Source organism: Tangfeifania sp., from assembly GCF_055108615.1.
On record NZ_JBSQIC010000012.1, the window covers coordinates 1 to 57,671 of the forward strand.

Annotated in this window: 55 protein-coding genes and 1 tRNA gene (1 of these 56 running past the window's edge); 39 read left to right on the top strand and 17 right to left on the bottom strand. The window is 42.2% G+C overall.

From position 1 onward, the window contains the following. The first annotated feature begins 89 nt into the window (after positions 1-89). The 18 genes from ACTCNA_RS04190 (at position 90) to ACTCNA_RS04275 (ending at position 15,205) form a co-directional block, all read left to right on the top strand. Complete coding sequence (locus ACTCNA_RS04190; RefSeq protein ID WP_462946644.1) at positions 90-860, top strand: pyrroline-5-carboxylate reductase family protein; 771 nt, start codon at positions 90-92, stop codon at positions 858-860. 8 nt (positions 861-868) lie between these two features. Beyond that, positions 869-2,188: a permease gene (locus ACTCNA_RS04195; RefSeq protein ID WP_462946645.1), complete on the top strand. Its 1,320-nt coding sequence runs from the start codon at positions 869-871 to the stop codon at positions 2,186-2,188. Between the two features lie 57 nt (positions 2,189-2,245). Beyond that, positions 2,246-2,671: an arsenate reductase ArsC gene (locus tag ACTCNA_RS04200; RefSeq protein ID WP_462946646.1), complete on the top strand. Its 426-nt coding sequence runs from the start codon at positions 2,246-2,248 to the stop codon at positions 2,669-2,671. After that, on the top strand, positions 2,668-3,474 hold the full coding sequence (gene arsM, locus ACTCNA_RS04205; RefSeq protein ID WP_462946647.1) for an arsenite methyltransferase: 807 nt from the start codon (positions 2,668-2,670) through the stop codon (positions 3,472-3,474). The genes ACTCNA_RS04200 and arsM overlap by 4 nt, the downstream gene beginning before the upstream one ends. A 5-nt stretch (positions 3,475-3,479) precedes the next feature. After that, positions 3,480-3,602, top strand: coding sequence for a hypothetical protein (locus ACTCNA_RS04210; RefSeq protein ID WP_462946648.1), 123 nt, complete (start codon positions 3,480-3,482; stop codon positions 3,600-3,602). Further along, positions 3,589-3,729, top strand: a complete 141-nt coding sequence (locus tag ACTCNA_RS04215; protein WP_462946649.1) for a hypothetical protein — start codon at positions 3,589-3,591, stop codon at positions 3,727-3,729. The genes ACTCNA_RS04210 and ACTCNA_RS04215 overlap by 14 nt, the downstream gene beginning before the upstream one ends. Beyond that, complete coding sequence (locus ACTCNA_RS04220) at positions 3,726-3,890, top strand: hypothetical protein (RefSeq protein WP_462946650.1); 165 nt, start codon at positions 3,726-3,728, stop codon at positions 3,888-3,890. The genes ACTCNA_RS04215 and ACTCNA_RS04220 overlap by 4 nt, the downstream gene beginning before the upstream one ends. Before the next feature lie 69 nt (positions 3,891-3,959). Beyond that, complete coding sequence (locus ACTCNA_RS04225) at positions 3,960-4,427, top strand: GbsR/MarR family transcriptional regulator (RefSeq protein WP_462946651.1); 468 nt, start codon at positions 3,960-3,962, stop codon at positions 4,425-4,427. A 67-nt stretch (positions 4,428-4,494) separates the two neighbouring features. Beyond that, positions 4,495-4,857 (top strand): hypothetical protein, encoded by a 363-nt coding sequence (locus ACTCNA_RS04230; RefSeq protein WP_462946652.1) that lies wholly within the window; start codon positions 4,495-4,497, stop codon positions 4,855-4,857. Between the two features lie 102 nt (positions 4,858-4,959). After that, positions 4,960-5,682: a carboxy-S-adenosyl-L-methionine synthase CmoA gene (gene cmoA / locus ACTCNA_RS04235; protein WP_462946653.1), complete on the top strand. Its 723-nt coding sequence runs from the start codon at positions 4,960-4,962 to the stop codon at positions 5,680-5,682. A 16-nt stretch (positions 5,683-5,698) separates the two neighbouring features. Then, positions 5,699-6,400 (top strand): methyltransferase family protein, encoded by a 702-nt coding sequence (locus tag ACTCNA_RS04240; RefSeq protein WP_462946654.1) that lies wholly within the window; start codon positions 5,699-5,701, stop codon positions 6,398-6,400. A gap of 4 nt (positions 6,401-6,404) precedes the next feature. Continuing rightward, positions 6,405-8,642, top strand: coding sequence for a patatin-like phospholipase family protein (locus tag ACTCNA_RS04245; RefSeq protein WP_462946655.1), 2,238 nt, complete (start codon positions 6,405-6,407; stop codon positions 8,640-8,642). A gap of 94 nt (positions 8,643-8,736) precedes the next feature. After that, on the top strand, positions 8,737-9,537 hold the full coding sequence (locus tag ACTCNA_RS04250; RefSeq protein ID WP_462946656.1) for a sulfite exporter TauE/SafE family protein: 801 nt from the start codon (positions 8,737-8,739) through the stop codon (positions 9,535-9,537). A gap of 4 nt (positions 9,538-9,541) precedes the next feature. Beyond that, positions 9,542-10,270 (top strand): phosphatidate cytidylyltransferase, encoded by a 729-nt coding sequence (locus ACTCNA_RS04255; RefSeq protein WP_462946657.1) that lies wholly within the window; start codon positions 9,542-9,544, stop codon positions 10,268-10,270. A gap of 15 nt (positions 10,271-10,285) precedes the next feature. Continuing rightward, complete coding sequence (locus tag ACTCNA_RS04260) at positions 10,286-10,960, top strand: diacylglycerol/polyprenol kinase family protein (RefSeq protein WP_462946658.1); 675 nt, start codon at positions 10,286-10,288, stop codon at positions 10,958-10,960. Between the two features lie 39 nt (positions 10,961-10,999). Then, positions 11,000-12,100 (top strand): SDR family oxidoreductase, encoded by a 1,101-nt coding sequence (locus tag ACTCNA_RS04265; RefSeq protein ID WP_462946659.1) that lies wholly within the window; start codon positions 11,000-11,002, stop codon positions 12,098-12,100. A 55-nt stretch (positions 12,101-12,155) separates the two neighbouring features. Then, complete coding sequence (locus tag ACTCNA_RS04270; RefSeq protein ID WP_462946660.1) at positions 12,156-12,755, top strand: CDP-alcohol phosphatidyltransferase family protein; 600 nt, start codon at positions 12,156-12,158, stop codon at positions 12,753-12,755. A 2-nt stretch (positions 12,756-12,757) separates the two neighbouring features. After that, positions 12,758-15,205 (top strand): DUF5686 and carboxypeptidase-like regulatory domain-containing protein, encoded by a 2,448-nt coding sequence (locus ACTCNA_RS04275; RefSeq protein WP_462946661.1) that lies wholly within the window; start codon positions 12,758-12,760, stop codon positions 15,203-15,205. A 267-nt stretch (positions 15,206-15,472) separates the two neighbouring features. Here ACTCNA_RS04275 and ACTCNA_RS04280 read toward each other — a convergent pair whose 3' ends face one another. The 7 genes from ACTCNA_RS04280 to ACTCNA_RS04310 all read right to left on the bottom strand — a co-directional run bounded on the left by ACTCNA_RS04280 (position 15,473) and on the right by ACTCNA_RS04310 (position 21,540). Then, positions 15,473-16,348: a dienelactone hydrolase family protein gene (locus tag ACTCNA_RS04280; protein WP_462946662.1), complete on the bottom strand. Its 876-nt coding sequence runs from the start codon at positions 16,346-16,348 to the stop codon at positions 15,473-15,475. Positions 16,349-16,414: 66 nt separating this feature from the next. Next, entirely contained in the window at positions 16,415-17,428 is a 1,014-nt protein-coding gene (locus ACTCNA_RS04285) for an alcohol dehydrogenase (protein WP_462946663.1), read from the bottom strand. Between the two features lie 31 nt (positions 17,429-17,459). Continuing rightward, a complete protein-coding gene (locus tag ACTCNA_RS04290) occupies positions 17,460-18,551 on the bottom strand; it encodes a zinc-dependent alcohol dehydrogenase (RefSeq protein WP_462946664.1) in 1,092 nt (363 codons plus the stop codon). 71 nt (positions 18,552-18,622) lie between these two features. Continuing rightward, positions 18,623-19,594 (bottom strand): 2-hydroxyacid dehydrogenase, encoded by a 972-nt coding sequence (locus tag ACTCNA_RS04295; RefSeq protein WP_462946665.1) that lies wholly within the window; start codon positions 19,592-19,594, stop codon positions 18,623-18,625. Between the two features lie 719 nt (positions 19,595-20,313). Next, positions 20,314-20,387: transfer RNA gene (locus ACTCNA_RS04300), tRNA-Arg, on the bottom strand. A gap of 114 nt (positions 20,388-20,501) precedes the next feature. Further along, positions 20,502-20,807, bottom strand: coding sequence for a thiamine-binding protein (locus ACTCNA_RS04305; protein ID WP_462946666.1), 306 nt, complete (start codon positions 20,805-20,807; stop codon positions 20,502-20,504). Further along, the gene (locus tag ACTCNA_RS04310; protein WP_462946667.1) at positions 20,779-21,540 is read right to left on the bottom strand and encodes a hypothetical protein; all 762 of its coding nucleotides are present in this window, start codon (positions 21,538-21,540) and stop codon (positions 20,779-20,781) included. The genes ACTCNA_RS04305 and ACTCNA_RS04310 overlap by 29 nt, the downstream gene beginning before the upstream one ends. A gap of 127 nt (positions 21,541-21,667) precedes the next feature. On the opposite strand from ACTCNA_RS04310, the gene feoB reads away from it, so the two are divergent. Then, the gene (feoB, locus tag ACTCNA_RS04315; protein WP_462946668.1) at positions 21,668-24,133 is read left to right on the top strand and encodes a ferrous iron transport protein B; all 2,466 of its coding nucleotides are present in this window, start codon (positions 21,668-21,670) and stop codon (positions 24,131-24,133) included. A gap of 231 nt (positions 24,134-24,364) precedes the next feature. On the opposite strand, the gene rpe is transcribed toward feoB, so the two are convergent. The 7 genes from rpe to bcp all read right to left on the bottom strand — a co-directional run bounded on the left by rpe (position 24,365) and on the right by bcp (position 32,590). After that, positions 24,365-25,015, bottom strand: a complete 651-nt coding sequence (rpe, locus tag ACTCNA_RS04320) for a ribulose-phosphate 3-epimerase (protein WP_462946669.1) — start codon at positions 25,013-25,015, stop codon at positions 24,365-24,367. A 12-nt stretch (positions 25,016-25,027) separates the two neighbouring features. Next, positions 25,028-25,894: a sigma-70 family RNA polymerase sigma factor gene (locus ACTCNA_RS04325; RefSeq protein ID WP_462946670.1), complete on the bottom strand. Its 867-nt coding sequence runs from the start codon at positions 25,892-25,894 to the stop codon at positions 25,028-25,030. A 152-nt stretch (positions 25,895-26,046) separates the two neighbouring features. Then, positions 26,047-27,360 (bottom strand): threonine synthase, encoded by a 1,314-nt coding sequence (gene thrC / locus ACTCNA_RS04330; RefSeq protein WP_462946671.1) that lies wholly within the window; start codon positions 27,358-27,360, stop codon positions 26,047-26,049. Continuing rightward, positions 27,357-28,565, bottom strand: coding sequence for a cofactor-independent phosphoglycerate mutase (locus tag ACTCNA_RS04335; protein WP_462946672.1), 1,209 nt, complete (start codon positions 28,563-28,565; stop codon positions 27,357-27,359). Before ACTCNA_RS04335 ends, thrC begins: the two co-directional genes overlap by 4 nt. 11 nt (positions 28,566-28,576) lie before the next feature. Further along, positions 28,577-31,000, bottom strand: a complete 2,424-nt coding sequence (thrA, locus tag ACTCNA_RS04340) for a bifunctional aspartate kinase/homoserine dehydrogenase I (protein ID WP_462946673.1) — start codon at positions 30,998-31,000, stop codon at positions 28,577-28,579. A gap of 81 nt (positions 31,001-31,081) precedes the next feature. After that, a complete protein-coding gene (gene recA, locus ACTCNA_RS04345; protein WP_462946674.1) occupies positions 31,082-32,113 on the bottom strand; it encodes a recombinase RecA in 1,032 nt (343 codons plus the stop codon). A gap of 12 nt (positions 32,114-32,125) precedes the next feature. Continuing rightward, positions 32,126-32,590 (bottom strand): thioredoxin-dependent thiol peroxidase, encoded by a 465-nt coding sequence (bcp, locus tag ACTCNA_RS04350; RefSeq protein ID WP_462946675.1) that lies wholly within the window; start codon positions 32,588-32,590, stop codon positions 32,126-32,128. A 158-nt stretch (positions 32,591-32,748) separates the two neighbouring features. On the opposite strand from bcp, the gene ACTCNA_RS04355 reads away from it, so the two are divergent. Genes ACTCNA_RS04355 through floA form a run of 4 tightly spaced genes read left to right on the top strand, consistent with a single transcriptional unit; the run spans position 32,749 to position 35,983 of the window. Continuing rightward, complete coding sequence (locus ACTCNA_RS04355) at positions 32,749-34,263, top strand: tetratricopeptide repeat protein (protein ID WP_462946676.1); 1,515 nt, start codon at positions 32,749-32,751, stop codon at positions 34,261-34,263. Next, complete coding sequence (locus ACTCNA_RS04360; RefSeq protein ID WP_462946677.1) at positions 34,244-34,531, top strand: ATP-dependent Clp protease adaptor ClpS; 288 nt, start codon at positions 34,244-34,246, stop codon at positions 34,529-34,531. The genes ACTCNA_RS04355 and ACTCNA_RS04360 overlap by 20 nt, the downstream gene beginning before the upstream one ends. Next, positions 34,528-34,998 (top strand): NfeD family protein, encoded by a 471-nt coding sequence (locus tag ACTCNA_RS04365; protein WP_462946678.1) that lies wholly within the window; start codon positions 34,528-34,530, stop codon positions 34,996-34,998. The genes ACTCNA_RS04360 and ACTCNA_RS04365 overlap by 4 nt, the downstream gene beginning before the upstream one ends. A gap of 4 nt (positions 34,999-35,002) precedes the next feature. Then, positions 35,003-35,983 carry a flotillin-like protein FloA gene (gene floA / locus ACTCNA_RS04370; protein ID WP_462946679.1) on the top strand — a complete coding sequence of 327 codons (981 nt, stop codon included), beginning with the start codon at positions 35,003-35,005 and terminating at the stop codon, positions 35,981-35,983. 301 nt (positions 35,984-36,284) lie between these two features. Here the strand turns inward: floA and truA are convergent, their stop codons facing one another. Beyond that, the gene (truA, locus tag ACTCNA_RS04375; protein WP_462946680.1) at positions 36,285-37,040 is read right to left on the bottom strand and encodes a tRNA pseudouridine(38-40) synthase TruA; all 756 of its coding nucleotides are present in this window, start codon (positions 37,038-37,040) and stop codon (positions 36,285-36,287) included. Between the two features lie 301 nt (positions 37,041-37,341). Then, a complete protein-coding gene (lacZ, locus tag ACTCNA_RS04380; RefSeq protein WP_462946681.1) occupies positions 37,342-40,590 on the bottom strand; it encodes a beta-galactosidase, LacZ type in 3,249 nt (1,082 codons plus the stop codon). 397 nt (positions 40,591-40,987) lie between these two features. On the opposite strand from lacZ, the gene ACTCNA_RS04385 reads away from it, so the two are divergent. From ACTCNA_RS04385 to pfkA, 12 genes are all read left to right on the top strand, one after another. Further along, the gene (locus ACTCNA_RS04385; protein WP_462946682.1) at positions 40,988-41,269 is read left to right on the top strand and encodes a hypothetical protein; all 282 of its coding nucleotides are present in this window, start codon (positions 40,988-40,990) and stop codon (positions 41,267-41,269) included. A gap of 337 nt (positions 41,270-41,606) precedes the next feature. Beyond that, positions 41,607-42,047, top strand: coding sequence for an Hsp20/alpha crystallin family protein (locus ACTCNA_RS04390; protein ID WP_462946683.1), 441 nt, complete (start codon positions 41,607-41,609; stop codon positions 42,045-42,047). A gap of 632 nt (positions 42,048-42,679) precedes the next feature. Beyond that, a complete protein-coding gene (locus ACTCNA_RS04395; RefSeq protein WP_462946684.1) occupies positions 42,680-43,675 on the top strand; it encodes an AAA family ATPase in 996 nt (331 codons plus the stop codon). Then, positions 43,675-44,556, top strand: a complete 882-nt coding sequence (locus tag ACTCNA_RS04400) for a DUF58 domain-containing protein (RefSeq protein WP_462946685.1) — start codon at positions 43,675-43,677, stop codon at positions 44,554-44,556. The genes ACTCNA_RS04395 and ACTCNA_RS04400 overlap by 1 nt, the downstream gene beginning before the upstream one ends. 4 nt (positions 44,557-44,560) lie before the next feature. Then, the gene (locus ACTCNA_RS04405) at positions 44,561-45,649 is read left to right on the top strand and encodes a hypothetical protein (RefSeq protein WP_462946686.1); all 1,089 of its coding nucleotides are present in this window, start codon (positions 44,561-44,563) and stop codon (positions 45,647-45,649) included. Between the two features lie 6 nt (positions 45,650-45,655). Beyond that, on the top strand, positions 45,656-46,651 hold the full coding sequence (locus ACTCNA_RS04410; protein WP_462946687.1) for a vWA domain-containing protein: 996 nt from the start codon (positions 45,656-45,658) through the stop codon (positions 46,649-46,651). Between the two features lie 13 nt (positions 46,652-46,664). After that, positions 46,665-47,702 (top strand): VWA domain-containing protein, encoded by a 1,038-nt coding sequence (locus tag ACTCNA_RS04415; RefSeq protein ID WP_462946688.1) that lies wholly within the window; start codon positions 46,665-46,667, stop codon positions 47,700-47,702. A gap of 7 nt (positions 47,703-47,709) precedes the next feature. Next, a complete protein-coding gene (locus ACTCNA_RS04420) occupies positions 47,710-48,477 on the top strand; it encodes a tetratricopeptide repeat protein (protein ID WP_462946689.1) in 768 nt (255 codons plus the stop codon). A gap of 87 nt (positions 48,478-48,564) precedes the next feature. Beyond that, positions 48,565-50,394: a BatD family protein gene (locus ACTCNA_RS04425; protein ID WP_462946690.1), complete on the top strand. Its 1,830-nt coding sequence runs from the start codon at positions 48,565-48,567 to the stop codon at positions 50,392-50,394. Positions 50,395-50,401: 7 nt separating this feature from the next. Beyond that, positions 50,402-51,175, top strand: coding sequence for a tetratricopeptide repeat protein (locus ACTCNA_RS04430; protein ID WP_462946691.1), 774 nt, complete (start codon positions 50,402-50,404; stop codon positions 51,173-51,175). Positions 51,176-51,177: 2 nt separating this feature from the next. After that, the gene (locus tag ACTCNA_RS04435; protein WP_462946692.1) at positions 51,178-51,924 is read left to right on the top strand and encodes an NYN domain-containing protein; all 747 of its coding nucleotides are present in this window, start codon (positions 51,178-51,180) and stop codon (positions 51,922-51,924) included. 6 nt (positions 51,925-51,930) lie between these two features. After that, positions 51,931-52,917 (top strand): 6-phosphofructokinase, encoded by a 987-nt coding sequence (gene pfkA / locus ACTCNA_RS04440; protein ID WP_462946693.1) that lies wholly within the window; start codon positions 51,931-51,933, stop codon positions 52,915-52,917. A 42-nt stretch (positions 52,918-52,959) separates the two neighbouring features. Here the strand turns inward: pfkA and ACTCNA_RS04445 are convergent, their stop codons facing one another. Further along, on the bottom strand, positions 52,960-55,896 hold the full coding sequence (locus tag ACTCNA_RS04445) for a DEAD/DEAH box helicase (RefSeq protein WP_462946694.1): 2,937 nt from the start codon (positions 55,894-55,896) through the stop codon (positions 52,960-52,962). Positions 55,897-56,027: 131 nt separating this feature from the next. Here ACTCNA_RS04445 and ACTCNA_RS04450 point away from each other — a divergent pair, with 131 nt between their 5' ends. The 4 genes from ACTCNA_RS04450 to ACTCNA_RS04465 all read left to right on the top strand — a co-directional run. Then, complete coding sequence (locus ACTCNA_RS04450; RefSeq protein ID WP_462946695.1) at positions 56,028-56,681, top strand: carbohydrate-binding family 9-like protein; 654 nt, start codon at positions 56,028-56,030, stop codon at positions 56,679-56,681. Between the two features lie 198 nt (positions 56,682-56,879). Then, positions 56,880-57,197, top strand: coding sequence for a DUF5320 domain-containing protein (locus ACTCNA_RS04455; RefSeq protein WP_462946696.1), 318 nt, complete (start codon positions 56,880-56,882; stop codon positions 57,195-57,197). A gap of 42 nt (positions 57,198-57,239) precedes the next feature. Next, positions 57,240-57,446, top strand: coding sequence for a hypothetical protein (locus tag ACTCNA_RS04460; protein WP_462946697.1), 207 nt, complete (start codon positions 57,240-57,242; stop codon positions 57,444-57,446). A 47-nt stretch (positions 57,447-57,493) separates the two neighbouring features. Next, a protein-coding gene (locus ACTCNA_RS04465; protein WP_462946698.1) for a radical SAM protein crosses the window boundary here: on the top strand, positions 57,494-57,671 show its beginning. It continues 758 nt past the right edge of the window; the window shows 178 of its 936 coding nt (coding positions 1-178); its start codon is at positions 57,494-57,496; its stop codon lies beyond the right edge, outside the window.

Consider the following 57,671-nt stretch of genomic DNA (forward strand, 5'->3'; position numbering starts at 1 on the left):
CGAGCATGTAAAATATTTACACATAGGAGGATAATTAAAATACATGCGAGTTCCATACTATACCTTTAAAAATTAACAATTTTAATAGTATGAAAACAACAATAGGATTTATCGGCGGAGGAAGAATTACACGAATTTTCCTCGAAGGGTTTAAAAACAAAACCGTTGAATTTACAGCGGTAAAAGTGTTCGACTCCAACAGCGAAACATTCGATGCACTTGCAAGTGATTTTCCGGAAATAAAAAAAGCCGAAACACCCGAAGAAGCGGCGCAGACAAAAGTTGTGGTAATTGCAGTTCACCCACCGGTGGTTATGGAAACGCTCGATAAAATTGCCGGGGTGGTAAACGAAGTAACTTTTGTGGTTTCGCTGGCACCAAAAATTACCATCGAAAAAATAGCTTCGAAGGTAAAAACCGCCAACATCGTGCGGATGATTCCCAACGCAACTTCCTATATTAACAAAGGATACAATCCGCTGGCGTTTCACCCGGCTATGCTGAAAAAAGAAAAAAAGCATATCAAAAAACTGTTTAAGCCGCTGGGCAAAACCTTTGAAACCGAGGAACACAAACTGGAAGGTTATGCTATCATTTCGGGTATGTTGCCCACCTATTTCTGGTTTCAGTGGCAGGAGCTGGAGGCCATTGGCGAAAAAACCGGTCTCTCAAAAGAAGAAGCCGCAAAAACCATTCGCACCACCCTGAAAAATGCCATCAAATTGTATTACAAATCAGGCTTAACACCTGAGGAAGTGATGGATTTAATCCCGGTAAAACCCATCGGCGAAAACGAAGAGGAAATTAAAAATACTTTGAATTCCAAATTGCTGGGATTGTTCGAAAAGATTAAACCCTGAAACAGAATATGGACTGGAAAAAAGAGATTAAAATTTTAGGGTGGATTGTTGTCGTTTTTGTGTTTGCCTATTTTATGCCCCTCGAAAGCGCACGGTTTACTGAAGCGATTATGGCCATGTTCGATTTGGCCAAATGGTACGCACAGGAACATGTGATTTTGTGCCTGCTACCAGCCTTTTTTATCGCCGGTGTAATTGCCGTATTTGTAAGCCAGGGTGCCGTAATGAAATACTTTGGCGCCAAAGCAAAAAAATGGGTGGCCTACACGGTCGCTTCCGTTTCAGGAACCATTCTGGCAGTGTGCAGTTGCACTATTTTGCCGCTGTTTTCAAGCATTCACAAACGCGGGGCAGGCCTCGGACCGGCGATTGCCTTTTTGTATTCAGGCCCGGCGATTAATATCCTGGCTATTATTTTAACAGCACGCATTTTGGGTTTTGAAATGGGTGTTGCACGGGTAATCGGCGCAGTGGTTTTTGCCGTGGTCATCGGCTCCGTTATGTCACTCATTTACCGCAAAGAAGAAAAAGCAAAAAATGAAGAGCAACTGAGTTTTCCTGATGTGCCCGAAAAACGCCCCATGTGGCAAACATCGCTTCACTTTTTCACGCTGGTACTGATTCTCGTTTTTGCCAACTGGGGAAAACCGGCCGACGGTGTACCCGATGGCACCTGGTACTGGATTTGGGCCAATAAATGGTACATCACTTCGGCATTCGGGCTGGTACTTGTTTATTCATTAATTGCCATTCTGAAAATCAGATGGCAGCATGTGCTGCTGGCCGCAGTTGCTACAGCAGCTTCAGCATTTTTAAGTTCATCACCGCTCATTCCAATGGTGGTTGCCATTGCCGGGCTCAGCGTAATTACCTTAATCGATAAACGGGATCAGGATAATAAAGAATGGACCATTTCGGCATGGGATTTCACCAAGCAAATAATGCCGCTGCTGGCCATTGGTGTGCTGGCCGCCGGTTTTTTGCTCGGCTCAACCCACGACGATACGGCGATGGCAGGAATTATTCCTAATGAATGGGTAGCCGGTTTGGTTGGAGGAAATTCGGTTTTCTCCAATTTCTTCGCTTCCATCGTAGGCGCTTTTATGTATTTTGCCACACTTACTGAAGTGCCAATTTTACAGGGACTTATTGCAGCCGGAATGGGAAAGGGACCGGCCCTGGCACTGTTACTTGCAGGCCCGTCACTTTCATTGCCAAACATGCTCGTAATACGAGGCGTGATAGGAACACAAAAAACGTTGGTTTATGTTCTGCTGGTGGTGGTAATGGCAACCATGTCAGGATTAATTTATGGAACATTCTTTTAAAAACTTGAATTTAAATAATCCAACAATTTTGCAATTTAACAGTTTAACAATTTCACCATGAAAATTTTAATTCTTTGCACCGGCAACAGTTGTCGCAGCCAGATGGCACACGGATTTTTAAAGTCGTTTGACGACAGGCTGAAAGTAGCTTCGGCAGGTACCGAGGCTTCCGGAAAACTGAACCACAAAGCCGTGGAAGTGATGAAAGAAATCGGTATCGACATCAGCGACCACACTTCGGATTCCGTTGATTTATACCTCGACAAAAAATGGGACTACGTGATTACCGTTTGCGGCGGTGCCAACGAAAACTGCCCGGCTTTTCTCGGCAAAGTAAAACACCGGCTGCACATCGGGTTCGATGACCCGTCACACGCCACCGGGACACCGGAATTTATTCAAAACGAATACTACCGGGTACGCGACGAAATTAAAGAGGCTTTTTACAAATTGTATAAGGAAGAAATATTACCACAACTATGAAAGCAGAAGATTTAAAGTTGGTAGTAAAAGAAAAGTACGGCTCAATTGCCGGCCAGAGCAACTTACTGGAACAACAACAGGGATGCTGCGGCACATCGGGTTGTTGTGGAGAACCGGAATTCAGCATGATTGGCGACGAATATACCAACGTGGCAGGTTATAATCCGGATGCTGATTTGGGCCTGGGCTGCGGTTTACCCACCGAATTTGCCGGAATAAAACCGCGCGACAGCGTACTTGATTTGGGTAGCGGCGCTGGCAACGACTGTTTTGTAGCCCGCACCCTCGTTGGCGAAACCGGAAAAATTACCGGTCTCGATTTTACCGAAGAAATGGTTCATAAAGCCAAGCAGAATTTAGCCAAAACGGGATTCAAAAACATCGAATTCATCCGGGGAGACATTGAAAAAATGCCCCTGCCCGACTCCACTTTCGATGTGGTAATCAGCAACTGCGTACTCAACCTGGTTCCCGACAAGCAAAAGGCATTTTCAGAAATTTACCGGGTGTTAAAACCGGGTGGCCATTTTTGCATTTCAGATGTGGTAGCCAGCGGTGAATTGCCGGAGGGACTGAAGGAAGCTGCGGAGATGTATTCCGGTTGCGTATCGGGTGCAACCGAAAAGCAGGAATACCTGAAAATTATAGAAAAACAAAGGTTTTCCCAGGTTGAAATTCAAAAAGAAAAACCAATTGTTATTCCGGACTCCATTCTTGACAAGTATTTAGGGGAAAAAGATACTGAACAATTCAGGCATTCCGGCACCGGAATATTCAGTATTACCGTAACTGCAAACAAATAACCGGTATGGAAAAGCAAAAAAGAAACATCGGTTTCTTCGAAAAATTTTTGACCATCTGGGTTGCGCTCGGAATCCTTGGCGGAATCGGACTTGGCTATCTTTTCGGCGATTCAATTGAAATTCAGTAGCCTTGAAGTTGCACGGGTAAATATTCCGGTTGCCATTTTAATCTGGCTGATGATTTACCCGTTGATGCTCCAGATTGATTTTTCCAGCATTAAACAAGTGGGCAAAGTTGCCACCAGCGAATTTTGATAAAACGCCGCGGAGAAGAATGGTTCAAAAAAGAATTTTTACCCAAACTGAAACCGGTGAGCATTGCGGCATTGCTGGTTACGCTGGCGCTGTTGTTCGCCTTCCAGGGGCAAAATATTCTGAATAACCTGCTTAAATTAAATGTTAACAGTATATTTTAATTTTAGTTCCTTTTGTTGCGAACTAAAGAAACTTGATTTTTTTATACAAATTTGTACAAAAATTAAAAAATGGAAGAATCAGAAAGAATACAAAAACAAAAAGAGCTGATTGAATCCATCGGACGGGATAATGAAAAGGATGGATTTCAACCTGTAGCGGCGCGTATTATGGGCTTGTTAATGGTGATGGATAAAGAAGAATACACCTTTGATGAAATTGTAGAGGAAATGCAGATCAGCAAAAGTACTGTCAGCAATGCGTTGAGAAATCTTGAACTTCGCGGTGTTCTTGAATACGTTACCTACCCCGGCGACCGCAAACGATATTTTCGTTTTGTTTCTGCTAATATTAGTGATATGATTGATGAAGTCGAAAAAAAAATGCAGCAAAAATTAGATATAATGAACCAAATCATAGAATTAAAAAAGAATCCAAATTCAAGAAATGCAAAATTTATAAAAAACATTATGGAAGGAGTACAATTCTTTGCTGAACGCATAGACAAACTTAAAGAGGAATATAAAAACAAACATTAATTTTTTTTGTTTTTTAAGTTCGATAATTTCAGAACTAATTAGTATTAAAAAGATATGACAGAAAAAAATGAAACAATTGATAATCATAATTTTAATCGGACTTTTACAATTTCCTAAAGCAGCGAGTAGCCAGGAACACTATACGCACAACAAGCTGTTAAAACATGCTGTAGCGAATAGTCATGCCACGAAGAAGGCAACTTTACAAGAGCACGAAAGCAATGCAAAAAGAAAAGAAGCTGTTGCCAACGGACTTCCGCAAATTGATGGGGACTTAAGTTATTCAAAAATGGGTATCCCTGATATAGAAATCTCCCCAGAGATGATGGAGGTTTTACCTGAAGACATCGCCCCATTGCTCAGTGGACTTTCCGATATAAAAGCTTTACACACTCCTTCGGCAGGAGCAACAGTAAGTCAGTTATTATAAGCAAAGAAGATTGAACATCAATTGGTGCATGAAATTGAACTGAAAAATTAATTATACAAAAGTTTACAAATAAAAAAATTTTAAAATTAAAGTAACATTTTTATGAAAGACAGTATATTTAAAACCAAGCTTGAAAGATCGACCGATTTCACTTTTGATGAAAAAGTTACAAAAGTATTCGATGATATGGTAGTACGATCGGTACCTTTTTATCTGGAAGTACAACGAATGATAGCAGAACTTGCTAATGATTATGCAAAACCACATACCAATGTTTACGATTTAGGCTGCTCGACAGGAACAACGTTCATCACTTTAGATAAAATGCTGGATAATTCTATTGGTTTTGTCGGAATAGACAACTCCGATAAAATGCTGGATCATTGTCGCAAAAATTTAGAATCGGCTGACATTAATCGAAAGATTGAGTTAGTAGTCGCGGATTTAAACCAGGCATTCAAAATAAAAAATGCGTCTGTTGTTATTCTGAGTCTTACTTTACAATTTGTGCGCCCACCAAAGCGTGAAAAGCTTCTGCAAACAATTTACGACCAATTAAATCCGGGAGGAGCCATCATACTTTTCGAAAAAGTTTTGGGTGAAGGGCAGGAGTTTAACCGACAGTTTATAAAATATTACTACAGCTATAAACGACGTAACCATTACGATGAAATGGAGATAGCCCAAAAACGCGAGGCTTTGGAAAATGTTTTAATCCCTTATAAATTATCCGAAGACATTGAGGTGTTAGAGGGTGTTGGATTTCGAAATGTTGAGGCATTTTTTAAGTGGTATAATTTTTCGGGAATTGTGGCTTTAAAATAAAAATACAATTAATAACATGAAATTTTTCATAACTTTTGGAAACTGGATTTTTCGGTACAGAAATGCGATTTTCCCCTTTTTTTACGTGGCACTTTTTATTCCATCACCCGATATTTTTGCAGATAAATATGCTATTATACTGGGGGCTTTGATTATTACTTCCGGCATTATGGTGCGGAGCCTAACCATCGGTCTTGAATATATAATCCGTGGTGGACGTAAAGGGAAAATTCATGCCAATAAACTCGTTACAGGCGGGATTTATTCGATTTGCCGAAATCCAATGTATCTTGGGAATATTCTTTTAATTCTTGGTTTCGGAATTTTTGCCAATTCGCTACTGTTTACGGCACTTTTTTTCCCTTTGTTTGTACTAATATATTATTCGATTATTAAGGCAGAAGAGGAATTTCTTACAAGAAATTTCGGGGAAGAATATGCCAGATATAAAGAAAAGGTAAAAGCAATTATCCCTGATTTAAGTAAAATAAATTCAGCTTTAAAAGGATACAAATTCAACTGGAAACGAGTATTTCTCAGGGAATACAACTCGCTTTATATCTATTTTTCAGGAATAGAGTTGCTATTATTTCATCACAATATTTTAGAGTTAAACATCGTGTTAATTCTTTTTGCGATTACGTCCCTGTTATACGCTGTAACTAAAATACTCAAAAAGACAACGTTCAGGGATTATGCCAGTAACGTAGAAAAGTAGAAAATTGGGAAGAGAAGGTTTAATATCCATACGAATTGCATTTATCAGGAATGTTTTCTTAGTATTTGTAATTTTTCTGTTTACTGTTATAAAACCAGTAAAAGGACAACAGAAAAGTGCAAACAAGAACAGTCCGAACATTGCCTTAGTGCTCAGCGGGGGAGGGGCCAAAGGATTTGCTCACATCGGAGCCCTTAAAGTTTTAGAGGAAGAAGGAATTCCTATCGACATTATTGTTGGCACCAGCATGGGAAGCCTGATTGGCGGTTTTTATTCATTGGGTTATACTGCCGGGGAAATTGAGGAAATTGTTAAAAGCCAGGACTGGGAAAGGGTCCTTTCAGATAATGTTTCCCGGAATGTACTTTCGAAAAACGACCAGATGCTGAAACAACGGTATCTGTTGTCGTTTTCGTTTTCCGATGTAAAATCGATAGGCCTGCCACAAGGTATTATTAAAGGCCAGAATGTCCTGAACATTTTTTGCGGACTGGCAGGGAATGTACCTGTAAATGCGGATTTTAGCCAGTTGCCCATTTCTTTTGCCTGTGTTGCTGCCAACCTTGAAACAGGCGAGGAAGTGGTTTTGAAAGATGGCTTTTTCCCAACAGCCCTGTTTTCGAGTATGGCAATCCCCGGGGTTTTTCAACCTTGCCAGCGAGAAAACCTGTTGCTGGTGGATGGCGGGGTTGTAAACAATTTCCCCACCGACGTAGCCAAACGGATGGGTGCCGACATCATTATCGGGGTCGATATCAGGGGAGACCTGAAACCAAAAGAAGAGTTAACCTCGGGGGAAGGGATTTTCAATCAAATGATTGGTTTCCTGGGGCAGGAAAAAGATTCTGTCAACAACAGTTTGTGCGACATCATAATACGCCCCGATATCACTGGTTATTCCGTAGGAAGTTTTTCGCGCGAAGCTGCCGACACTCTTGTTTTAAGGGGCGAAAGAGCGACACTATTAGTGAAAGATCAAATCAGGGAAATTAAACAGAAATTCAATCTTAAACAACGGGAATATTCGAGGAAATATGTTATTGATGATAAATGGCAAATTACGGACATAAACTTTACGGGCGGCCACAACCTCGATGAAACGTTTCTTAAAAATAAACTTAACCTCGAATTACCCGGAAGTTATTCCAAAGAGCAAATAAAAAATGCCATCGACAGGTTGTACGGATACGGGGGCTTCGCACTGGTGTATTACCATCTGACAGACAACGAAAATGGTAAAACGCTTCACCTGAATATCACACCCCGGAAAGTGTATTCTCAACGATTTGGTTTTAAGGTTAATACCAATGATGCTGCGGCGCTGTTGCTCAATGTAACCCGCAGAAACTATAATAAAACAATCAGTTATTTATCGGCAAGCACTGAGTTGTCGGCCAATCCCGGAGTCAGTATAGTTGCTGAAACCAGCAAAAGAGATCTGCCCACACTCGGAATCGAAATAAAAGGAAAATACCAGAAATACAATATTTATGAAGAAGGCGATAAAATGTTCAACGCAGAAATTTTTTATACTTCCGGTGATATCTACCTGTATAAATCCTTTTTGAACAAATTGAATTTTGGGTTAGGAATACGGGAAGAATATTTTAACGGCGATGTGTTTTCGAAAAAACCAGATGATGCGGTTTTGATGTCAAAAACCGACCAGTTGGTTACAAACGGTTACACCTATTTCTCTTTCGATAATATGGACCATTTTTATTTCCCGGAGAAAGGTACGCGACTGGATGCTGAATTTTCGCTAAATACCGACTTTTCAGACGGCAGTACATTGTGTCCGGTTTTGCTTTTTAAAATGAACAATGTGATTCCTGTTCAGCCCAATATGGCCCTTTTATTCGATTTGTACAGCCGTTCGCTCTTTAATTCCGAATACCCGTTGATTAAAACAACAATTGTAGGCGGGGAACCTTATTCACAATATTTTAATTATCACCTGCCATTTGTGGGCCTGCCTCCGGTTACAATTGCTGATCGGTTTGTCAATATTGCTTTGATTGGAATTCGGTTCCAGGTAAATAAGAACCAATACATCTCTTTGCTTTATAATAGGATGGCGCAGGGAAATGATTTTAATCATCCCGGTAATTTCAACACCATTGGCGGCGGAGGTGTAAAATATTCGATAAATACGGCAATTGGCCCGATTGATTTGGGAATAGGCTATTCCGGGTATCATGAAACCCCGACATTCTCAGCAAATCTTGGATATTGGTTTTAAAAATAATCCTTTGAAAACGAAATATTACAATACGCAAAAATGCATCACCCCTTAGGAACGATGGAACTAAAAAGAGTTATAGAAAGTAGCAATAATGATTAATTTTTCAGAAATACAGAATATTTACTTCATTTTACCACTGTTGGGGTTTATTATCGGTTTGTTTGGCACCATGGTTGGAGGAGGTGGCGGATTTTTCTTTTTACCTGTTCTTACACTCCTTTTAGCGGTACTGGCCCAAACGGCGGTTATAACATCGCTGGTGGCAACTTTGCCCATTTGTATGATTGGCTCCTGGGGGCATTACCGCAAAAATCACATCAATTTTCGGGTGGCAGCGCTTTTTATGATAACAGGAATTATCGGAGCGTTTATCGGTGCAGGAATAGCCAACAGCATTAGCGATTCCGCATTAAAAGCGGCTTTCGGAGGTTATTCAATCCTGATTGCGCTTCACATGGTTTTTAATGCCAGGAAGAATAATATTGAAGGCATCAGAAAGAAGACAATAATATCGCGGAAAAATTTAAAAACACTTACAGGTTCCTTTTTTGGAATGGCAGCCGGTTTAATTACCGGAACATTCGGTACAAGCGGTAGTGCGCCTGTCCTGGCAGGTTTGTTTTCAACAAAAATACCACTGAAAATGGTTATTGGCACATCGCTTCTTGTGGTGCTGGTGAATACAATTTTTGCTGTAGGTGCCCATTTTATTGTGGGAAAAATAGATTTAACACTGATTGCTTTTCTTACCGCAGGCTCAACCATCGGGGCGCTAATTGGCCCGCGTTTACTCGCAAAAATTCAAGTTGACAAATCGGAAAGCAAAGTAAAATATGCTTATGCGTTCATTATGGCTGCTATCGGGTTTTTAATGATTTTAGGAAGGAATTAATTTTATGGAACGATTGATTTATGGTATAATACTGATTTATTTTATTTTAGGTGGAATTGGTTTCTACTTGATTAACAGAAAAAAAGAACGCGATGTGGCCCGCAAAAGCTATACAAAATTTGGCGTTTATTTTATAATCATAAATATTTTATTTTTTAGTATTACTGTTCAGGCAGCTGTTTTTTCGTACCTGGCAATTTTAATTGTTGCGGTTGGGAGTTTTGAGTTAAGCCGGCTTTTCGTTTCTGCAAAATTTCAGCACAAATTATTTTTTGTGTTGTCATTACTGGTTTATTTTATTCTTTCGGCGGGATTTATTGTTTTTAGTCTGGCCAACGACAATCTGATTCTGCTGACATTTTTAATACTTTCCATTTTCGACAGCTTTAGCCAGATCTCAGGGCAACTTTTTGGGAAGACTAAAATAATGCCGGGTATTAGCCCGAATAAAACATTGGGCGGTGTTGTTGGGGGAACAGTTATCTCATTGCTAAGCGCATTCTTATTAAAAAACCTTTTTGTCGGCTCCATCGCCGGATTATTCATTTTTACCATCGGCACACTGTTTTTTGCTTTCGCCGGAGACATGCTCTCTTCGCTTTTTAAACGCAAATACAAGGTGAAAGACTTTAACAATATCATCCCCGGGCACGGTGGTTTTCTCGACAGGTTCGACAGTTTAATTGCCGGCGGTGCCTGGGCCGCACTTGCTATACCAGTTTTGGGAATTTAAAAAATAAAATTTATTATGGGAAATATTGTAGTACTATCATTTGTATATTTAATCGGAATCGGCTTGTTGCTGATTTTTAACGAGTTGGTTTACCGGAGATTGAACCCGACAGGGGAAATAACACGAAAATTTGCCCATTTTTCCTCGGTGTTGGCAACCGTGCCGTTTCCATATATTTTTCCATCGCACTGGTACATTTTAGTACTTGCCCTTTTGTTTGCAGCCGTATTGTTTATTACCCGGAAGGGGAAAATGCTAAAATCGATTCACGGCATTGAAAGAAAATCGATAGGTAGCTATTTATTGCCCATAGCTATTTATATTACATTTCTTTTTTCCGATTTGCTTGATGATAAATTCCTCTACATACTTCCCATGCTTATTCTGGCAGTTAGCGACCCGATGGCAGCCATTCTCGGAATCAATATAAAAGCCTACAATGGAAGAATAAAAGTATTTGGGAAAAAATTAAATAAAACATGGCTGGGGTCAGGAGCATTTCTGGTTTCAAGTTTTGTAATCAGCATTATAGCGCTTTATTTTCACCGAGGGGTATTCGATTTTGAAACATTCTGGCTGGCAATGCTGGTAGCTTTGGTAACCATGTTTGCTGAATTGATCAGTTGGCGCGGATCCGATAATCTCAGTATTCCCTTGAGTGCGCTTCTTGTTTTGCTCCTGTTCCTTTAATACAAATAAAACGAAAAAAATAGAATATAAAATTGAAATATGAGAACAGTAATTATTAACGGGGCAAACGGATATGTTGCTTCAAATTTCATCAACAATTTATTAAAAAAGCATTACAGGGTTATTGCCTTGGTTCGTGCAAATAAACAAGACCCGGAAGAAAAAATGAAAGAAGTACTCGCGCATATTAATGATGGCAAGGAAATAAATACTTCCAATCTTGAGGTTTACAATTACTCTTTACTTGGCGATAATTTTTCAATGAATGAAAATGTTCTAAAAAGCATTTTTACTGGTAATGTACATTACTTTCATTTTGCCGCCAGTTTGAAATACGATGAAAAGTCGGTTGATGAAATTTTTTCTACTAATATTGAAGGGGTTAAAAATTCGATTAAGGTTTTTTCGAAATATGCAAAGAGCGATTCCCACTTCTTTTATATCGGAACGGCTTATTCGTGTGGCAGGTTCAGCGGCCTGTTCGAGGAAAAATTTTATGAAAATGAAGATATTTCTGCGTTCAGAAATTACTATGAGCAATCAAAACGGTTTGCTGAAAATATTGTCGGGGAAAATATTCGAAACAACGGACTGAACGGGCACATCATCAGGTTGTCGCAGGTAGTTGGAAACCAGAAAACCGGTGTAACCAAAACCGATTATGGGATTTTCGATTTTGCCAAAAGGGTTTACAAGCTGGCCAACCGGTATCCCAATGAAATAGTGCGGGTACACGTAGATCCGGAAGCCACTCAAAACTTAATCCCGATCGATACGGTTACAAGGCAATTAATAAAAGTAGTAGAAGAAAACGAAATCCCGGAGATAATGAATTTTGTGTCGAAAAATCCGATACGGAACAGTTTTATTATCGATACCCTGAACCAGTTGGTGCCTATTCAAATAATTCCGATTAAAAATCTGGAACGAAACGAAATGAACCCCATTGAAAGAATGATTTCTGCAGGAATGTCGTTTACTGAAAGTTACGCTTCAATCAATGTGTTATTTGATACGCGGCAAAGAAACAAGTTTCTGAAAAATACGGCAACAGGTCCCACTAATAAATCCATTGCTAAAATGATGGAATATTTTATCGAAGCACTTTCGGAAAAGAAACAGGAACACGAAGTTACCTGATAGGTGCTGGTTTGGGACAACATTATAAATAATCATGCAATGAAACATAAAAACAATGAAACAGATTACAATAAAAGGCGAAAATATCATTAACGTTCCCAATTTTATTAGTTTATACCGTCTGCTGGCATTCCCGGTAATTCTTTTTATGGCACTTACCGGGCGCGAAAACTGGTTTGTAATTCTTTTGTGCATAAGTTTGGTCAGCGATGCTATTGATGGAAGCATTGCACGCTACTTTAAACTTCAAACCCATTTTGGGGCCGCACTCGACAACCTGGCAGACATTTTCACTTACGCTATGGCTATTCTGGGTTTATTCATTTTTAAATGGAATGAAATAGAACCCCATTCCTGGATTTTATTCCTTTTTCTCGGAATATTTGTTCTTAGTTATATTGTCTCGTTTGCCCGGTTTGGAAAAATTCCCGGCCTACACCTTTATTCAGCCGTTTCTGCCGGGTATGCCCAAAGTATATTCTTTTTTGTGTTGTTCGTTTTTGGCTTTTATCCCTGGATGTACTATCTGGTTATATCTTGGGGAATAATTGCTTACACCGAAAAAATAATTATTCTGTTTAAACTCGACGACATAAAAATCGGGGTAAAAGGATTGTATTGGTTAATAAAAAATGAGAGGGAGCAAGCATACTAACGATGTTATATAAAATTAGTTTGGTCATTATCATGGCCATCACAAATCTTGGCGTTTTCGCACAGGAAATTACAGGATATGTAAAAGACAGTAAAAATCAGGAACCAGTACCTTTTTCAAATATTTGGGTAAAAGGTACTACTCATGGAACCATGTCAGACGCTGACGGCCATTTCATAATAAAACTATCCGGGGAAGATACGCTTTGTGTATCATCCGTCGGTTATCGGAGATGGAAAATTCCGGCAAAAAATATAACGGAAAATCCGCTTGTGGTTTTTCTGGATGAAGAGGTTCAGGAACTTGGAGAAGTAACCGTAAAACCAGAAGTTTCGCGCGCCAAAGTTTTATTAAAACAAATATTGGAAAGAAAAAAAGAGAACCGTGAAAACATACAGAAAGTTAGCGACTATAAAGTGTTTGAGCGGACAAGTGTTTATTTGGCTGTCGATTCTGCTTCGCGGGCAAACCGGTTTATCGGCAATCTGGATGAAGTAACCATGAAACTTGACGGGCAGAGTTTACGATTCTCTCCCATTTATCTGGCCGAACTTGGCGAAACAAATGTTGGCGGAAAAGACAGCATTGTTTACAGCCGGAAAGACGGAATCTTCCCCAAACTGAACCAGACTATTGAAAGCCTGATTCTTTTGAATGTGGTAATCGATATGGATTTTTACCGCGACCAGATAAATATTCTTGGACGGGGAATAACCTCGCCATTAAGCAATTCAGCCCAACTGCATTACGATTTTTATTTAAATGACAGTACGTATATTGACGATACTAAATATTTTAGCTTTTCTTTCACGCCGAAAAACAAATATAATCCACTGTTTACCGGACGTTTTACCGTGGAAGACAGCACCTTTGCCCTGACTAATATTTGCGCTTACGTTCAGGAAGAAGCAAATATAAATTTTGTAAATGGCTTCAAGGCAAACGTAAATTACGCAAAAACTGATGAAAATACTTGGTTCTATAACAACCAGGAAATCAGTTTAAACCTGGCGCTAACACTAAATAAGGACACGGTTTCAAAATATGGCTCACAGCGGATCGATGAAGTTTCGAGCGGCAACTGGCTGGTAACCAAAACAACGCAATATTCCACTTCAAAACGATTAGAGGAAGTGCGTCCCCGCAACTGGAAAAACCAGCCCGAGTTTGAAGCTACCAATCATTTTGATGAAGGTACTTACATGCGGGTGGAAAAGCTGAAGGAGAATTCTGTTGTTCAGGGAATTGATGCCATTGGGGGAGCGGTTTTAACCAGCTATATCGACGCGGGAAAAATAGAAATCGGTCCGGTTTTCGATATTTACAGCACCAATGCCATCGAAGGCCAGCGCTTTTCGCTTCCGCTGCGCACAGGCGAAAAAATGTTTGAACGTTTTACTGTTGGCGGTTTTTTAGGTTACGGAACAAAAAGCAATGAGTTAAAATATGGTGTCAACTTTGGGTATCAACCCTTACCCACCGATAAAATTATTATTCGAGGAAATTATTCTGATGATTATACGCTGGTTTCACAAGATAAATACCTGCAGTTTATCAAAAAGAACCCGAATACCCGTGGAAATGGTAATTTTATTGCAGCCCTCACCGGTCGCGAAAAAAATCCGTATTTAAAAGAGGAGAAAAGTTTCAATCTAATTTTTGAATACAATGCCAATGAGGACTTTAACATTGAGGTATCTCCTTATTTTTTGCACAGCGGAAGTACGCCAAACGTACACTTTTTTAAAAATAATGTGGAGTATAATACCTACAACAACTATGGAATTCTGTTTAATACACGATTGGCATTCGGACAGTATTACGACAAGTATTATTTTACGCGTGTTTATTATATCGACGAAACCCCGGTTATCAACCTAAGTTTGGATTTGGGGCAGGTAAAACTGCCGGATGTTTCCGATGCCCAGGGAATGTATGCACAGTTTCACGGCTCTGTGGTGGGCAGAGTGAATATGGGACTTACTTTCATGCGTTATATGGTAAATGGCGGATACCTTTTTGGTGATGCCCCTTACGATTTGCTCGACCAACCTGTTGGTTCAATGTCGCTGGGCTATGCGAAATACCGGTTTAACCTGTTACATCACGCTGCTTTTGCGCATAACCTGTACACCAATTTTCACTGGGATTTAAACGGTGGGGGAATCATCCTGAATCGTATTCCCCTGGTAAAAAAATTAAAATTACGGGAAATGGTTTCATTAAAATGTCATTACGGAAAACTTACCGGCAGCTATAACCCAATTTTCGATTTACCCGGTTATTACACCCCTGAAATGAGCAAACCTTATGCAGAAATTGGATTCGGACTGACAAATATTTTTAAAGTTTTAAGAGTTGAATATGTGCATCAGCTCGGTGGTACCTATGCAAATCAAAATTTTGCAGACAGAAACGGAATATTCTTTAGGGCAGAAATGAGTTTTTAATAAAATCCGCTATAACCGTGAATTAGACCATTATCGAACCTCCAGGGTAAATTCTTTTTTCGCCAATCCCTGAATTGGCAAGGGTTCTGAATGGACAAAAAAAAGGAATTTCATCAAAATTGATAAAATCCCTGCTTAACCCAACTTGTTAAAAATGCCACCCAAAATCAAAAACATTCACCACAACTGGAGAAACATTGTGCGGATAATGAACACGCAAAAAGAGGTGGTATCAAGTCGGGCTCAGTGTTATGGCCCGACGTTTATTTAATTCACAGGAAAATACTTTGAGAAAAATTCCTTCATATCTTTCCACGAGGCTGAATCTGCTGCCGCATTATAAGCTATGGGCATGTTAAATTTCTGGCCTGCTTCAGTTGATTCGGGATTTGTGAAAGCATGCAAGGCTCCTTCATATTCTTTGAATTCATAATCAGCGCCGGCAGCGTTCATTTGATTTTTAAAATTATCTTTATCTTCCTGGGGTACAAATTTATCTGCTGCCCCGTTGCAGACGAGAACATGCGTGTTTTTAATTGTTGGGCCCGCTTTAAAACCTTCTAGCCCACCGTGAAAGCTTACCACTGCATCGAGCGGGACATCTAAACCGGCAGCGGTTAAGACCACCGTACCACCGAAGCAATAACCTATTGCTGCAACACGTTCAGGATCTGTATAACCGCTGTTTACTAAAATATCGTAAGCCGCGGTTATTCTTTCGTTCAATAAATCCACATCAGAATAAATAACCCCTGCATTTTTTTGTGCCTCCCCCGGATTATCAACGATAAGTCCATTGCCGTACATATCGGCGGCAAATGCGGTGTAACCTAATTCTGCCAACATCCTGGCCCGCTTTTGGTTGTAAGCATTATTGCCCCACCATTCGTGCACAACAATGATTCCGGGGCTTTTCTTCTTTTTATTCTCATCGTAAAAAAGATACCCTTTTAATGGTGTCTCTCCTGCCTTATAATCAATCTCTTTACGAACGATATTTTGTTCGTTCTTTTTTTCTGTCTGTGCATTCTGTTCTTTTCCCTGATTTCCTACGCATCCATAAGTAGTAGCTATAGATATCATTAACAAACTGACGACAAGTAATTTACTGTCGAACCCTTTTAAATAATTTTTGATATTCATGTTAACCTCCTTTAATTAATTTGTTGAAAAACGATTTTAATGTATGTTTTGTTCTAAGACCGGGATTTATTGCATTTTTAATACGGCCCTAAATCTTACTTTATTGGTAATCATTTTGTTATATGCCTCATTGGCTTTCTCAAGAGGAAAAACTTCAATTTGAGGACGAACATTTTTCAATACCGAAAAATTCATCGTATCTTCAGATTCTTTTGCATCACCCGAGGGCCATCCCTGAATTGTTTTGCCGGAAATAAGCGTGAAGGGGATAACCTCCATGGGCTCGTTCGCCGCTGCAACAACGATTAATTTACCTCGTTGTTTCAGGCCGTTTGTTATTTCCGAAATGACTTTGCTGTTAGGCGCAGTGGCCAATATAATGTCAGCCCCCCCAATTTTTTGCAGCTCTTCGGCCGCATTGGAGTTACTTGCATCTATGTATATGTGTGCACCGAGTTTTAGTGCCAATTCTCTTTTTTTACTTCCGTGGGAAATTGCCACTGTCCGGTAGCCGGCAGCATTCGCAAATTGTAATCCCAAATGTCCCAATCCCCCAATACCTTGTATTGCAACCGTGTCACCCGGTTTGGCTCCGCTGTTTCTTAACGCATTATACGTAGTGATACCGGCACAAAGAAGAGGGGCGGCTTCTTCCGAATTCAATTCTTTGGGAACTAAAGCCAGTGCATCCTGAGGGGCGCACATATATTCAGCATAACCGCCGTTGTAATTAATTCCGGGGACTTTCCCATTGTCACAATTAATGAAGTCGCCCCGACGACAAGGTTCGCATTCAAAACAATGGCCGCCATGCCAGCCTACGCCGACCCTTTGACCTGTTTGCCATGACTTCACATTTTTCCCGGCTTCCGTTATGGTTCCGATTACTTCATGGCCCGGGACTAAAGGATATGGTAGATTTGGGACCCATCCTTCTTTTACCATTGCATCGCTGTGACAAATTCCACAGGCTTCTACTTTTATCAGTACTTCATTTTCTTTTGGTGCCGGTACCGGAATTTCAACCAATTGAAAATCTCCACCGGCCTTTTTTACCTGCATTGCTTTCATTGTTGCCATTTTTTTTAGCTTTTAATTATTGAAGACATTGTCATATCTTTACCATTACTGTTGTTAATCCTCCTAATCTTGATCCTGCAAGAGCAACAGCTTCGTTTATCTTGTCAAGTGAAAAGGTTTTTACATCAAACAAATTTAAATTTAGCAAACCGGATTGAGCCAGGTTAACTATTTCATTAGCTTCAAAATGATGAAACCATAATGACCCTGTTAATTTTATTTCAGTTCCTAAAAGAAAACCGTAAGGAATATTGATATTTCCGGTTGCCCCGCCAACAAATACAGCAGCCCCTCCTTTTTTCACTGCATATAAGCATTGATGAGTTGACTGCGTATCAACGTATTGAAGGCAATCAACAAATGACCCGGCTCCTTTACCGTTTGTCAATTCCTTTATTTTGCCGGTCACGTCCCCATCAAGGAGCGACAAGGTGGAAATAACCGACGGATTAATCTGTTTGATTTTTTCCAATCTCTCTTTTTTATTTGCTACAGCAATTATTTTTACCGCACCCATTGCTAAAGCCAGCAGCACAGCGCTTGTGCCGACGGTTCCGGTAGCGCCGTTAATCAATACGGTTGAGCCGTAATGAACATTTGCATATTTCAAAGCCTGATATGCTGTTCCCAGGTAACCAATACGGACTGCCTGTTCAAGAGGAAAATTATCCGGTAAGATTGCCACATTTGTTGAGGGCGCTTTTACATATTGAGCAAAGCCGCCTTGATATTCATCTAAAAGATGGACGTTGTTCGGATTAAAAGTGAACATGCCCTGGAAAGCCATCGAATCACTCAATGCTTCCCGGCCCATTAATGCATATTCATCCGTCTTATGATAAAGGATCGAATTGACCCATACTTTTTGACCTTCTTCTAATCCTCTTACTTTGTTTCCTACTTTAGAAATGGTTCCAACTGCATCGGAACCAAAAATAGCCGGTAAAGCAGGGCGAATAAAATTTCCGCCCGGATTTAGAATATCATTCATTGATGGGGCTACAAATGTAGCTTTCACTTCTACCAACACATCGTCATCAGATAATTCAGGTATCGGCGCCTCTTCTATTACAAGAGGTTTCCCCAATTCATATAAGCGTGCTGCTTTCATTGTTTTTTCCATATTTTATACTCCTTGTCTTTAGTATTATTTTTTGAAATGTGTTTCAGACGCATTTTAATTTTTTCCTTATTTTATAATGTTCTTTTAACGACTCCTTTTATTTTCTCATTATTCAGCAATCTCTTCACATTTTCTGCTGCTTTTTCTGCTCCTTCAATCAAAATGTTTTCGACAATAGCTGAATTATGGGGCGATCCTATGAGATTGGGCAATTCAAAAAAGGGGTAATTGATTTTAAACTGTCCAAACTTAAACGGCTCGATCCACCACGCATCAATTCCGGCTGAAAAATTGGGGTGGCTCTTCAAATGTTCATATAAATCTTTTTCTTTAATAATCGGCCCTCTGGCCACATTAATCAATATGGCATCATTTTTCATCAGCTCTAATTCCCTTTTTCCGATTAATCCTTCTGTTTCGTCTGTCAGGGGAATGGAAATGACCACAAAATCAGAATGAATTAACAGGTGATCCAAATCGTCTAATCTACCTATAAAATCAACATCTTCGATTGTTTTTCCGCTTGTGTTTAATGCCATTGTTTTCACATCAAAACTACGCATCAATTTTGTAACTTCTTTCCCAATTGAACCGAAGCCGATAATTCCGAGCGTTGCTCCCATAACCTGCCTGGTAATACTTTTCAGTTGTTCAAATTTTCCTTCTGCCAGGCGGTTATGATACAATCGCAATTTTTTTGCCAGTGAAAGAATCATCGCGACCGTATGTTCAGCCATCGGTGTTGCATAAGCACCCTGGTTCGCTGCGATTAAACATTCGTTCGGAAACATATCGAATTTCAGGTGATCATAACCGGCAGACAATAATTGAATAAGATGAAAATTGCGGAACAGGCTTTTATTAAACTGTTCTAATTCTTTTGTCGGGTTCCACGCAATGATTATGTCACTTTCCAATAATATTTTCTCTTTTTTATCGGTTTCTATATCATCTAAAAAAGAAATCACATGATCCTGAAAAAAGTTCCTGTAAAACTCTTTTTCTTTTTCATTGGCTTTATATGTCACTAAAATATTTCTCATTTGTGGTAACTTTGAAGAATACTCATTAATTGATTGTTAAGTTTCACATTTTGGGCCACCTTAGTGAGGAATAAAATATACAGGTAACTTTATCATGCTTTTTGCTGCGGCTTCTGAATTGCGTCCGGGACGGGTGGTTCCTACTATAATTCCAATTTTCAACATAGTCTGTTCTCCTTTTATTTTTTAAGAATCTCGTCGAAAAAGTTATCTGCCATATGATTTTATCATGGTATTTCTCACAAATGGCTCATTTCGTAATTTAATCAGCGATCCCCCATTTCCTTTTACCTAAGTTGAGCGGTTTGAACGAAGTAAAAAATTTCATCCAAAATCTATTTTTTTTAAACATTATATATTGAAATATGTTCACGAATAAATTTAACCCAACTTGTTAAAAATGCCACCCAAATACAAAAAAATGCACAAATTTCGGTCATTTTATCTTGTAACTACCTGATAAATAATTGAGTTGTTTTTGAAAACTGTTTGTAGTACCCGAATTATAAATAATGTCACAACATGTGCTTGATATTCAATATTCTATATCAATTGGGAAACAAGTTGGGCTAATTTTTGATTTTCTGCTTTTTAAAATGGCAATTACTTTTCTGGATTTCTACTAAAATGCTGAAAAGTACAAATAATTGCTACTTGCACATCACTTGTACAAAATAAAAGAGGCTACAAAATTAATTTGTAACCTTTTGATTATCAAGTGAACCTGGCGGGACTCGAACCCACAACCTCCTGATCCGTAGTCAGGTGCTCTATCCAATTAAGCTACAGGTCCGTATTTACAAAAACGCTTTCCTTTTCGGGTTGCTTTTTATAAGCCGGCGGCATATTGTAAAAGCGGGTGCAAATATAATACTTTTTAAGAAATAGCGGCAAATTTCAAATAATGTTAATCGTACTTTTCCATTTTATCTTCAATGGTAACGCCGTTTTGAAAGTCAACCTGAATTTTCAGGTTGGTTAACATCTTTTGGGTTCCTGCTTTTTGGCAGGCTTCATGAATTATTTCGAGTAAAGCCGGCATTTCATCGTAAGCACATTCCACCACAGTTTCAAACGGACAAACCCGGTACTTCAGGCCGGTTTTCCGGATAGCCTCAATAGCTTCATCAACAAGCGAATATTTAATTTTTCCGTCAGCTTCGGGCAAAACCTGAATGGCGACGTTAATTGTTTTCTTCCTCCAGTCCATCATATGAATTTAAATTTTTACTTTGATTTAACATTTGAATAATCTCGCCGCGCGACAAAACCTTTACATTGGTAATTACCATGTCGTCGTTGAGGAAATTGCCGTATTGGTTACATTCTGCTACCACATTGTTAAACAGATTTTTGATGTCGGCTTTCAGCGGTAATAAAATAAGCGACGTTGAAAATCCCTCGAAAAAGTCTATGGATTCAAATTCTCCTTCATTGTCTTTCAGTGCAAAAATAAGCTCATCCTTTACCAGTTTTTGCTGGGTGGGATTGAGCATGCTGTTTCTTTCGCGGTTTATAAATACCACGTAGTAACGTAGTTTCTTTCCTTTACCGCCCAACCCGGTAGAAATGAAAACCTGCTTTTCGTCGAGTAGCGAACTTTTCAGTAACATCCTGCTCTCCTGCAGGGCCAGCACTGCCCAGTTGCGCAGTTCTTTGTCGGGTTTTTCAAGGTATTTTTCAATGGTGCGGTAGGCTTTCACCTCGTCAACAGCAGCAATGGCCGACAAAATTTCTTTCTTTCGTTCCTCTGATGTTTCAGCATGAAACAACTCCTCCCGGTTTTCAAAACACTCCTTTCCAATATTCTTTTCCCTAATCTCCTTGGAAAACTCGAAGTATTTCATCTGATCCCTGATATCAATCTGCTCCTCCAGAATACTGAAATCTCCGGGTAAATCCTCAATCGCCTTCTGTATGTCCTTATAGTATTTATCTTCTTCCATTCAAACAGTTTAAACAACAAAAATAACCACTTGTTGCGATTATAAGAAAATTTAAACCTATTTTAAATATATTTGTACGCTTATTTTTATTTAAATTAAATACGAAAAAGAGAAGGGGCGGAAGGGTTTGAAGTTAAGCGAAGTAAAACATAGTGAAACAGTAATAATAACCAAAGTTATCGGGCACGGATCATTCAGAAAGCGCATTACTGAAATGGGTTTTGTGAAGGGCAAAGAGGTGAAAGTGATAAAAAATGCCCCCTTCAAAGGACCGTTCGAATTTAAAATTCTCGATTATAACGTTTCGTTAAGAAAATCGGAAGCCGATTTGATTGAAGTGGTGCCGGTGAGCGAATTTGATACTTCGCAAAACGGCACCTACAAAGGGGTGATCGACCGGAAAATCAAGCTGGTCAACCAGTCGGAAAGAACCCGCACCATAAATATTGCACTTGTAGGTAATCCCAACTGCGGAAAAACCACGCTTTTCAATTCCATTTCGGGCGCTAAAGAAAAGGTGGGAAACTACACCGGCGTTACGGTGGACATAAAAAAAACGACATTCAATGTAAAAGGTTACACCTTCAATTTTTATGATTTACCCGGAACATACAGCTTAACTGCGTACTCCAAAGAAGAAATATTTGTCCGTGAATTTATTTATGAGCAAACGCCCGATTTGGTAATTAACGTAATTGATTCCACCAAACTAGAGCGGAACCTGTTCCTTACCACCCAGCTTATCGACATGGATTTACGCATTGTTGCCGCCCTAAACATGTACGATGATCTGGAGCGCAAAAAAATGAAATTTGATTACAAGGGGCTTTCGCGTTTAATGGGAATTCCGTTTATTCCAACCATCAGCTCGAAAGGAATCGGACACGATGAGCTCTTCGACAAAGTAATTGAAGTTTTTGAAGGAAGAGACACCATCAGCCGGCATGTTCACATTAATTACGGCAGCGACCTGGAAGATTCGATTCAGTCTATCCGTCAAAAAATAAAAGAAGTTAAGCCGGTTACCGATAAAATATCGTCGCGTTTTCTGGCCATTAAACTTTTAGAGCGCGATAAACATGTAACAGAATTGCTTTCTGATTACCCTAACTTCGCGGAAATAAAAAACATCACCGAAACGGAGATCAGTAAAATTGAAGGGCTCTGGAATGAAGACAGCGAAACAGTTATTACCGATGCCAAATATGGTTTTATTGCCGGTGCCCTGAAAGAAACGTTTAAAAATCCGTTCAGAAAACAAAAAACAGGTTCAGAAAAAATTGACAGTGTACTCACCCACAAGTACTGGGGATTGCCCATTTTTGCTGCCATCCTGTTCATTATGTTTTACACCACATTTAATTTAGGAGCCTACCCCATGAACTGGATTGACGCGGGGGTAATGGAACTTGGCAATTTCATTTCGGGCATAATGCCCGATGGAATACTCAAAGATTTGCTGGTTGATGGGATCATTTCCGGGGCAGGCAGCGTCCTCGTATTTCTGCCCAACATCCTCATTCTTTTCTTCTTTATTTCATTGCTCGAGGAATCGGGCTATATGGCACGCGCTGCTTTTTTAATGGATAACATTATGCACCGTTTCGGGCTGCACGGACGGTCGTTTATCCCGCTGGTGATGGGATTTGGTTGCAATGTCCCGGCCATTTTGGCCACTCGTACACTACGTAACCGTGGCGACCGGCTGCTGACCATGTTAATCATTCCGTTCATGTCGTGCAGTGCCCGGCTACCAGTCTATATTCTAATCATTTCAGCTTTTTTCGATAAATTTCAATCACTCATTCTTATAGGAATTTATGCTGCAGGGATATTTTTTGCATTTTTTACCTCTCAAATCCTGAATAAAACGGTTTTCAAAAACAAAGAAACCCCTTTTGTAATGGAGCTTCCCTCCTACCGCATGCCCACAGTCCGAAATATCATTTACCACATGTGGGACAAAACCAGGCACTATCTGAAGAAAATCGGGACGATAATTTTAATCGGGGTAGTTATTATTTGGTCGCTGGGCTATTTCCCGCGCGAAACCGAAAAAAACCAGCAGGTTAAACATGAAATTGAAATTGTTGAAGCCAATACCCAACTGGACGAAGAAATAAAACAGGAAAATATTGCCAGCCTTGAACAACAGCTGAAAGCAGAACAGCTTTACGGGTCTTACCTCGGGCAACTCGGACATGTAATTGAACCTGCCATGCGCCCGCTCGGCTTCGACTGGAAAATGAGTATCAGCCTGCTGGCTGGTTTGCCTGCCAAAGAAATAGTGGTAAGCACAATGGGCGTTTTGTACCAGTCGGGCGATGCTGACTCTTCGGTTAATCTTCAGCAAAAACTAAGGGACGAAGTACACACCACAGGAAAACGAAAAGGGCAAAAAGTATTTACCATTCCTGCAGCCCTCGCCTTTTTAATTTTTATCCTGATCTATTTCCCCTGTGTGGGTGTTGTGGCTACCATGAAAAATGAAGCAGGCTCGTGGAAATGGGCTGCCTTTGTTGTTTTTTATACCACCTCGCTGGCGTGGATTACCGCTTTTGCAATTTACAATGTAGGGAATTTTTTGATCTGAAATGGCACAGGAAATCATTACATACCTGATTGTGGCAGCAGCATTTTTGTTTGCGTTTTGGAAGTTTTACAAAAAATTTGGCAAAAAGAAGCCTGCTAATAAATTGATAAACGAACAACAGCAAAAACAAAACAATTGCTCAATTTGCACGGAAGAATGCATCTTGCGCGACCAGTCAGCGTCAACCTCGGGTAACGCTGATTTTTGCAATAAAACTTTTACAAAAAAAGATTAAAGTGCCTTCAGATTATTAATAGTTTCTTCCGGATTTTCGGACGTAAACACGAAACTGCCTGCCACCAAAACATTGGCACCGGCACCGAACAGTTTTTTTCCGGTTTCGTAGTTCACACCTCCGTCAACTTCAATAAGGCAATCTGAATTTGATTGTTCAATAAGGGTTCTGAGCTGGCTGACTTTTTTATAAGTATTGGGAATAAATTTTTGTCCGCCAAACCCCGGGTTAACCGACATCAGTAAAACCATATCCAGCTCACCAATTATGTCTTCCAGAACGGCCACCGGAGTGTGCGGGTTCAAACATACACTGGCCTTCATTCCGTTTTCTTTTATCAGGTTAACGGTGCGGTTCAAATGGTTGCAAACTTCGTGATGCACGGTTAAATAATCGGCCCCGGCATCAGCAAAATCGGCAATAAACTTATCCGGATCGATAATCATCAGGTGAACATCCAGGGGTTTGCGGGCCACTTGTTTCAACTGTTTTATCACGGGGATTCCAAATGAAATATTAGGCACAAAAACGCCGTCCATCACATCGCAATGCACAAAATCAGCTTCGCTGTGGTTAATTACTTCAATGTCCTTTTCAAGGTTATTAAAATTAGCTGCAAGAATGGATGGAGCTATCAAATGTTTCATGAAAAAATTTAATTATTGCCCGAGGTAAGCTTTAAGCAAACGGTTCCGGTATTGGTTTCTTAACTTTTTTATGGCTTTTTCTTTTATCTGCCGCACGCGCTCACGGGTTAACCCAAATACATCGCCAATTTCTTCAAGGGTATGCGGCTGGTAACCTTTCAAACCATAATAGCAGCGTAGAATCTCTGCTTCCCTGTCGCCCAGGGTGGCCAGTGAGCGCTCAATTTCCTGACGAAGCGAACTATTCATCAATTCTGAATCGGGGCTGGGCGAATCGTCGTTCAGCACCACATCGTACATGTCGTTCGCTTCCTCGTCACGCAGCGGGGCATCCATTGAAACATGAATATTCGAAAAATTCATGGCATCCTCAATCAGCTCCGGTTTCGATTCCATCAGGGTGGCCACCTCGTCGGAAGTAGGTTCGCGTTGGAATTCCTGTTCCAGCTTATTAAAAGCTTTGTTGATTTTATTAATGGAACCGATTTTGTTTAGCGGAAGCCGAACTATGCGTGCCTGTTCGGCCAGTGCCTGTAGAATAGATTGCCGAATCCACCAAACGGCGTAGGAAATAAATTTAAACCCCCGGGTTTCGTCAAAGCGCTCAGCAGCTTTTATCAGGCCCAGATTTCCTTCATTTATCAAATCGGGTAAACTCAGTCCCTGGTTTTGGTATTGTTTTGAAACTGAAACCACAAATCGAAGGTTGGCTTTAATCAGTGTTCCAAGGGCTTCGCTATCTCCTTTTTTGATTCGTTTGGCAAGTTCAACTTCTTTTTCTGCCGACAACAACTCCACTTTTCCAATTTCGTGCAAGTACTTGTCCAGCGACAACGTATTGCGATTGGTAACTTGTTTGGTAATTTTAAGTTGTCTCATAAAGCTGGCTTTATCTCAAAAAAAGTAAGCTAAAAATATATATCGTTTTGATAATCACCAAAAATTAAACACATTTTAGTAATCCTATACGAAAAATAACCTTTCTGGTTAAGAAAACATGCATATATTATGAATGTTCAGGCAATTTTGAATTAAAATTTTCCGGCAAGAAGGTATTTTTTTAAATTCTGAAAATCATTACCAAGTTCTTTAACCTGCTTGTCTTCCTTTAAAAATGCAGCAAGCCGTTGCGGAATTTCCACATTGGATGCACCAACCACCTGCGCAACGGTTTCTGTAAACTTTGCGGGATGGGCAGTTTCAAGGAAAACACCTGTTTGATTGGGCTTTAAAAAATCAGCTAATGCCTGGTAACCACAGGCACCATGCGGATCGCACAGATATCCGGTTTGGCTGAATACATTTTTTATCGTTTCCCTGATTTGCTCATCGGAATATCGAAAACCTTTCATTACCGAAGAAATTTTTTCATGCGAATGTTCGAATAAATCAAGTATTCGGGCAAAATTACTGGGTGCCCCAACATCCATGGCATTGGCAATGGTTTCCACCGAGGGGCGCGGGTTGTATTCACCGGTTTGAAGGTATTCATAAACCACATCGTTATCGTTGTTGGCCGCAAGAAACTGCGCTACAGGAAGTCCCATTTCGCGGGCAAACAACCCCGCGGTGAGATTGCCGAAATTGCCGCTGGGTACCGAAAATACAAAGTCTTTGTTTTGAAGTGCACCCTTTTTTTTCAGCCGTGCATACGCATTGAAATAGTAAAAAGCCTGCGGAAGGAAACGTGCTACATTAATGGAATTGGCCGAAGTAAGCATCAACTTTTTATTCAACTCCTCATCTAAAAAGGCCGTTTTCACCAGGCGCTGGCAGTCGTCGAAGGTGCCATCCACTTCAAGCGCGGTAATATTTTGACCAAGCGTGGTAAACTGCGATTCCTGGATTTTACTCACTTTTCCTTTGGGATAGAGCACATGCACATGGATTCCTTCCACGCCCAAAAATCCGTTGGCCACGGCGCTGCCCGTATCGCCCGAGGTAGCCACCAGCACGTGCACCTGTTTTTGATTATCTCCCAGAAAATAACTGAGCAGTCGCGCCATAAACCGGGCGCCCACATCTTTAAACGCCAGTGTTGGCCCGTGAAACAATTCCAGCGACCAAATATTTTCTGTGATTTTCACCACCGGGCAATCGAAAGCGAGGGTATCGTAAACGATTTCTTTCAGGCTGGCTTCGTCCACATCTTCACCAAAAAATTTCTTTGCTACTTCGAACGCAATTCCCTGAAAAGAGAGGTTTTGAATATTTTCAAAAAATGAAGGTTCGAATTTTTCAATCCGCCCGGGCATAAACAACCCGTTGTCGGCTGCCAGTCCTTTTACCACTGCTCCTTTCAGGGTTACAAGCGGCGTATTTTTGTTGGTGCTGTAATATTTCATATTTCCAAAAACCGTTTAATAAACTCATCCCCTTTTTGCAAACCATACGCTCCGTTTTTCACACTGAATTCATCGTACACTTCCACCTCATCGGGCACAATACCGGGTTTGTAAACCAGGAACGGCACCGGTTCGCGGGTATGGGTTTTAAGCGCACAGGGTGTGGGGTGGTCGGGCATAATGGCAATGGCCACCGGTTTATCCATTTTTTTGGTTTCTTCCAGGATGTATTTTACCACCCGCCGGTCGAGGTACTCAATGGTTTTTGTTTTCAGTTCCACATCGCCTTCGTGGCCGGCCTCGTCGCTGGCCTCGATGTGCAGGTAAACGAAATCTTTCTCTTTTAGCGCATCAACAGTAGCTTGTGCTTTCCCTTCGTAATTGGTATCGTACAGACCGGTGGCACCTTCCACTTTAATCACTTCCATGCCGGCATACACGCCAATTCCCTGGATTAAATCGACTGCCGAAATTACGGCCGATTTTTCAATTCCAAATAGCTCTTTCAGCGTGGGCATTTTCGGTTTGTTGCCCGGCGACCACGGCCAGATGCTGTTGGCTGCTGGTTTTCCGTTTTCCCGGCGTTTTTCGTTTACCGGGTGATTAGCCAGAATTTCCTGTGATTTCAGAATTAATTCGTTCAGTTTGCGTGCGGTTTCAATCCCTTCTTTCGTCTTTTCATTTATCAAAACATCCTTAAACGGGGCTCCCTGCACATCATGAGGAGGAGTGCAGTTAATATTTTTGTCGCCCCCTTTCACCACCAGCAGGTGACGGTAGGAAACTCCCGGGTAAAATTTCACCTGATTATCGGCAAGTTTTTCATTCAGAAAATGAATAAGTTCAGCCGCCTCTTCGGTTGAAATGTGCCCGCCTGAATGGTTTTTCAAGATACCGTTTTCAATGGTGAGCAAATTGCAGCGCATGGCCAGGTCACCGGGCTGCAGTTCAACGCCCATGCTTGCAGCCTCGAGTACGCCACGGCCGTCGTAAACTTTTTCCACATCGTAGCCCAGAACGGCCATGTTGGCAATTTCGCTACCCGGATGCATCGTTTCGGGAACTGTGCTCAACCGACCCGTTTGTCCGTTTCTGGCCAGCCAGTCAATATGTGGTTTCCGGGCCATTTGCAGGGGGGTTTTCCCGCCAAAATCCTCCAGCGGTTCATCGGCCATTCCATCGCCAAGTATAATTAAGTGCTTCATAATCTTTCAGTTTAAATATTCGATACTTTAATTAAATCGGCAAACACACCGGCAGCCGTAACCGAAGCACCGGCACCGTATCCTTTTATCAGCATCGGGAATTCGTTGTAACGCTCGGTGGTGTACATCACCAGGTTATTGCTGCCTTCCAAATCGTAAAACGGATGTTTGCTATCCACTACCTGCAGCCCGATTTGTGCTTTCCCGTTTTCGTAGCGGGCAACAAAACGCCACTTTTTATTTTCTTGTTCCAGTTTTTTACGTTTCGTTTCAAATTCATCATCAAGGGCCGGGATGTTTTTCCAGAAATCGTCAAGCGAGCCGTCAAAAAAGGAAGCAGGAACAAAACGGTCGATGGTAATGTCTTCCATCTCGAGCGGATACCCGGCTTCGCGGGCAAGTATTAAAATTTTACGGGCCACATCCACCCCGCTCAAATCCACACGCGGATCAGGTTCTGAAAACCCTTGTTCTTTTGCCATTTGTATGGTTTTGCTCAATGGAGTTTCTGCCGAAATAGTATTGAAAATAAAGTTGAGCGTACCTGACAACACCGCTTCAATTTTCAGAATCCGGTCGCCTGAATAAACCAAATCGTTAAGGGTGTTAATAATTGGCAAACCTGCACCAACATTGGTTTCAAACAAAAATTTAACCCCTTTTTGTTTGGCAATGTTTTTCAACGCGGTGTAGTTTTCGTAAGCTGAAGAAGCAGCCACTTTGTTGGCCGTTACCACGGCAATGTTCGACTGCAAAATGTCTTTGTACAGCGAAGCAACCTCGTCCGATGCAGTGCAATCCACAAAAACCGAGTTATAAATATTCATTGCCTTCATCTCTTCCACAAATCCCTGCAACGAAGATTTCATTTCCGAGGCCTGCAGCGTTTCTTTTACATTAGCTATATCAAATCCTTCGCGCCTGAAAACCATTTTTTTGGTGTTGGCAATACCGGTGAGTTTTATTTTCAGGTGCTTTTCATCGAGCAGCTTTTGCTGCTGTTTCTGAATTTGTTGTAATAAATTTCCACCAACAGTTCCAATGCCCATCAGGAATACATTCAACTCCACATTTTCAGAAAGGAAGAACGATTCATGCACCACGTTCAGCGTTTTTCGCAGCTCGCTGGTTTTTACCACCCACGAAATATTCAGCTCCGAGGCACCCTGTGCGATGGCAATAATATTTATCCCATTTCGTCCGATGGTAGAAAACAGTTTCCCGGCAATTCCGGTAGTGTGTTTCATGTTTTCACCTACAATCGCCACTATTGACAAATCGTTTTCAATGGCAATTTTACTCACCTGCCCACTTGCAATTTCTTTTTCAAACTCAGCCCTGATGGCACTTTCAGCAAGACTAACAGCATATTCGTCAATTGCCACACTAATTGAATTCTCGGAAGAAGCCTGAGAAATCAGTATCACATTCACATTCATTTTGGCCAGTGCCGTAAACAAACGCATTGAAATACCGGTAACGCCCACCATTCCAATGCCCTGAAGCGTTAGCAGCACAATCCGGGAGATGGAAGAAATCCCTTTAATCGGCCGGTCTTTCCGGTCACTGGTACTGCTTAAAATAAGCGTGCCTTCGTTTTTGGGCTTAAATGTATTTTTAATATGAACAGGAATTCCTTTCCGGTAAACCGGCAAAATAGTTGGGGGGTAAATCACTTTTGCCCCGAAATGCGACAATTCCATGGCTTCGGAATAAGTGAGCTCAGGAATTGTGTACGCTTTACTGATAACCCGCGGATCGGCAGTCATAAAACCATCCACATCGGTCCAAATTTCAAGAGCTTCTACTTCGAGGGCTGCGGCAATAATGGCTGAGGTATAATCGGATCCTCCGCGGCCTAAAGTGGTGAATTCATTGCGGGAGTTTTTGGCAATGAAGCCCGGAACAACGGCAACGCCGGTAAAATCTTTAAATTTCGCTTTTATCAACTGGTCGGTTTCATCAAAATCAACCGCAGCTTTTCCAAAATTGCTGTTGGTTTTAATAAATTCGGATGCATCTTCCCTGATAGCCCCGGGAATATACTGCGCAACAATATGCGACGAAATACGCTCGCCTATTCCGGCAATGCGGTCGAGGGTTTTGGGCGTGAGCTCCCCCACCAGGGTAATCCCGGTAAGAATTTGCTCGAGCTCATCCAACAGTTCGCCGGCAATATAAGTTATGGGACCCGAGCCGTTAAAAAGTTCGGAAACCGTGTTGGCATGCCGCTGTTTTATTTCTTCCAGATATTTACCAAAATTGTCTGTACCGGTGGCAGCAACCTGTGCTGCCTCAAGAATTAAGTCGGTTACACCTCCCAAAGCCGAAACCACAACAATTACATTGTCATTCTGGCTTTCTACAATTTTTTTAACTTTTTGAATGTTTTTGGCTGAGCCAACCGATGTGCCTCCAAATTTTAAAACCTTCATGCGAACTGTTTTTTCATTAAAAAAAAACTGGATGAATCGACAGATGCGGTTCACCCAGTATAATCTGCCGTTTTTTGTTTCTTATTCTGTTGTGGTGGTGGTTTTTCCCGTAATGGCTTCAAAAATTTTCGTTTCAAGCTCCTGCGCCAGTTCAGGATTATCGATTATCAGGTTGCGCACAGTTTCGCGGCCCTGCCCGAGTTTGGTGTCGCCATAACTAAACCACGAACCGCTTTTTTTAATGATATTGTACTGAACGCCCAAATCGATTATTTCACCCGATTTTGAAATTCCTTCGCCATACAAAATGTCGAATTCGGCTTTCCGGAAAGGCGGGGCCACTTTGTTTTTTACCACTTTCACGCGAACGTTGATCCCCATCACTTCGTCGCCGTCTTTAATCTGGCCAATCCGCCGGATATCCAAACGTACCGATGAGTAAAATTTCAGGGCATTCCCCCCCGTGGTGGTTTCGGGGTTTCCAAACATTACCCCGATTTTTTCGCGCAATTGATTGATAAAAACACAGCAGGTTTTTGTCTTGCTGATGTTGGCTGTAAGTTTCCGCAAAGCCTGCGACATAAGTCGGGCCTGTAACCCCATCCTGGAATCGCCCATTTCGCCTTCGAGCTCTGCTTTTGGCGTAAGCGCTGCCACGGAGTCGATAACAATAATATCGATTGCACCCGAACGCACCAGGTTATCCACAATTTCAAGGGCCTGTTCGCCGTTGTCGGGTTGTGAAATCAGCAGTTCCTCGGTATCCACGCCAAGTTTTTTGGCATAGTACGGATCGAAAGCATGCTCGGCATCTACAATTGCGGCAATGCCGCCGGCTTTTTGCGCCTCGGCAATGGCATGAATGGCCAGCGTGGTTTTACCCGACGATTCGGGGCCATAAATTTCAACTACCCGCCCTTTGGGGTAACCACCTACGCCAAGCGCAATGTCGAGTGCCAGCGAGCCCGACTGGATAGCCGGAAGATTTTCAACGGCCCGGTCGCCCATGCGCATGATGGAACCTTTTCCGTAACTCTTTTCAATTTTGTCCATGGTAAGCTGAAGCGCTTTCAGCTTTTCTTTGTTCATTGTTGCTTTTTCTTCTTTCGTCATGTTCAGACCAGGTTATATATTTAAGGTTTTTAAAATTTGATTCGTATGATCTTTGGTTTTCACTTTTTTGAAAACGTCTTCTATCACCCCGTTTTCGTCGATAATAAAAGTGGTGCGTAGAACACCCATGTATTTTTTCCCGTACATATTTTTTTCGCCCCATGCACCGTAAGCCTGCAGTATCTCTTTTTCTGTATCGGCTATCAAATCGAATTCCAGATTGAATTTTTCTTTAAATTTCCGGTGCGATTCCACACTGTCGGGGCTCACGCCCAATACTTCAAATCCTTTTTCAAGCCAGGCATTGTAATTATCGTTCAGGTTGCACGATTCGGCTGTACAGCCAGGGGTGTTGTCTTTCGGGTAAAAGTAAAGTATCAGCTTTTTCCCGAAAAAATCCTGTAACCCAACCTTTTTGCCATCCTGGTTCACCCCCTCAAAATCGGGTGCTTTATCGCCTAATTTTAGTGTTGTCATGTTTTGTTTGTTTTTCAAGTTCTACAAATATACGTTATTTAATGATAAATATCAGGCAACATCTTATTTGATTCCGAAAGATTCCTTTGCCCTTAAAAAGTTAATGCTTTGCACAATTTTTGTAATTTTACCATTTGTAAATTATCAGAAACAGAACAATGCTGAACAATAATAAATTAGTACTACTAACACTCCTGTTTGTTTTATTGTTTGCCGGGAATGGTAACCTTTTTGCAGGCAACCAGGATGTTTCGGCCATCAGGGCCATGCAACTTTTCGATGAAGGAGAATACGAAGCCGCTGAAATTGCTTTCAGGCAACTGCTGGAAGATGAACCGGGTAACACCATGTTAAATTATTATTATGCTGCCAGCCGAACAGAAAATGGCCATTATTCAGAAAACGATTTGAACACTCTGCTGGGAGTAATAAAAGATGCCACTCCTCTCCGCATTAACTATTATCTGGGAGTTCAGTATCACGCGAGGAGCAATTGGGAGCAGGCACTAAAATACTATAACCAGTACAGGATTAGTGTAAACGAAGAGGACAGGGAAGAAGTTCAACTCACCCAAAAAATTCAGCAATGTTACGATAAAGTGAATCCTTTTGCTGAACAAGAAACACCCGCACCGGCAGCAATTACGGATCAACAGGAACAGCCTGAACCAACCGCCAAACAGGAGCAAACCAAAGAACCCGAAAGTACAATACAGGAAACCACTCCTCCATCACCAAAACAGGAAAAAGAAAGTATTGCAGAAAATACTGTCAAAGAAGGCAGCCTGAAAGCTTCAGCTCCGGTTCCCCAACCGCTTCAAACCGAATTGATTTCAACACCCCGGAAAAATTTGCCCGATCTGCCCGGCGTAAAAGCAACCTACACCCCCCCGTCGGGTGAGCCGGTTGAATTTCAGATAAATAACAAAATTACCTACCTCAACACCGCCCACTTCAAAACTGAAAAGGGAAAAGAACTTTTTCTGGAAGGGAAGGCCCTGCAAGAAGACCTGGAACGGCAAATGGAAAAAGCCGATGCATTGCGGAAAGAATACAGAACGACACAAGATGCTGAAAGAAAAGCAGAAATTGGCGATGAAATTCTTACTATCGAAAATGAATCGTACCAAATCAGGGAAAATATTATGCAACTGTTTTCGAAAAGCAGGCAACACGAAAATAGTTACTGGCAACATGCCGGGGAAACTGCAGTAAATAATTTCATTATAGAACTGGATAAAATGAAAAGAGCCCGCAAGCAGGCAACAGTTCAAAACCAGGAAGAAAACACCGGCACTCCGCTTTTAATAGCAGCGAGCAATTTGCTCAATAATTCGGAACCAGCATTGCAAAACCAGCAGCAGGAAAACGAAAACGAGCTGGTTTACAAAATACAAATAGGAGCCTACAGCCGCGGACTGCCCTCTTATGTTGAACGGAAGTTCAATAAATTGTCGCTAATACGCAAGATTGACAACTATACCGATGAAAACGGAATGGTAGTTTACACCACAGGAAATCTCTCAAATCTTAATGATGCCATAAAAATGCAAAACCAGGTGAGGCAGGAAGGAATAGAAGATGCCTTTGTTGTACCGTATTTTAACGGAAAAAGAATAACTTTGGAACAAGCAAAAAAAATAGAAGCAGAAGATGACAACGAGAGAGACTAAAAAGAATCCGGCCAGGAACCTCCCAAAAAAGGAAACCAATGAATACCTGCTGGTTTTGCACAACGATGAAGTGCACAGTTTCGATTACGTTATTGATGCACTGATTGACATTTGCGACCACGATTACGAACAAGCAGTACAATGTACGGTAATTACCCACCACAATGGCAATTGCGACATTCGTAAAGGTGAATTTGACACGTTAAAAAAAATGAAAGATGCGCTGACTGAAAGAGAGTTAAGCACATCTATAAATACAAAAACATGACCGCATTTGCTATTATTTTGCTCATTTTACTGGGTTTGTTGCTCTTACTCATCGAGTTTGCCGTGATACCCGGAGTTACCATTGCCGGGATTGGCGGATTCATTCTGCTGGGCATCAGCGTTTATATAGCTTTCTCAGAATATGGCACCGGGATTGGTTTTCTTACCCTCACGTTTGTTTTAATTGCCTCCCCATTGCTGATTTACTATTTCTTTAAATCGAAATCGGGCAAAAAAATGATGCTTGAAACTTTTGTTGACGGCAAAGTGGAATCGGTTGACAACTCCAAAATTAAAGTTGGCGATACCGGAAAAACCATTGGACGGCTTGCTCCTTCAGGAAAAGTGAAAGTAAACGGCGAAATAGTTGAAGCTCAGTCAACCGGAGCTTATGTTGACCACAACACCGAAATAAAAGTATTGAAAATGCTCACTAATAAAATAATTGTAGAACCTGTAAAAAAATAACAAAATGATTGAATCAATAGGTACATGGGGAGTGGTGATTGGAGTAATTGTTTTACTTTTCATCATCCTCTATTTCATTCCCATCGGGTTGTGGTTTTCAGCCCTGGTTTCAGGCGTAAAAATTTCACTTTTGCAACTCTTTCTGATGCGGTTCAGGAAAGTTCCGCCGGGAGTTATCGTCCGGGCACTAATCGAAGGAACAAAAGCAGGCCTTCATCTCAACCGAAACGATTTGGAGGCGCACTACCTGGCCGGCGGGCACGTGGCCAATGTGGTGCACGCGCTGGTGTCGGCATCCAAAGCCAATATCGACTTAACTTTTAAAGTGGCCACTGCCATCGACCTTGCCGGCCGCGATGTGTTCGAGGCCGTTCAAATGTCGGTTAACCCGAAAGTAATTAACACACCCCCGGTTACTGCCGTTTCAAAAGACGGAATTCAGCTGATTGCCAAGGCACGTGTTACTGTTCGCGCAAGCATTAAACAACTGGTTGGGGGTGCCGGCGAAGACACGGTTCTGGCCCGCGTGGGCGAAGGAATTGTTTCTTCCATTGGTTCCTCGCACTCACACAAAGCCGTGCTCGAAAATCCGGATTTCATCTCAAGGGTGGTTTTGGAGAAAGGGCTCGATGCCGGTACAGCTTTCGAAATTCTCTCCATCGATATTGCAGACATCGACATTGGTAAAAACATTGGTGCCGGATTGCAAATTGACCAGGCCGAAGCCGACAAGAACATTGCACAGGCCAAAGCAGAAGAACGCCGTGCCATGGCTATAGCCCTCGAGCAGGAAATGAAAGCAAAAGCACAGGAAGCCCGTTCCAAAGTTATCGAGGCCGAAGTGAAAGTGCCGCTGGCTATTTCCGAAGCATTCAAAAACGGAAACCTGGGCATAATGGATTACATGAAATACAATAACATAAAAGCCGATACGGCTATGCGCGGGTCAATTGCAGACGACGAGCAAAATGATAAAAAAGAATAACATTCAATAACTTACAACAAAAAGCCTTTCATTTTCAGAAAGGCTTTTTGTATGATTTAATATTGAATAACATATTTTTAACATTCAGTTAACCCATTCAATCAAAATCGGGCTTATATTTGCAGCATAGTTTTAGTTCATAGGTTTAGGTTTGATTAGTTTTATTGGTTTAGTTAGATGAAAAGGATGGGTGTTGACCCGTCCTTTTTTTTTGACACATCATCAGGAGCCGGAGTTTCCAACTTTGGATTTTATTTAACGCCCCCTACCACCTGAGTTAATAGCCAAAATATCAAGTGTGCTACTGTATTCCCATCTCTTTGGGATACTCGATGTGTGATAAAAACAGTCCCCGGGCAGGTGCCGAAGCTCCTGCTGCCCCCCTGTCTTTTTTTTCAATAATTTCCCTGAAATCTTCCACCGAAAGTTTTCCGCGGCCAACTTCCAGCAATGTTCCTACAACAGCACGCACCATGTTGCGTAAAAAACGGTCGGCCCGGATGCTAAAAACCAGTAGATCTGCTTCCCTGCCCCACTCTGCCCTGTATATTTTGCAGTAGTTGGTTTTCACATCGGTATGCAGCCGGCTGAAGCTGGTAAAATCAGTGTATTCAAATAGTAATTTGGCGGCTTCGTTCATTTTTGGCACATCAAGCGGAACCGTGTACTGGTAGCTGGTTTCGGTTTGAAACGGATTCTTCTGTTTGGAAATATAATAGTGGTAGGTGCGCGAAATGGCGCTGAACCGGGCATGGAAATCGCCGGGTACTTTTTTAATGCTGAAAACCGCGATGTCAGGCGGCAGAAAGCGGTTCAGTTTGAAAGCTAAGTCTTCTTCTGCAATCGCCCTATTTTTACTGTCGAAATGCAGCACAAAATACGATGCATGCACACCGGTATCGGTACGGCCGGCACCCACTACTGCAATTTCTTCGCGCAGAATGGTTGACAATGCTTTTTCCATAACCTCCTGCACCGAAACGGCATTGGACTGAATTTGCCAGCCGTGGTAGTGGGTTCCTTTGTAACTCAGTTGTAAAAAATAGCGTTGACTCATTGTTTTTTCGCTTCAAACTGCAAATTAACCATTTTCTCGGCAAATTACATCGGTGAGACGGATGCTGGCTGTAAAACTATTTGACACAGGACCACCTCGCCCGCCAAATGACGGGCTTCTCCCTCCTTAGAAAGGAGGGAAAACGTTCGTGTTACAAATTGTCTATGTGCTCATAAATTATTTATGGCACCTGAAAATAACATTTGGGATTTAGTTTGAATTCAAAAAACAAAGCCGGAAAGTGGTTTTATTTCACTCCCCGGCTTTGAATTTCTGATGAATGTTAAACCTGCTTTCGCAGTTATTTTGCCAGTTCAGCTTTATCACCTAAAGCTGTTGTATATGGCCTGATGCTGTAACTAAATTGTGTTTTTTCAGCTTTTAATACATAACGGTCCATGGGTGGCGGGCCGCAACTTCCACCGCCCAGACCGTTGTGTGCAACGTCGATGGTAAGGATGGTTTGTTTCTCTTTGTTCAGTTCATACGGATGATTGGCTACATCCAAATCGAGTGGTGTGTAGTGCATCGCACTGAAATCCATGTGATTTTTTGCTGAAACAAGAATGCCTGTACCAGTGTGGTTGGTAACAGTAACCCAACGTACGTCGCTGCGGTTGCCACAATCCTGCGGGCGAATATAAGGAACAAACATATCGTCGGCCGTAGTTTGGTAGCGGCCAATGGCGGCAGCATGTTTACGATCTACATAGTTTTCAAATGGGCCGGCGCCAAAATATTCCACGTTTTCAAATCCTTCCGGTAACCGGAACATAAAACCTAACCGTGCCAGCGACCATTCAGCTTCGTCGGGTGTAAAAGTGGTTGCTATGTCGATAATACCATTGCCATGAACTGTGAATAGAGTATTGGTAACCACCGAATAACCTTCGGGAGCCGTCGATTTCACATCAGCTTTAATTTCAACCTCGGTATCGCTAATGGTGTTTACTTCGAGATTCTGCACCTCGGTAGTAAGGTCCCACAGCTTCAGCTGTTTCCAGAATCTGCCCGGGCCACGGTCGTTATCCACCGGTGCCCTGAAAATATTCAGCATTGGCCCGGCCACGTTTTTCGGGGCCGGCGGCTGATAGTTGGCATCACCTCCTCTGGCTCTGCGCATGCGTGGCATAAACATCATACCACGTGGTTTTTCAGTGCTCATTACATCGGTTTTGAAATACTGCAAATCGGTAATGGTTCCCACTATTTTGTTGAAGGTAACCCTAAAGTTTTTACCGGTAATAATTACTTCACTGTTGGTATCCTGTACTGCAACAGGCGGAACATAATCGGGTGTAGCCGTGTAAGCAGGAACATTGTACGGAACTTCAAATTGTTCCCATGCTACAACATGTCCGGCATTGCCCCACCTGGTATCTGTTTTCAGGCTGAAAATCACTTTCATAAAATATTCACTGCCGGGTTTCAGCTCCGGGTTTTCAATGGGCACTGTAATATTTTTTGTTTCTCCCGGAGCCAAATCGAGTGAAGGCATCTGTCCGGCTTGAATCACTTTTCCATCGCAAGCCAGTTCGTACGATAGATTAAACGCATTTAAATTAATAAACTGGTATTTGTTTTGAATTTGTACCTGGCCATTTAACAAGTCGATGGGTTCGAAACCAACATACTGGTATACCTTTTTCACTTCCTCCATTTTGGGTGTAATCTGTCTGTCGGGAGTAGTGAGCCCGTTGATGCAAAAATTACCGTCATTTGGGAAATCGCCATAGTCGCCACCATAGGCATAAAAATATTCACCTTCTTTTCCGGGTACGGGTTTGGCCAGTCCCTGGTCTACCCAATCCCAGATACAGCCACCGATCAAGCGTTTATGGCTGGCAATAACATCCCAGTATTCCTGTAAGTTGCCAACTGCATTTCCCATGGCATGGGCATATTCACACATAAAAAATGGCCTTGGATCGTCTTTCGCTCCGGTATTGTCCAGCCATTCTACACTTGGGTACATGGTCGATTCAATGTCGGCCACTTCGTTGTAACCCTGGTAATGAACAGGGCGTGTAGTATCCATTTCCTTAACTTTGTCGCGGCAGGCTGTAAAGTTAATTCCGCCACCAGCTTCATTTCCCAATGACCAGATAATTATAGACGGGTGGTTCTTTAGTAAATCCACCATGCTCACCACGCGGTCGATATGTGCTTTCTGCCACTTTTCGTTTTTCGCCAGCGATTCAGGGCCGTAACCCATTCCGTGCGATTCGATGTTCGCTTCGCTAACCACGTAAATTCCATAAATATCGCAAAGTTTGTAAAAGTCGGTATGGTCGGGGTAGTGGCAGGTACGTACGGTATTTATATTGAACTGTTTGAACAATTGAATATCGCGAACCATCATATCGAGGCTCACATGTCGGCCACCAAACGGATCGTGTTCGTGGCGGTTTACACCTTTCAGCAAAACAGCTTTCCCATTTACCCACAATTGCTGATCCCGGATTTCAATTTTCCTGAAACCAACATGCGAGGAAAGTACTTCCAAAACATCGCCTGCATTGTTTTTCAGCACAAATACGGTTTGATAAAGGTTTGGAATTTCGGCTGACCACAGTTTTGGGTGAGATACAGGTACCGATTCGTTGATTTCCAGTCCGTTTTTGGTAGAAACTTTTTTTACCGGAACCGTTACTATTTTTTGATCGGGGCCAGGAACTTTTCCAAATTCTGAAAGGTACACATCGCACGAACTAACATCGGAAACACCAAAATTACGGAACTTCATGTTAATCTTCAGCGTGGCTTCTGTGAAGTCATCATTTAAGTCAGTCTTCAAGCCAAAATCCCATAAATGAGTTTTCGGGACCGAATATAAATAAACGTCGCGGTAAATACCGCTGAACCGCCACATATCCTGGTCTTCCAGGTAGCTTCCGTCGCTCCAGCGATACACTTCAACCGCCAGTATATTTTTGCCGGGTGCCAGGTATTTGGTAATGTCAAATTCAGCGGGAGTCATACTTCCCTGGCTATATCCAACTTTCTGACCATTTACCCACACATAAAATGCACTTTTTACACCGGAAAAGTGAAGAATAACTTCGCGACCATTCCAATCGGCTGGGATTTCAAAATCACGGCGATACGAACCTACCGGGTCAGGCGCATCATGTGCTGTAAAATATTCCGGTGCCGGAGAAGTAACTTTGGGCGGGTCTTTTGCAAACGGAAACCGCACATTGGTGTAAATGGGTTTTCCGTAACCTTGCAGTTGCCACTCCGAGGGAACTTTAATATCGTCCCAGTACGATACATCAAAATCCGGTTTATAAAAATCAACCGGCCTCAGATCCGGGGCTTTAACCCAGTTAAATTTCCATGTTCCGTTTAAATCCTCAAAGTAAGGGGAATTGTACGGAACATCGCTCACAGCTTCCTTTATGCCCTGGTACGGAACATATTGGTTGTGGGCACTTTCTTTGTTTATCCCAATAACCTGCTCATTTTCCCAATCGTGTTGCTGTGCAAACGCGCTAAAACTAAAAGCAGTTATCAGGGAGATTCCGATAAGTAATGTTTTTTTGAACATAATATTTTTAATTTATCAGGTATTGGTTTAAAAAATAGATTATGTTTATTGTCGAGAATGGAAAAGGCCTATTCTCATTTGTTCAATTAACTATGATTGTTAAATGAGCAATTAGTTTAATCCTCTTTACCTAAACTGGCACGCTAAGGTATAAAAAAATAGGACGCACGGCATTTAAAGCATCGTTAACAAAAATGAAATTCATATTTATTTTGAAAAAGTGCCGGCTGCTGTCAGATATTTACTGCTTGTTAATTTCTGTTGCCTGGATTAGATATTCCTCTCACAGGGCTGTTCAATTCTAATCTTATTTAGAATGCTCAAAAAACAAGGAATGTTTATAACTTTGTAATTCACTAAAAAACAGAGCTATGATCATTTTCAAGATAAAAAAGCAATGCAGGTTTTAAGCTTTTTTGATACCCGGTCGGAACTTATCCTTGCCCATGAAACGATAGATGTAAAAACAAACGAAATACCAGTGGCACAAGCCTTGATCCCACAATTGGGATTAGAAGGAGTTATATATACTTTGGATGCCTTGCACTGCCAGAAAAAAACGTTTGAAATAGCCGGGAATGAAAATATAGAAGAAAAACAATGGAGCAGATATATTGAATCTGTCATTTGCGAAGAAAGGCAAACATACATTTTATTTAGAATTGAACAGCCCTTTTGATGGAAAAGAATAACGCAATCTATAATCTTCAATATTTGTATCCTTAGCGCACTTTGCACAGACGTATTTTTGCGACCTTTGCGCGGAAATCTTTTTCCTCTTGTCAAATGAACTTATTCTTCAATCAACTTTGCCATGCACCGCACTGAAAATTTGACAGGTTTTAATCTCAGTTATCCACACCCCAAACACTAATAACTGACAATGAGACAGTTGTGTCGAAATATTGACATTCAAAAACCAGTAAAATCTACGTGGTATGCCATTTGATATTTCTGTTATCAGAAAAGAAAATTAAAAAAATGTAGAACCATTAAAAGTAAAGGAGGGTAAAGCCATGACACTCGCAAGAAGAAATGAAGGTTATTTTCCATCATTTATCGATCGTTTTTTTAACAACGATTTAATGGACTGGGGTACTTCAAACTTTTCAAGTACCAACACATCGTTGCCGGCTGTTAATGTAAAAGAAACCGACGATGATTACTTTATCGAAGTGGCAGCTCCGGGGATGAGCAAAAAAGATTTCAATGTTAATTTTCAGAACAATGTATTAACTATTTCTTCTGAAAAGAAAAATGAAAAAGAAGAAAAAGAAGACAGTTATACCCGGAAAGAATTCAGCTATCAATCGTTCCAGCGCTCATTTACAGTGCCCGGAAACGATGTGGACAGTGATAAAATTACTGCCAGCTACGAAAACGGTATTCTGAACATTAAGCTTCCCAAAAGAGAGGAAGTAAAACCGAAGCCGGCACGCGAAATTAAGATTTCGTAAGATCTCCCCTGGCCTCCGCCAACTGGCGGAAGGGGAATAAGAGGAAAAGTTTGAAGGCAGGGAGTTTTGCTCCCTGCTTTTTTATGGGATTTAGGAAGCGGGAAGCAGGAAGTGAACAGCTTGCAAGTTTGGGAATCTTCCTAATGACCGATGACCGGTGAAGGAAGCAGAGGGCAGAGAGCAGAGAGAAAAGCGGAAGGAGCTTAACGGTTTGATCCGCTTAGCGCATGGCTGGATAAGCGGAAAGCGGGAAGCAGGAAAAGGGAAGCTCGAAGTTTGAAGATGAATAATGTAAACGCTGACAGGCCATTCAGACGCTGTCAGGTTTGGGAAACACCGTCTTGTCAGCGTGCAACGCACCTGACAACGTCAACTAATATATCTCTTCCTTATGGAGGCTTTGTAAAAGAAGAAGGCACAAGAGGAAGCGTCAGTGCAAAATCAGAAAAAATTGAATCGTATATGAAGACTTGGCGGGGCTTAAAACTTTTTAACAAAATAGTTGGCCGAATTCTAACACAATAGGTTAAATTCGTGCTCTCAAAAGTTAGACGTTTAGATATTTAAATATGAGTATCAATATTTCATGTCAGTAAATGAAATACTAAAATAATAAAGAATTACATAGAGATATGAACGAGACAGTGGATATAAAAGAGCTAAACGAACGGATTCAGAAAGAGAGTTCGTTTGTTGACATGGTTTCCATGGAAATGAACAAAGTAATTATTGGTCAGAAACATTTGGTAGAAAGCCTGTTGGTGGGGTTGTTGTCCAACGGCCACATCCTGCTCGAAGGTGTGCCCGGGTTGGCAAAAACGCTGGCCATTAAATCGCTGGCCAACACCATCAGCGCTAAATTTTCGCGCATCCAGTTCACACCCGACCTGCTTCCGGCCGACCTTTTGGGAACCATGATCTACAGCCAGAAAAAAGAGGAGTTTTCCATTAAAAAAGGGCCTATTTTCGCCAATTTTATTTTGGCTGACGAGATAAACCGCGCCCCGGCAAAAGTGCAGTCGGCGCTGCTCGAGGCCATGCAGGAACGCCAAATCACCATTGGCGATGCCACGTTTAAACTCGAAGAACCGTTCCTGGTAATGGCCACCCAAAACCCCATCGAGCAGGAAGGTACTTATCCGCTGCCCGAAGCGCAGGTGGATCGTTTTATGCTGAAAGTAGTAATTAACTACCCCAATAAAGCTGAGGAGCAACAAATTATTAACCAGAACCTCCTGAAACAGTATCCTGAAACTTCGCAGATTCTGAAACCGGAAGATATTCTCAAAGCCCGCGATGTGGTGAAAGATGTTTACATGGACGAAAAAATCCAGAAATACATCGTGGACATCGTATTTGCCACACGCGTACCCGATGAATACAACCTTTCAAAATACAAGGAAATGATTTCCTACGGATCCTCGCCCAGGGCGGGAATCAGCCTGGCACAGGCCGCCAAAGCATTTGCATTTATTAAAAGAAGAGGTTATGTTATACCTGAAGATGTACGCGCGGTTTGTCCCGATGTAATGCGCCACCGTATTGGGTTGAGCTACGAAGCCGAGGCAAACAATATTACTTCGGAAGAGATTATAACTGACATTTTAAATACGGTTGAAGTACCTTAATGGAAGCTACTGAGTTATTAAAAAAAGTAAGGCAGATAGAGATTAAAACACGTGGGCTCTCGCGGAATATTTTCGCGGGCGAATACCACAGTGCTTTTAAAGGACGCGGAATGGCCTTTTCCGAAGTGCGTGAATACCAAATAGGTGACGATATCCGCAGCATCGACTGGAACGTAACGGCTCGCTACAACCACCCCTATGTAAAAATTTTCGAGGAAGAAAGGGAGCTTACCGTGATGTTGCTTATCGATGTAAGCGGCTCCCGCGAATTCGGTTCTTTCGAAAAACTGAAAAAAAACGTTATCACCGAAATTTCAGCCATCCTTTCCTTCTCGGCCATTCAGAACAACGACAAAATCGGGGTCATCTTTTTTTCCGATACCATTGAAAAATTTATCCCGCCAAAAAAAGGGAAAAGCCATATTTTGCGCATCATTCGCGAACTGATTGATTTTCATCCGCAACACAGCGGCACCGACATAACGGGAGCCATCCGCTACCTGACAAACGCCATTAAGAAAAGGTGTACTGTATTTGTTATTTCCGACTTTATGGACGATAACAAAAATTTGGAAATGGCGCTTTCCATTGCCAACAACAAGCACGATGTAGTGGCGCTTAAAATTTACGATGAACGCGAAAAAGAACTTCCGCCCATTGGAATGCTGAAACTCAAAGATGCCGAAACCGGGGAGTATGTGTGGGTTGACAGCAGTTCGCGCAAAACACGTAAAATTTATTCCGACTGGTGGATTAAACATGCAGCCCGGTTCGATTCCATGTTCAAAAAATGCGGTGTGGACTACACGGCAATTAACACGAACCAGGATTACGTGAAATCGTTGATGAACCTGTTCAAAAAGAGGGCATTAAAACAGTAGATGAATGAAATTCGAAACAAAAATAAAAGGCAGTAATACTTCACAGTTCGACTCCGCTCACTGTGACGGTCAGCCTGAGCGGAGTCGAAGGCTGAAAATGAAAGCAGTGAGTGCATTAGTCGTTTTCTCTCTTATTATATTTACCCAGAATGTAAACGCGCAACGCATAAAAGCCGAAGCAAGCCTCGATTCGACTAACATTTTGCTGGGCGACCAGGTGAAGCTTTTCCTTGAAATCGATCACCCCAAAAATGTTGATATTGAATTCCCGCAGATCCCCGATACAATTCTCGATAAAATTGAAGTGCTCAGCCGCTCGGGCATCGACACTTTTGAACATGACGATGAGTCGTTTCAGAAACAAATACAATCGTACCTGATTACCAGTTTCGACAGCGGAACTTACCGCATACCGCCCTACTGGTTTAAACTGGACCTGGACGGACGTATCGATTCAGTGCCCAGCAACGGGGTGACACTGCGTGTGCACAGCATTCCCATTGATACCACCCGCGGCCCCACCGACATAAAAATGCCCTACGATGCCCCGCTAACCCTGAAAGAGGTTACACCCTATATCCTGGGAATAATTTTAATTGGTGCTATCCTGTTTTTTATTCTCTATTCAATCAAACGGAAAAAACAAAACAAGCCCATTTTCACGCTGCCTAAAAAACCCAAAGAACCCGCGCATGTTATTGCCTTGCGCGAACTCGACCGTATTAAAAGTGAAAAACTCTGGCAGAAAGGAAAAACCAAAAAATTTTATAGTGACATCACCGAAACCCTCAGGGAATATATTGAAGACCGTTTTGAAATACAGGCCATGGAACAAACGTCTGACGAAACAATTGAAAGTTTCAGGGCAAGGCCCGGTTTGCTGAAAGACAAAACTTTTGAAAACCTCTGCCAGATTTTAAAACTGGCCGACCTGGTGAAATTTGCCAAATACCAGCCATTGCCCGACGATGATAATATGGCACTGGTAAACGCTTACTTTTTTGTGAACGACACCAAAAAAGAAGAAAAAAAGAAGCCTGAGGACAAGGCGGATGATGACGAAGAAAACGTTGAAGAAGTAGAAATAAAATAACAAAGGATGTTTGAAGGACTGACATTTAAAAACCCGGAATTTTTCTACGTGCTGCTGGTTATTGTACCAATGGCTGCCTGGTATATTTTTCGGCAAAAGAAAAACACGGCAAGCATACAGGTTTCCACTACTGCTTCAGTTATTAAAGCCCCGAAAACGCTGAGGCACTACCTGCGCCATTCGGTATTTTTACTGCAGGTGCTGGCCATTGGTGCTTTCACCATTGTTTTGGCAAGGCCGCAATCGTCACGTAACTGGGAGAACGTTACTACCGAAGGGATTGACATTGTAATTGCACTCGATATTTCAACCAGTATGCTGGCGCGCGACTTTACACCCGACCGGCTCGAAGCTGCAAAAGAAGTGGCCATGGAGTTCATCTCAGGCCGACAATATGACAGGATCGGCCTGGTGGTTTTTGCCGGCGAAGCATTTACGCAATGCCCGCTTACCACCGACCGGGCCGTTTTGCTCAACCTTTTCAAAGATGTTGAAACCGGCCTCATTGAAGACGGAACAGCCATTGGCAACGGACTGGCCACCTCGGTAGCACGTTTAAAAGACAGCGATGCCATCAGCAGGGTGGTAATCCTGCTCACCGACGGCGAAAATAATTCGGGCGAAATTGCCCCGCTCACAGCTGCCGAAATCGCCCGTACATTTGGAATCCGCGTGTATTCCATTGGCGTGGGAAGTGTGGGAACCGCCCCTTACCCTGTGCAAACGCCTTATGGAACTCAACTGCGCGACATTGAAGTTAAAATTGATGAAGAGATGCTGAAAGAGATATCAACTATTACCGACGGTAAATATTTCAGGGCTACCAGCAACACCAAACTGGAAGAAATTTACCAGGAAATTGATCAGCTGGAAAAATCGAAAATTGAAGTGCGCGAGTTCAGCCGCAAATCGGAAGAGTTTTTGCCGTTTGCACTGGCAGGAATTTTGTTAATTGTTTTAAGCCTGATTTTAAGAACAACTGTATTCAGGAGTATCCCTTAAAAAACGAAAAAAAATGGAAATGTTCAGGTTTGCAAATATTGAATTGTTATGGGGGCTGCTCATTATTCCGCTGCTGGTCCTGATTTTTGCCTGGTCGAGAATTGCCCGGAGAAGAGCATTGAAACGATTCGGCAGACAAGAAACCATCAGCGTTTTAATGCCGTTTGCGTCAAAAAGCAGGCCTGTTTTCAAATTCATTTTGCTCATGCTCGCACTGGCATTTTTTATTGTTGGTGCGGCTCGTCCGCAATTTGGATCAAAACTGAAAAAGGTAAAACGCGAGGGCGTGGAACTGATGATTGCCCTCGATGTTTCCAACAGTATGATGGCCGAAGATATTCAACCCAACCGGCTGGAACGGGCCAAACGGGCCATCTCCAGGCTGGTTGACCGTTTGAGTGACGACAAAATAGGGCTCATTGTTTTTGCCGGCGACGCTTATATGCAGCTGCCCATTACTTCCGATTACAATTCGGCCAAGCTTTTTTTAAGTTCAGTAAACCCCCAGATAGTTCCAACGCAGGGAACGGCAATTGGTACAGCCATTCAAATGGGAATACGCTCGTTCACTCCGGAAGGCCAGTCCAACAAGGCCATTATAGTAATTACCGATGGCGAAAACCACGAAGACGACCCGGTGTCGGCTGCTCAGGAAGCTGCCGAAAACGGAATTGTAGTGCATACCATTGGAATGGGTTTGCCCTCGGGGGCACCTATTCCGGTGCTTAAAGGCGGTCAAAAAGATTACCTGAAAGACAAAAACGGCGAAGTAGTAATTACCAAACTGAATGAACCCATGCTGGAGAAAATTGCTTCTGCCGGAAACGGAATATACGTTCGGGCTAATAATGCACAGGTGGGGCTCAATGCCCTGTTCGACGAAATCAACAAGCTGGAAAAAGAGGAGATGGAATCGCTGGTTTATTCCGAATACGACGACCAGTTTCAATACTTTTTTGCCATTGGATTGTTTTTACTTCTGCTCGAATTTGTTATTCTTGAAAGAAAGAACAAGTATTTTAGAAAAGTAAACCTGTTCACCACAAAATAGAATAAAAATGAAACAGACTGTTTTGTTCATATTGATGATGTTGTTTACCCTGACTGTTTTCAGTCAGAATGAGCGGAAATTTATCCGCAAGGGAAACGAAATTTATGAAGAAGCGGTAAAAGATACCACACGCATCGATACTTCAAAATTTAGTTTGGCCGAAACCGAATACCGCAAGGCGCTCAATAAAAAACCAGGGAACGAGAAATGGGAATTCAACCTGGCCGATGCACTTTATAAACAAATGCGGTTTGAAGAGGCGGAACAAAAATTTGCAGAGTTGCACAAAAAACTGGAAACGCCTGAAGAAAAAGCCCGTGCGCTGCACAACCTCGGAAACAGCCAACTGATGCAGCAGAAAATAGATGAAAGCATCGAGTCGTACAAAAATGCGCTACGCAAAAATCCGGATGATATCGAGACCAAATATAACCTGGCCTACGCGCAAATGTTAAAAAAGAAACAGCAACAGCAGCAAAAACAACAACAGCAAAACCAGGATCAGAATAAGAAACAGAACAAGGATCAACAACAACAGAATCAGGACAACCAGAACCAGCAGCAAAATCAGGATCAACAACAAAACCAGCAAAATCAGCAAAATCGAGATCAAAACCAACAACAGAAGCAGAAGCAGCAACAAAACAAAATTTCGAGACAAGATGCCGAACAGTTGCTGCAGGCATTACAAAACGATGAACGCGATATTCAGAAAAAAGTAAAAAAAGAGAAGGCTGCTAAAGCACGTCAATCGAATGTTGAAAAAGAGTGGTAAGGAAAGGCCCCATCCTGACCTTCTCCCAAAAGAGGAAGGGATTAATTACTGAATTAAATGAAATTTGATGAATAAAAATTTTTCTTTGTGAAAAAAATAATGATAAAGAACCTGATAACATATTTTTTATTTTTCATTTTAACCGCGGGAGTGTCGGCCGAACAAACCAAATTTGAAATGTCGGCACCCAACGCGGTAGAAATGGGAAAACAATTCCGGCTCTCTTTCACACTGAATGAAAGGGGAAGCAACCTGCAGTTGCCACCGGGCCTTACCAATAACTTCGATGTATTAATGGGGCCAAGCACCGGCCAGTCAACACGCATGCAATCCATTAACGGCCGCACAACCACCGAGGTAACATTTTCTTACACCTATATTTTGCGTGCCAAAGAAACGGGAACATTTGAAATCAGGCCTGCCACAATTGAAGTTGACGGAAAGGTTTTTGAATCGAATTCACTGAAAATACAGGTGGTTAAAGCCAAGCAGCAATCCACACAGCAATCGCCATCCCAGGGTGAAGGAGAACAACAATCAGTTGATTTGGGTGGCGAAAACCTGTTTGTCAGGGTTGAAATGAATAAACAAAATGTGTTCAAGGGCGAGCAGATTATTGCAACTGTAAAATTGTATGTCAGTCCCGACATTCCTGTTTCAGGATTCGACGAGGTGAACCTGCCCACTTACGAAGGATTTTACACACAGGACATTGAAATCCCCCAGCAAATAAATTTTTCGCGCGAAGTTTACAACGACCGTATTTACCAGGTTGGAATCCTGAAGAAAACAGTGCTTTTCCCGCAACAAAACGGGAAAATAACGGTAGAGCCTTTCAGCATGTCACTGCTGGTACAGCAACGGGTAAGGCAGCGCAGTTTCTTCGACGATTTCTTTAGCGGAGTACGCACCGTTAAAACAACCGTTACCAGCGATCCCGTTTCGGTAAATGTGAAAGACCTGCCGCCCGAACCTGCAAACTATTACGGTGGCGTGGGTAATTTCAATATTTCTTCGGAAATCAACAACGAAAATATTACCACAAACGATGCGGTTACGCTCAAAGTAACCATCAGCGGAACCGGAAATATCAGGCTGATAAGAACACCTGAGCTGGAACTTCCATCCGATTTTGAAGTTTACGATCCGCGTTCAAACGATAATGTGCAAACTTCCGACAACGGAGTGTCAGGCACAAAAACAGTGGAATACCTGTTCCAGCCCCGTTTCGAAGGCGACTACACCATTCCGTCGATTGAGTTCGCCTATTTCAATCCGGCTACCGGACGGTATGTTACCAAAGCAACAAGGGAGCATTCGCTGCACGTTACCAAGGGATCCGACGATCCTTCGGGAGCTGTAATCAGCAGCACACGGCGTGAAGACCTTCAGTTGATTGGGGAGGATATCCGGTTTATAAAACAGGGAAATCCGGCATTGCGCGAAAAAGGGTTCACTTTTTTTGGAACTCCGCTCTTTTATTCCGTATATGGAGGTAGTGCTTTGTTATTCCTGGCTCTGATTGCCGTTTACCGCAAAAAAGCACGCGAAAATGCCAATGCTGCACTCATGCGGAATAAAAAAGCCAACCGCATTGCTGTTAAGCGATTGAAAACAGCTGCCGGGTTCATGAAAAAGAATGAAAATGAAGCTTTCCACGAAGCAATCCTGAAAGCTTTCTGGGGTTATTTAAGCGACAAGCTGGGGATTCCGGTGGCCAACCTTAACCGCGAAAGTGCCGTAAACAGTTTACAACAACGCAATGTGGCGGAAGACCTGATAAATGACTTTGTGGACATTATTGAACAGTGCGAATTTGCACAGTATGCCCCGTCGGGAGGTTCAGAAGCCCGCAGTGACCTGTACAAAAAAGCCGTTTCGACCATGAGCAAACTGGAAAAACAGATAAAAAAGTAACTGTAAAATGCTTATACAATTATTGAAAAAATATGGCTTTATATGGATTTGGATTTTTTTGGTCCTGAATTCATCAGCACAGGATTCCACCCAGGTCCTTTGGGAGAAAGCCAATGCCTACTACACTACGGAAGAGTTTCAACAGGCAATTTCGGCCTACGAGCAAATTTTGCAGGAAGGGCAGGAATCGGCCAAACTCTATTTTAACCTTGGCAATGCTTACTACAAAACAGGCGATTTAAACAACGCCATTTTAAATTACGAACGCGCCCGGCTTCTTGCCCCGCAGGACGAAGACATTCAGTTTAACCTCGATTTAGCCAACCAATCGGTGGTAACCGAAATTGAGGCTCTCCCCCAGCCTTTCTTCGTGCGATGGCGCAGCCGGGTGGTCAACCAGTTCACTGCCGATTCGTGGTCGTTCATCAGCATCGGGGCGTTTATTATTTTTCTCGGATTGCTTGCACTGTTTATTTTCAGTAAACGGCCGGGCCTGAAACGGCTGTCATTCTGGCTGGGCATTTTTGCCATTATTGTTTCCGGATTCACCTACTCATTTGCTGCCCGCCAAAAAAAGAAGATAGAAAACCGTAACCATGCCATTGTATTTTGCCCGAGGGTGACTGTTAAAAGTGCCCCGGCACAAACCGGCACCGACCTGTTCCTGCTTTACGAAGGCGTTAAAGTACAGATATCGGACAGCGCCGGCACCTGGAAAGAAATCAGGTTATCAGACGGAAATGTGGGCTGGCTGCCCGATTCATGTATCGTAAAAATTTAATCATGGAAAAAGATTTTAAACTGGCCGTCCTCATCGATGGTGACAACATCCCCAGCGCTTACGTAAAAGAGATGATGGAAGAAATTGCAAAGTATGGTAATCCTACAATAAAGCGCATTTACGGCGACTGGACCAAACCGTTTCTTTCGAAATGGAAAAACCTGCTGCTCGAAAATGCCATCACCCCAATTCAGCAGTACAGTTATACCACCGGCAAAAATGCCACCGACTCGGCAATGATTATCGATGCTATGGATATTCTGTACAGCGAAAAAGTGAACGGGTTTTGCCTGGTTTCGAGCGACAGCGATTTTACCCGGCTGGCCACCCGGCTGCGCGAGGCCGGAATGAAAGTTTACGGGATTGGCGAAAAGAAAACGCCTGATCCCTTTATTGTGGCGTGCGATAAATTCATTTATATTGAAATTCTGGAAAACCGTTCCAAGGAGAACGAAACCGCAACAACACCTGATAAATCAAGCAAAAAAGCGCAATTGGATAAAATTACGCCCAGGGTGGTTAAACTCATTTCCTCTACAATTTCCGATTTGGCCGACGACGATGGCTGGGCTTTTCTGGGTGACGTGGGCAGCCTGCTCCAAAAAAAGCAGCCCAATTTCGATTCACGTAATTATGGCTTCGAAAAACTCACTCCCCTCATCGACTCCATCGGAAAATTTGAAATCGACCAGCGCGACAGCTATAAAGGAAAATTCAAACTAATTTATGTCAGAAATAAAAAACGGTAGTTGCCTATGAAAACAGATAAAGTAAAGCGAATTGCCCTACTCACCTCCGGTGGCGATGCCCCCGGGATGAACGCTGCCATCAGGGCCATTGTGAGAAGTGCCATTTATTACAACCTGAAAGTTGTTGGTGTGGAAAACGGTTTTTCGGGGCTAATTAACAACGATTTTATTGAAATGAAATCGCACTCGGTCTCTAAAATAATTTCCCGCGGTGGTACCATCCTGAAATCATCCCGCTGCCCCGAATTCAAAACACAGCAGGGAAGGGAGCGTGCATTCAATAATATGAAAGCAGCCGGAATCGATGCGTTGATTGTTAACGGAGGAGATGGCTCCTTCCGCGGCACCGACCTGCTTTACAAAGAGTTCGGGATTCCGGTTATCGGTATTCCCTGCACCATCGATAACGACATTTACGGAACCGACTTTACCATCGGTTTCGATTCAGCAATAAATACAGTAATCAGGGCTGTGGACAATATCAGGGACACGGCAGAATCGCACAATATACTTTTTTTCGTGGAAGTGATGGGGCGCCACTCCGGCTTCATTGCACTTAACTCTTCCATTGCCAGCGGCGCAGAAGCCACTTTGCTGCCCGAAATCCGGACTGACATCGACCAGCTTTGTCATTTCATGGAAATGGAGCGGCGGAAAAACAAAACATCGGGAATTGTAATTGTAGCTGAAGGTGACGAAGAAGGCGGTGCCGCTGAAATAGCACAAAAAGTAAAACAACGGCTGCCCAATTACGAAACACGGGTTACAACGCTGGGGCATATTCAGCGTGGCGGCTCTCCTACTTGCAACGACAGAGTACTGGCAAGTCTTTTGGGACATGCTGCTGTTAAGGGATTGCTCGAAGGCAAAACTGGACTGATGGCCGGACAAGTAAACCGACAAATTGTTTTCACTTCCCTGGAAGAAGCTTTTTCAAAACGCGACAAAATTGATAAGAGTTGGATTGAGATTAGTAAAATAATTTCAATGTAAGTTGATTATCCGTCAAGCGGTTCAAAACCCCTTGACGGATGACTATTTCAGCAAATCCAGTATTTCATCTTTGGTAACCTCCTGCAGCAAATTGTTCGAATTGATAAATTGTTCAGCGAGCGAATTCTTCCGTCCCTGCAACAGTTGAATTTTTTCTTCGATGGAATTTTCGGTAATAAACCGGTAAACAAACACATGCTTTTTCTGGCCAATACGGTGCGCACGGCTGATGGCCTGATTTTCGGCCGCAGGGTTCCACCACGGATCGATAATAAACACGTAGTCGGCACCGGTGAGGTTAAGCCCCACTCCACCGGCTTTCAGCGAAATCAAAAAAATCTGCTTGTCGGGTTCTTCCTGAAACTGCCGGATAACCTCGCCACGATTGGATGTTTGCCCGGTGAGCATGCTGTATTTCCATTGGTTCTGTTCAATTTTGGTTTTCAGCAGCTCCAGGTGTTTTACAAACGACGAAAAAATCAGTACTTTATGTTTTTCAGCCATCAGGTTTTCAAGCATCAGGAAAATCTCCTCAAACTTGCCCGATTCAGTCTCTGTACTATTTTCCAGCAATTGCGGATGATTGGCCAGCTGACGCAGTTTGGTCAGCCCCTGCAAAATAATCATGGCTGATTTATTCACACCGTTCTCTTCCATGCTGCTGAGAATGGAATTGCGGATAATAGATTTTTCACGCTCATAGGTTTTTTGCTGGCTGCCTGCCATTTCGCATAAAATAACCTGTTCCATCAACGGTGGCAGGTCTTTGGCCACTTCTTCCTTGGTGCGCCGGAGAATAAACGGACGGATAAGGATTTGCAGCTTTTCCTGCGGCTCTTTCTTATTATGCTTTTCAATGGGAGTTATAAAATATCGCCTGAAAAACACCAGGTTGCCCAACATTCCTTTGTTCAAAAAATTCATTTGCGACCACAAATCGGACAGAGAATTTTCGATGGGTGTGCCTGTAAGCACAAGCTTATATTTTGAATTCAGTTTTAAAACAGATTTGTACGTTTTAGAAAAAGGATTTTTCACGTACTGGCTTTCATCCAGTATCAGGTAAAAAAATTCATGTGTTGAGAGGAAAGAGGAATCGTTTCGCAAGGTGCCGTAAGTTGTGAGGATTACATCGTAAAAACGGACCATCTGCTCCATTTCCTCCGCTTTTTTGCGTTGTGGTCCTACATGCCGGTAAACTTTCAGCGAAGGAGTGAATTTTTTAATTTCTGCTTCCCAGTTGTGAACCAGCGAAGTGGGCAGCACAATCAGGCTGGCCGGCTGAAAAGTGTCGTTCCTTTTTCCGGTCAAAAACAAATCGAGCTGACCGTCGGCAGCTACAGGATGCACTATGTTTGCATCCCTTTTGGGACGTTTAAGCTTTAAGAGCAGCGCCAGGGTTTGCAGGGTTTTTCCAAGCCCCATATCATCGGCCAGGCATCCGCCAAAACCGTTTTTGTGAAGCCCATACAACCAGCGAAACCCAGCTTCCTGGTAACTTCTCAAACTAACTTCCAGTCCTTCTGGTAATTCGACTTTCGCGGTGCTTTTATTCAGGTTCAGAAACTTTTCCAGAAACGATTTATCATTAGGATTCAGAACCCGGCTGAGCAACGCGTAATGATGTTTGCTGAACTGCATTTTTTCACCTTTCCCGTGTGCAAAAGGCATCAGTGCTTTATAACGGGCAAACCACTCCCCGGGCAATACAGCAATTTCACCATTAGGGAGCTCAAACTCACGAATGTCGTTTAAAATATGGTTTTTCAGTTTGATAAACGGAATTTTGAACTCGCCGAACTGAACCGTGGCATAAACATCGAACCAGTCATCGTTTCCTCTGGTCTGAAAATCGAGATACTGTTCTCCTGTAAAATATTTCCTTTCCAGTTTCGCCTGCTCAATTTTTACCCCCGCGGCATTTAATTGCGGTTTGTTGGTATTGAGCCAGTTGATGAGAAAATAAAATGCATTGTTTTTTTCGAGAAGCTCCATTCCATTCAGGGTAAAATAACCGCCTGCAGTTTTTAAACCTGCTTTCTTCAATTTGTTTTCAATTTGTTTTTCCCACTCAAAATCGCGTTGGATTTTGCGAAAAACAAAACGACCGTTTTTCTTTTCGTACTGAACAAATATTACTTTCTCATCGTTGGGCAAAAAAGTTTTGTCATCATACCGGAATTTCAAAACAAAACAGGGTTCATATTTTAAATTGTATTCCACCGATAGCAGAGCAACTTTTTCAGCTACTTCATTAACAATATCGAACCCTTCTGCCTCAACATCGAACTCGCGAATGGTTTTGCGGACAAAACCTCCGTAATATTTCTCCTCGATTGAGTTGGGCACCGAAACAGCCTCTTTTTCAAAAAACGGAACCAGCTTTTTGGCATCCAGCTTTTCAAAAGCTACAAGACGGCCACGGTGCAAAATCATGCACGGCTTGTTGGTTACAATTTTAATGTTCCGGTTCTGCAGCGGGAGCTCTTTTTCATCGAGAAAAACTTTTAACCGGTAGCGGGTTTCTGTTTCAGTGCGATTAAAATAGAAAACCGGCCGTGCAAACAGGGGCTGCACTTTTATTTCGTCTTCATCATATAAATTGGAGTATTTCACCTGTTTGTTGAACAAACGAACCGGGCTCAGCATTAAAATGGACACCACCTGAAACATGCATTGTTCAATAAACGGAGATACCTGCTTTTCGAAATAAGCAGGTTCAAGCTTCGAAAAAAATTCGGAAACGCTGCCAGCCCGCGAAAATTTCTTCACCAGTTTTTCATCGCTGTATTTCTCGATGATCTCAACCAGCTCTTTCTCATATGGTTTCAGGGATAATTCAGAGTCGTCCAAATCACGCTTTTTCACATGCCGTTCAATGGTGTAAAACTTATCCTTTTCATGAATAATGTAAGGCAAAAAAACATTACCCAAATAGCGATGCTGCGTTAAAGCAATAATGAATTCGTTATGGTTCATTAAAAACTGTTTAGTAAAAACAAACCTCAAATATAATCAGACTTGCCCGTTTTCAGGTCATTCCTTCCTGATGTTTAAGTTAAATCCTTTGCCCGGCGGGGCTAATTTTTTATCTTTACGAAAAAAGTAAAATGGCACAACTATTTGTTAATAAAATTAAAACGGCAGCAAAGAAGGAAGTAAAACTATCGGAGGCTGCACATCTGCTCGAGAACCAGGCAATACTTCATTCAATAGGCCACATTAACTGGGAAAATTTTCCGTACCGACCTGATGTTCAATTTAGAATTGCCCATACCGGGGACCAAATCTGGTTAAAATTCTATGTAAAAGAAAAGCATATCCTGGCACGCGAAACCCGCACCAACGGTGATGTTTACAAAGACAGTTGCGTGGAATTTTTCGTATCGTTCGACAATGAAAATTACTACAATTTTGAATTTAACGGAATTGGCACCACTCATTTGGCTTTTGGACCGGGCAGAAACAACCGCAAGTTTGTGCCTGCCAAAACAGTTGAAAAAATTGAAACCCATTCAAGCCTGGGAAGCGAGCCGTTTGAAGAAAAAACCGGTAATTTTGAATGGGAAATGATGATTCGAATACCGCTTGAATGTTTTGCCTACAGCAAAATCAACTCACTCAACGAATTGAGCGCCAAGGGTAATTTCTATAAATGTGGAGATGAAACATCCGAGCCCCATTTTGTTACCTGGAATCCTGTTGGAACAGATGAACCCGATTATCACCAGCCGGGTTATTTCGGCGATTTAAAATTTGAATAACCCCAAAACTACCGGCAGGGTATATCAACTGAAATAATTGCACTACAAAATATTACATCCCGCAAGAATCAATGGATTTTTGCGGGATTTTTTGCATCTAAACGAAACTAAGTTCATAAAAAAATCACACAATTATTTTTATTTTACACATAAGTGCATTATTTTTGCAATAGGAATTAAAAAGGAAAGGAGTACATTATGCCAGGATTTAACAGAACAGGTCCGCAAGGTGCCGGCTCCATGACCGGCAGGCAACTTGGACCATGCAACGACAACAATCGCGACGTACAACCCCGGGGAACAGGTTTTCGCAGAAGACCAGGCTGGGGAGCCGGACGCAGAGGCGGAAGAGGATTTGGATTCCGCTGGGGAAATCCTTTTGCAGGAGCCCCCGGTTATTACGAAGATGCAACTGCAGGTGAGGCCAGTCTCGAAAACGAGGTCCGTGTTTTGAAAGACCAATTATCTGAGGCCGAAAAAGAACTGGAACAGTTGCGCAAAGAAAAAAATGAATAAACGGCAGGTGAAATTCCTGCCTTTCTTTTAAAAATAAAAAATATGAGATTTGGAAAAGGAAGAGGCACCCCAACGGGTGACTATAAGGGACGAAACAAAGGCGGAGCTTACGGCCCCGAAGGATTTTGCGTTTGTGTAAAATGCGGACACAAAGTAATGCACCAAAGAGGTGAAAAATGCACGAAACTTAAATGCCCTGAGTGTGGTCACACCATGGTACGCGAGGAATTGGTGAAGAATAAAAAATAAGTAATTTTGCCATTCTGCTTTTTGCTTATTTTTTAACCAACTTTAAAATGTATAAATACCTGTTTGGCCCTGTACCGTCGCGCCGTTTGGGAATGTCACTGGGAGTTGATTTAGTGCCCCGTAAAGTTTGCTCGCTCAACTGTGTTTACTGCGAGGTGGGCGATACCACAAAACTCACCACCGACCGGATGGCCTACATCCCGGCAAAAAAAATCATCAGCGAAC

Bases quoted from the DNA above. Each gene is read 5' to 3' on its own strand.
- ACTCNA_RS04190 (WP_462946644.1), top strand. From the start codon at position 90: ATGAAAACAACAATAGGATTTATCGGCGGAGGAAGAATTACACGAATT.
- ACTCNA_RS04195 (WP_462946645.1), top strand. From the start codon at position 869: ATGGACTGGAAAAAAGAGATTAAAATTTTAGGGTGGATTGTTGTCGTT.
- ACTCNA_RS04200 (WP_462946646.1), top strand. From the start codon at position 2,246: ATGAAAATTTTAATTCTTTGCACCGGCAACAGTTGTCGCAGCCAGATG.
- arsM (WP_462946647.1), top strand. From the start codon at position 2,668: ATGAAAGCAGAAGATTTAAAGTTGGTAGTAAAAGAAAAGTACGGCTCA.
- ACTCNA_RS04210 (WP_462946648.1), top strand. From the start codon at position 3,480: ATGGAAAAGCAAAAAAGAAACATCGGTTTCTTCGAAAAATTTTTGACC.
- ACTCNA_RS04225 (WP_462946651.1), top strand. From the start codon at position 3,960: ATGGAAGAATCAGAAAGAATACAAAAACAAAAAGAGCTGATTGAATCC.
- ACTCNA_RS04230 (WP_462946652.1), top strand. From the start codon at position 4,495: ATGAAACAATTGATAATCATAATTTTAATCGGACTTTTACAATTTCCT.
- cmoA (WP_462946653.1), top strand. From the start codon at position 4,960: ATGAAAGACAGTATATTTAAAACCAAGCTTGAAAGATCGACCGATTTC.
- ACTCNA_RS04240 (WP_462946654.1), top strand. From the start codon at position 5,699: ATGAAATTTTTCATAACTTTTGGAAACTGGATTTTTCGGTACAGAAAT.
- ACTCNA_RS04250 (WP_462946656.1), top strand. From the start codon at position 8,737: ATGATTAATTTTTCAGAAATACAGAATATTTACTTCATTTTACCACTG.
- ACTCNA_RS04255 (WP_462946657.1), top strand. From the start codon at position 9,542: ATGGAACGATTGATTTATGGTATAATACTGATTTATTTTATTTTAGGT.
- ACTCNA_RS04260 (WP_462946658.1), top strand. From the start codon at position 10,286: ATGGGAAATATTGTAGTACTATCATTTGTATATTTAATCGGAATCGGC.
- ACTCNA_RS04265 (WP_462946659.1), top strand. From the start codon at position 11,000: ATGAGAACAGTAATTATTAACGGGGCAAACGGATATGTTGCTTCAAAT.
- ACTCNA_RS04270 (WP_462946660.1), top strand. From the start codon at position 12,156: ATGAAACAGATTACAATAAAAGGCGAAAATATCATTAACGTTCCCAAT.
- ACTCNA_RS04275 (WP_462946661.1), top strand. From the start codon at position 12,758: ATGTTATATAAAATTAGTTTGGTCATTATCATGGCCATCACAAATCTT.
- ACTCNA_RS04280 (WP_462946662.1), bottom strand. From the start codon at position 16,348: ATGAATATCAAAAATTATTTAAAAGGGTTCGACAGTAAATTACTTGTC.
- ACTCNA_RS04285 (WP_462946663.1), bottom strand. From the start codon at position 17,428: ATGGCAACAATGAAAGCAATGCAGGTAAAAAAGGCCGGTGGAGATTTT.
- ACTCNA_RS04290 (WP_462946664.1), bottom strand. From the start codon at position 18,551: ATGGAAAAAACAATGAAAGCAGCACGCTTATATGAATTGGGGAAACCT.
- ACTCNA_RS04295 (WP_462946665.1), bottom strand. From the start codon at position 19,594: ATGAGAAATATTTTAGTGACATATAAAGCCAATGAAAAAGAAAAAGAG.
- ACTCNA_RS04305 (WP_462946666.1), bottom strand. From the start codon at position 20,807: ATGATGGACTGGAGGAAGAAAACAATTAACGTCGCCATTCAGGTTTTG.
- ACTCNA_RS04310 (WP_462946667.1), bottom strand. From the start codon at position 21,540: ATGGAAGAAGATAAATACTATAAGGACATACAGAAGGCGATTGAGGAT.
- rpe (WP_462946669.1), bottom strand. From the start codon at position 25,015: ATGAAACATTTGATAGCTCCATCCATTCTTGCAGCTAATTTTAATAAC.
- ACTCNA_RS04325 (WP_462946670.1), bottom strand. From the start codon at position 25,894: ATGAGACAACTTAAAATTACCAAACAAGTTACCAATCGCAATACGTTG.
- thrC (WP_462946671.1), bottom strand. From the start codon at position 27,360: ATGAAATATTACAGCACCAACAAAAATACGCCGCTTGTAACCCTGAAA.
- ACTCNA_RS04335 (WP_462946672.1), bottom strand. From the start codon at position 28,565: ATGAAGCACTTAATTATACTTGGCGATGGAATGGCCGATGAACCGCTG.
- thrA (WP_462946673.1), bottom strand. From the start codon at position 31,000: ATGAAGGTTTTAAAATTTGGAGGCACATCGGTTGGCTCAGCCAAAAAC.
- recA (WP_462946674.1), bottom strand. From the start codon at position 32,113: ATGACGAAAGAAGAAAAAGCAACAATGAACAAAGAAAAGCTGAAAGCG.
- bcp (WP_462946675.1), bottom strand. From the start codon at position 32,590: ATGACAACACTAAAATTAGGCGATAAAGCACCCGATTTTGAGGGGGTG.
- ACTCNA_RS04355 (WP_462946676.1), top strand. From the start codon at position 32,749: ATGCTGAACAATAATAAATTAGTACTACTAACACTCCTGTTTGTTTTA.
- ACTCNA_RS04360 (WP_462946677.1), top strand. From the start codon at position 34,244: ATGACAACGAGAGAGACTAAAAAGAATCCGGCCAGGAACCTCCCAAAA.
- ACTCNA_RS04365 (WP_462946678.1), top strand. From the start codon at position 34,528: ATGACCGCATTTGCTATTATTTTGCTCATTTTACTGGGTTTGTTGCTC.
- floA (WP_462946679.1), top strand. From the start codon at position 35,003: ATGATTGAATCAATAGGTACATGGGGAGTGGTGATTGGAGTAATTGTT.
- truA (WP_462946680.1), bottom strand. From the start codon at position 37,040: ATGAGTCAACGCTATTTTTTACAACTGAGTTACAAAGGAACCCACTAC.
- lacZ (WP_462946681.1), bottom strand. From the start codon at position 40,590: ATGTTCAAAAAAACATTACTTATCGGAATCTCCCTGATAACTGCTTTT.
- ACTCNA_RS04385 (WP_462946682.1), top strand. From the start codon at position 40,988: ATGCAGGTTTTAAGCTTTTTTGATACCCGGTCGGAACTTATCCTTGCC.
- ACTCNA_RS04390 (WP_462946683.1), top strand. From the start codon at position 41,607: ATGACACTCGCAAGAAGAAATGAAGGTTATTTTCCATCATTTATCGAT.
- ACTCNA_RS04395 (WP_462946684.1), top strand. From the start codon at position 42,680: ATGAACGAGACAGTGGATATAAAAGAGCTAAACGAACGGATTCAGAAA.
- ACTCNA_RS04400 (WP_462946685.1), top strand. From the start codon at position 43,675: ATGGAAGCTACTGAGTTATTAAAAAAAGTAAGGCAGATAGAGATTAAA.
- ACTCNA_RS04405 (WP_462946686.1), top strand. From the start codon at position 44,561: ATGAAATTCGAAACAAAAATAAAAGGCAGTAATACTTCACAGTTCGAC.
- ACTCNA_RS04410 (WP_462946687.1), top strand. From the start codon at position 45,656: ATGTTTGAAGGACTGACATTTAAAAACCCGGAATTTTTCTACGTGCTG.
- ACTCNA_RS04415 (WP_462946688.1), top strand. From the start codon at position 46,665: ATGGAAATGTTCAGGTTTGCAAATATTGAATTGTTATGGGGGCTGCTC.
- ACTCNA_RS04420 (WP_462946689.1), top strand. From the start codon at position 47,710: ATGAAACAGACTGTTTTGTTCATATTGATGATGTTGTTTACCCTGACT.
- ACTCNA_RS04430 (WP_462946691.1), top strand. From the start codon at position 50,402: ATGCTTATACAATTATTGAAAAAATATGGCTTTATATGGATTTGGATT.
- ACTCNA_RS04435 (WP_462946692.1), top strand. From the start codon at position 51,178: ATGGAAAAAGATTTTAAACTGGCCGTCCTCATCGATGGTGACAACATC.
- pfkA (WP_462946693.1), top strand. From the start codon at position 51,931: ATGAAAACAGATAAAGTAAAGCGAATTGCCCTACTCACCTCCGGTGGC.
- ACTCNA_RS04445 (WP_462946694.1), bottom strand. From the start codon at position 55,896: ATGAACCATAACGAATTCATTATTGCTTTAACGCAGCATCGCTATTTG.
- ACTCNA_RS04450 (WP_462946695.1), top strand. From the start codon at position 56,028: ATGGCACAACTATTTGTTAATAAAATTAAAACGGCAGCAAAGAAGGAA.
- ACTCNA_RS04455 (WP_462946696.1), top strand. From the start codon at position 56,880: ATGCCAGGATTTAACAGAACAGGTCCGCAAGGTGCCGGCTCCATGACC.
- ACTCNA_RS04460 (WP_462946697.1), top strand. From the start codon at position 57,240: ATGAGATTTGGAAAAGGAAGAGGCACCCCAACGGGTGACTATAAGGGA.